52 protein-coding genes (2 of these 52 running past the window's edge) are annotated in these 57,671 nt (G+C 36.4%); 2 read left to right on the plus strand and 50 right to left on the minus strand.

Annotation, left to right across the window (positions count from 1 at the left end; translation table 11 throughout):
- The 4 genes from MWH28_RS03025 to MWH28_RS03040 all read right to left on the minus strand — a co-directional run.
- On the minus strand, window positions 1-35 hold the start of the coding sequence (locus MWH28_RS03025; protein ID WP_248617800.1) for an S-layer homology domain-containing protein. Its footprint begins 1,690 nt before the window's first position; only the first 35 of its 1,725 coding nucleotides appear in the window; it begins with the start codon at window positions 33-35; the stop codon falls past the left edge of the window.
- Window positions 36-1,151: 1,116 nt separating this feature from the next.
- The gene (locus tag MWH28_RS03030; RefSeq protein ID WP_248617801.1) at window positions 1,152-1,880 is read right to left on the minus strand and encodes a DUF4856 domain-containing protein; all 729 of its coding nucleotides are present in this window, start codon (window positions 1,878-1,880) and stop codon (window positions 1,152-1,154) included.
- Window positions 1,881-2,074: 194 nt separating this feature from the next.
- Window positions 2,075-3,148 carry a hypothetical protein gene (locus tag MWH28_RS03035; RefSeq protein ID WP_248617802.1) on the minus strand — a complete coding sequence of 358 codons (1,074 nt, stop codon included), beginning with the start codon at window positions 3,146-3,148 and terminating at the stop codon, window positions 2,075-2,077.
- Between the two features lie 436 nt (window positions 3,149-3,584).
- Entirely contained in the window at window positions 3,585-4,049 is a 465-nt protein-coding gene (locus MWH28_RS03040) for a chemotaxis protein CheW (protein ID WP_248617803.1), read from the minus strand.
- A gap of 289 nt (window positions 4,050-4,338) precedes the next feature.
- On the opposite strand from MWH28_RS03040, the gene MWH28_RS13055 reads away from it, so the two are divergent.
- Complete coding sequence (locus MWH28_RS13055) at window positions 4,339-4,470, plus strand: aspartyl-phosphate phosphatase Spo0E family protein (RefSeq protein ID WP_428323569.1); 132 nt, start codon at window positions 4,339-4,341, stop codon at window positions 4,468-4,470.
- Here the strand turns inward: MWH28_RS13055 and MWH28_RS03045 are convergent.
- From MWH28_RS03045 to MWH28_RS03190, 30 genes are all read right to left on the minus strand, one after another.
- Entirely contained in the window at window positions 4,457-4,840 is a 384-nt protein-coding gene (locus tag MWH28_RS03045) for a pre-16S rRNA-processing nuclease YqgF (protein WP_248617902.1), read from the minus strand. The two genes, MWH28_RS13055 and MWH28_RS03045, sit on opposite strands and share 14 nt — an antisense overlap.
- Window positions 4,841-4,845: 5 nt before the next feature.
- A complete protein-coding gene (locus MWH28_RS03050; RefSeq protein WP_248617804.1) occupies window positions 4,846-5,991 on the minus strand; it encodes a DUF3084 domain-containing protein in 1,146 nt (381 codons plus the stop codon).
- A gap of 381 nt (window positions 5,992-6,372) precedes the next feature.
- Complete coding sequence (locus tag MWH28_RS03055) at window positions 6,373-7,467, minus strand: LptF/LptG family permease (protein WP_248617805.1); 1,095 nt, start codon at window positions 7,465-7,467, stop codon at window positions 6,373-6,375.
- 17 nt (window positions 7,468-7,484) lie between these two features.
- Window positions 7,485-8,201, minus strand: coding sequence for an LPS export ABC transporter ATP-binding protein (lptB, locus tag MWH28_RS03060; protein ID WP_248617806.1), 717 nt, complete (start codon window positions 8,199-8,201; stop codon window positions 7,485-7,487).
- Window positions 8,201-8,833, minus strand: coding sequence for an LptA/OstA family protein (locus MWH28_RS03065; RefSeq protein WP_248617807.1), 633 nt, complete (start codon window positions 8,831-8,833; stop codon window positions 8,201-8,203). Before MWH28_RS03065 ends, lptB begins: the two co-directional genes overlap by 1 nt.
- Window positions 8,826-9,407, minus strand: coding sequence for an LPS export ABC transporter periplasmic protein LptC (gene lptC / locus MWH28_RS03070; protein WP_248617808.1), 582 nt, complete (start codon window positions 9,405-9,407; stop codon window positions 8,826-8,828). The genes MWH28_RS03065 and lptC (MWH28_RS03070) overlap by 8 nt, the downstream gene beginning before the upstream one ends.
- A complete protein-coding gene (locus MWH28_RS03075) occupies window positions 9,407-10,288 on the minus strand; it encodes a lysophospholipid acyltransferase family protein (protein WP_248617809.1) in 882 nt (293 codons plus the stop codon). The genes lptC (MWH28_RS03070) and MWH28_RS03075 overlap by 1 nt, the downstream gene beginning before the upstream one ends.
- A gap of 475 nt (window positions 10,289-10,763) precedes the next feature.
- Window positions 10,764-11,639, minus strand: coding sequence for a lysophospholipid acyltransferase family protein (locus MWH28_RS03080; protein WP_248617810.1), 876 nt, complete (start codon window positions 11,637-11,639; stop codon window positions 10,764-10,766).
- Window positions 11,640-11,822: 183 nt separating this feature from the next.
- Window positions 11,823-12,311: a KdsC family phosphatase gene (locus tag MWH28_RS03085; RefSeq protein WP_248617811.1), complete on the minus strand. Its 489-nt coding sequence runs from the start codon at window positions 12,309-12,311 to the stop codon at window positions 11,823-11,825.
- Between the two features lie 145 nt (window positions 12,312-12,456).
- Window positions 12,457-13,452: a KpsF/GutQ family sugar-phosphate isomerase gene (locus MWH28_RS03090; protein WP_248617812.1), complete on the minus strand. Its 996-nt coding sequence runs from the start codon at window positions 13,450-13,452 to the stop codon at window positions 12,457-12,459.
- Window positions 13,453-13,459: 7 nt separating this feature from the next.
- Complete coding sequence (kdsA, locus tag MWH28_RS03095) at window positions 13,460-14,287, minus strand: 3-deoxy-8-phosphooctulonate synthase (protein WP_248617813.1); 828 nt, start codon at window positions 14,285-14,287, stop codon at window positions 13,460-13,462.
- A 568-nt stretch (window positions 14,288-14,855) separates the two neighbouring features.
- Window positions 14,856-15,578 carry a 3-deoxy-manno-octulosonate cytidylyltransferase gene (gene kdsB / locus MWH28_RS03100; protein ID WP_248617814.1) on the minus strand — a complete coding sequence of 241 codons (723 nt, stop codon included), beginning with the start codon at window positions 15,576-15,578 and terminating at the stop codon, window positions 14,856-14,858.
- Window positions 15,569-16,696 carry a tetraacyldisaccharide 4'-kinase gene (lpxK, locus tag MWH28_RS03105; RefSeq protein ID WP_248617815.1) on the minus strand — a complete coding sequence of 376 codons (1,128 nt, stop codon included), beginning with the start codon at window positions 16,694-16,696 and terminating at the stop codon, window positions 15,569-15,571. The genes kdsB and lpxK overlap by 10 nt, the downstream gene beginning before the upstream one ends.
- 3 nt (window positions 16,697-16,699) lie before the next feature.
- Window positions 16,700-17,353, minus strand: coding sequence for a lysophospholipid acyltransferase family protein (locus MWH28_RS03110; protein WP_248617816.1), 654 nt, complete (start codon window positions 17,351-17,353; stop codon window positions 16,700-16,702).
- A gap of 270 nt (window positions 17,354-17,623) precedes the next feature.
- On the minus strand, window positions 17,624-19,357 hold the full coding sequence (locus MWH28_RS03115) for an ABC transporter ATP-binding protein (RefSeq protein ID WP_248617817.1): 1,734 nt from the start codon (window positions 19,355-19,357) through the stop codon (window positions 17,624-17,626).
- On the minus strand, window positions 19,344-20,495 hold the full coding sequence (lpxB, locus tag MWH28_RS03120) for a lipid-A-disaccharide synthase (protein ID WP_248617818.1): 1,152 nt from the start codon (window positions 20,493-20,495) through the stop codon (window positions 19,344-19,346). The genes MWH28_RS03115 and lpxB overlap by 14 nt, the downstream gene beginning before the upstream one ends.
- Before the next feature lie 242 nt (window positions 20,496-20,737).
- The gene (locus MWH28_RS03125; protein WP_248617819.1) at window positions 20,738-21,559 is read right to left on the minus strand and encodes an LpxI family protein; all 822 of its coding nucleotides are present in this window, start codon (window positions 21,557-21,559) and stop codon (window positions 20,738-20,740) included.
- Between the two features lie 226 nt (window positions 21,560-21,785).
- Entirely contained in the window at window positions 21,786-22,583 is a 798-nt protein-coding gene (gene lpxA / locus MWH28_RS03130; protein WP_248617820.1) for an acyl-ACP--UDP-N-acetylglucosamine O-acyltransferase, read from the minus strand.
- 19 nt (window positions 22,584-22,602) lie between these two features.
- The gene (fabZ, locus tag MWH28_RS03135) at window positions 22,603-23,034 is read right to left on the minus strand and encodes a 3-hydroxyacyl-ACP dehydratase FabZ (RefSeq protein WP_248617821.1); all 432 of its coding nucleotides are present in this window, start codon (window positions 23,032-23,034) and stop codon (window positions 22,603-22,605) included.
- Window positions 23,028-23,873 (minus strand): UDP-3-O-acyl-N-acetylglucosamine deacetylase, encoded by an 846-nt coding sequence (lpxC, locus tag MWH28_RS03140; RefSeq protein ID WP_248617822.1) that lies wholly within the window; start codon window positions 23,871-23,873, stop codon window positions 23,028-23,030. Before lpxC ends, fabZ begins: the two co-directional genes overlap by 7 nt.
- Window positions 23,874-23,943: 70 nt before the next feature.
- A complete protein-coding gene (locus MWH28_RS03145) occupies window positions 23,944-24,681 on the minus strand; it encodes an amino acid ABC transporter ATP-binding protein (RefSeq protein WP_248617823.1) in 738 nt (245 codons plus the stop codon).
- A gap of 11 nt (window positions 24,682-24,692) precedes the next feature.
- A complete protein-coding gene (locus MWH28_RS03150) occupies window positions 24,693-27,077 on the minus strand; it encodes a coiled-coil domain-containing protein (protein WP_248617824.1) in 2,385 nt (794 codons plus the stop codon).
- 186 nt (window positions 27,078-27,263) lie between these two features.
- A complete protein-coding gene (lptC, locus tag MWH28_RS03155; RefSeq protein ID WP_248617825.1) occupies window positions 27,264-27,887 on the minus strand; it encodes an LPS export ABC transporter periplasmic protein LptC in 624 nt (207 codons plus the stop codon).
- Complete coding sequence (gene lptC / locus MWH28_RS03160; RefSeq protein ID WP_248617826.1) at window positions 27,877-28,443, minus strand: LPS export ABC transporter periplasmic protein LptC; 567 nt, start codon at window positions 28,441-28,443, stop codon at window positions 27,877-27,879. Before lptC (MWH28_RS03160) ends, lptC (MWH28_RS03155) begins: the two co-directional genes overlap by 11 nt.
- Entirely contained in the window at window positions 28,430-30,607 is a 2,178-nt protein-coding gene (locus MWH28_RS03165; protein ID WP_248617827.1) for an LPS-assembly protein LptD, read from the minus strand. Before MWH28_RS03165 ends, lptC (MWH28_RS03160) begins: the two co-directional genes overlap by 14 nt.
- A 434-nt stretch (window positions 30,608-31,041) precedes the next feature.
- On the minus strand, window positions 31,042-32,124 hold the full coding sequence (locus tag MWH28_RS03170) for an LptF/LptG family permease (RefSeq protein ID WP_248617828.1): 1,083 nt from the start codon (window positions 32,122-32,124) through the stop codon (window positions 31,042-31,044).
- Complete coding sequence (locus MWH28_RS03175; RefSeq protein WP_248617829.1) at window positions 32,121-33,227, minus strand: LptF/LptG family permease; 1,107 nt, start codon at window positions 33,225-33,227, stop codon at window positions 32,121-32,123. Before MWH28_RS03175 ends, MWH28_RS03170 begins: the two co-directional genes overlap by 4 nt.
- Before the next feature lie 17 nt (window positions 33,228-33,244).
- A complete protein-coding gene (locus MWH28_RS03180) occupies window positions 33,245-35,194 on the minus strand; it encodes a hypothetical protein (protein WP_248617830.1) in 1,950 nt (649 codons plus the stop codon).
- A gap of 450 nt (window positions 35,195-35,644) precedes the next feature.
- On the minus strand, window positions 35,645-35,815 hold the full coding sequence (locus MWH28_RS03185; protein ID WP_248617831.1) for a hypothetical protein: 171 nt from the start codon (window positions 35,813-35,815) through the stop codon (window positions 35,645-35,647).
- Window positions 35,816-36,487: 672 nt separating this feature from the next.
- On the minus strand, window positions 36,488-38,083 hold the full coding sequence (locus MWH28_RS03190) for a S8 family peptidase (RefSeq protein WP_248617832.1): 1,596 nt from the start codon (window positions 38,081-38,083) through the stop codon (window positions 36,488-36,490).
- 180 nt (window positions 38,084-38,263) lie between these two features.
- Here MWH28_RS03190 and MWH28_RS03195 point away from each other — a divergent pair, with 180 nt between their 5' ends.
- On the plus strand, window positions 38,264-39,127 hold the full coding sequence (locus MWH28_RS03195; RefSeq protein ID WP_248617833.1) for a L,D-transpeptidase: 864 nt from the start codon (window positions 38,264-38,266) through the stop codon (window positions 39,125-39,127).
- 29 nt (window positions 39,128-39,156) lie between these two features.
- Here MWH28_RS03195 and MWH28_RS03200 read toward each other — a convergent pair whose 3' ends face one another.
- The 16 genes from MWH28_RS03200 to MWH28_RS03275 form a co-directional block, all read right to left on the minus strand.
- Complete coding sequence (locus MWH28_RS03200; protein WP_248617834.1) at window positions 39,157-39,804, minus strand: YjbH domain-containing protein; 648 nt, start codon at window positions 39,802-39,804, stop codon at window positions 39,157-39,159.
- Between the two features lie 220 nt (window positions 39,805-40,024).
- The gene (lpxD, locus tag MWH28_RS03205) at window positions 40,025-41,065 is read right to left on the minus strand and encodes a UDP-3-O-(3-hydroxymyristoyl)glucosamine N-acyltransferase (protein ID WP_248617835.1); all 1,041 of its coding nucleotides are present in this window, start codon (window positions 41,063-41,065) and stop codon (window positions 40,025-40,027) included.
- A 68-nt stretch (window positions 41,066-41,133) separates the two neighbouring features.
- A complete protein-coding gene (locus MWH28_RS03210; RefSeq protein WP_248617836.1) occupies window positions 41,134-41,583 on the minus strand; it encodes an OmpH family outer membrane protein in 450 nt (149 codons plus the stop codon).
- Complete coding sequence (locus MWH28_RS03215) at window positions 41,580-42,722, minus strand: GumC domain-containing protein (protein ID WP_248617837.1); 1,143 nt, start codon at window positions 42,720-42,722, stop codon at window positions 41,580-41,582. Before MWH28_RS03215 ends, MWH28_RS03210 begins: the two co-directional genes overlap by 4 nt.
- A 32-nt stretch (window positions 42,723-42,754) precedes the next feature.
- Entirely contained in the window at window positions 42,755-43,318 is a 564-nt protein-coding gene (locus MWH28_RS03220) for an OmpH/Skp family outer membrane protein (RefSeq protein ID WP_248617838.1), read from the minus strand.
- A gap of 13 nt (window positions 43,319-43,331) precedes the next feature.
- Entirely contained in the window at window positions 43,332-45,035 is a 1,704-nt protein-coding gene (locus MWH28_RS03225) for a BamA/OMP85 family outer membrane protein (RefSeq protein WP_248617839.1), read from the minus strand.
- Window positions 45,036-45,117: 82 nt separating this feature from the next.
- A complete protein-coding gene (locus MWH28_RS03230; protein ID WP_248617840.1) occupies window positions 45,118-49,308 on the minus strand; it encodes a translocation/assembly module TamB domain-containing protein in 4,191 nt (1,396 codons plus the stop codon).
- Between the two features lie 279 nt (window positions 49,309-49,587).
- Window positions 49,588-51,432: a SpoIVB peptidase S55 domain-containing protein gene (locus MWH28_RS03235; protein ID WP_248617841.1), complete on the minus strand. Its 1,845-nt coding sequence runs from the start codon at window positions 51,430-51,432 to the stop codon at window positions 49,588-49,590.
- Between the two features lie 78 nt (window positions 51,433-51,510).
- The gene (locus MWH28_RS03240) at window positions 51,511-51,858 is read right to left on the minus strand and encodes a rod-binding protein (RefSeq protein WP_248617842.1); all 348 of its coding nucleotides are present in this window, start codon (window positions 51,856-51,858) and stop codon (window positions 51,511-51,513) included.
- Window positions 51,859-51,875: 17 nt separating this feature from the next.
- Window positions 51,876-53,033, minus strand: coding sequence for a flagellar basal body P-ring protein FlgI (locus tag MWH28_RS03245; RefSeq protein WP_248617843.1), 1,158 nt, complete (start codon window positions 53,031-53,033; stop codon window positions 51,876-51,878).
- A gap of 14 nt (window positions 53,034-53,047) precedes the next feature.
- On the minus strand, window positions 53,048-53,626 hold the full coding sequence (locus MWH28_RS03250; RefSeq protein ID WP_248617844.1) for a flagellar basal body L-ring protein FlgH: 579 nt from the start codon (window positions 53,624-53,626) through the stop codon (window positions 53,048-53,050).
- A gap of 14 nt (window positions 53,627-53,640) precedes the next feature.
- A complete protein-coding gene (gene flgA, locus MWH28_RS03255; protein WP_248617845.1) occupies window positions 53,641-54,609 on the minus strand; it encodes a flagellar basal body P-ring formation chaperone FlgA in 969 nt (322 codons plus the stop codon).
- A 22-nt stretch (window positions 54,610-54,631) separates the two neighbouring features.
- Window positions 54,632-55,420, minus strand: coding sequence for a flagellar basal-body rod protein FlgG (gene flgG / locus MWH28_RS03260; RefSeq protein ID WP_248617846.1), 789 nt, complete (start codon window positions 55,418-55,420; stop codon window positions 54,632-54,634).
- 27 nt (window positions 55,421-55,447) lie between these two features.
- Window positions 55,448-56,191, minus strand: a complete 744-nt coding sequence (gene flgF / locus MWH28_RS03265; protein WP_248617847.1) for a flagellar basal-body rod protein FlgF — start codon at window positions 56,189-56,191, stop codon at window positions 55,448-55,450.
- 535 nt (window positions 56,192-56,726) lie between these two features.
- Entirely contained in the window at window positions 56,727-57,002 is a 276-nt protein-coding gene (gene spoIIID, locus MWH28_RS03270; protein ID WP_248617848.1) for a sporulation transcriptional regulator SpoIIID, read from the minus strand.
- A 95-nt stretch (window positions 57,003-57,097) separates the two neighbouring features.
- On the minus strand, window positions 57,098-57,671 hold the 3' portion of the coding sequence (locus MWH28_RS03275) for a M23 family metallopeptidase (protein WP_248617849.1). The gene runs 245 nt beyond the window's last position; the window shows 574 of its 819 coding nt (coding positions 246-819); its start codon lies off the right edge, out of view; its stop codon occupies window positions 57,098-57,100.

The raw sequence follows: 57,671 nt of genomic DNA on the forward strand, positions 1-57,671 counted from the left end.
GCTAATGTTAATAATGCTGTTATTGTCTTTTTCATTTCTTAGTTCCCCCTAGATTTTTAAGTTTAATTGATTTGATTTATCTAGGTATTCTAGCTATAACGTACATAATCTAGAGGAGCTTCCAGTTTGAGTTGCCTTGTTTCCTCAATCTTTCCTACTCCCTGTAACTATGCCTTGTCCAGCTAAAATACCTGTTCTAAGTATCTTTTTATCCTGCTTTACGGTCTCTCTGGGGGACACCTCCTTTCTCGACCAGGATCAAAGCTAGGATCAAGATACTTGAACACTATATTAGTGACTGGTGACTAGTGATTAGTGACTAGAAAAATTCCTAATTGAATTTTTCCATCACGAAGAGTTCAAAGAACTCGTAGGACTAATTACCAATCATGAAAAGCTACAATTTATATTAATTTCAGTAACTAACTAATTTAAGTTTGAGGCTAAGTTTTAGTTTAAGCCAACCATCAAAACCATAAAGGTTTAGATCTTACTTAGACTTAAACTCAGACTTAACCTGAAATGAACTCTGTTCATTTCGTTATTTTTCGACAAAATTCGACATTACAGGTAAAAAAATATATGTAGTCTGCTCTTGTCTTATTTTAAGCTCAAGACTGAATTCAAATTTTAGACTCAAACTCAGACTTGAACTCAAAATCAATTTTCTTATGCTCTAATATAAGTATTAAACACATCCTGCTAAAATCCTGTTAGTAGTTATTGGTAACTAGTGATTTGTGATTAGTGACTAGAAAGACCAAAACAAATTCATAATCTTTGTTTTGAAATTTTACGCTTGCTATATTTATTAATTTGACGCTTCCTTCTAAAATCCTCTTGGTAGTTAGTGGTAACTAGTAACTTGTGATTAGTGACTAGAAAAAACAACTCAGAACTTTTGTTTTTGAAGTTTTTGCTCTTGCATTATTATTTATTTGACGTTTCCTTCTAAAATCCTTTTAGTAGATATTTGCAATTTATTATTAAGCGATTGCTCTAGATCAATCATTGATTTTTTTGCTCTTCAGTTATTCAATATTAAATATTAAGTATTCAATGCTTTCCCGCTGTTTCCTTTAAGTAAATAATTCTTGCTTAACCATAAAAAAGAGCTATTAGTCAATTATAATGACTAATAATTCCAACTACTAAAAATCAAGCTCAGCTCCTAGCGAAAATCCATCTACAACAGTTATAAATTCTCTGTTCCTTACTCCACTATCCTCTGTAAAGTAAAGTTCATTCTTAATCAAATAACTGGCCTTGACTCCAAGCCACTCTCGCAGTTGATACTGCAAACCCAGATCAATTGCGACATCAATTAGATTTCCTTCGTACTCCCCTTCCGAAAAATCTGTATATTCTAGTTGGTACTGACCGATAGGTGCATGAGAAAGTCTCAAACTCACCCCAAGCTGTTGAGATAAATCAAGAGCTGCTTTGACACTCAGCGGTAGACTGATAGCTGTCAATTCTGCAAGATCATCGATTATAGCCTCTTGCCTCTTTCGTTCCCGATAATCAAGGCCAGCTCCTAGTGCTAAATCAAGCCGACCTAAACTAAAGGGACGATATATCTCAGCTCCAACTGCTAAATAATCAGAATCACCAGTTCCTTGGGATTGATCGTAATCGCCTACTATTCCCTTACCTTTAAGATAATAACTGCCTAGCCTTGTTTCTGCTAGGAAACGAATTGCTCCTAACTCCTTCTCGCCAGCAATCCAGCTAGCTTGATTGCTTTCTTGACTACGCAATATCTCATCATTTAAGCTAGCATATCCAACACCGAAACGAAATCTATTTTCTGCTGCTTCCCCTGGTAAAGAGAACAATACAATAATCAAAAATACTAAGAAAAAAATATTTTTCTTCATAATCAGCCCCCTGATCTATACTATCTTATGTCTTGACTATTCTTTACCAAGGTAATTAATTCCTTTTAATGCTGGGCAGATTTTTGGTTTTAGCTCTCAGCTCATGCCTCATGACTCACGACACATAGCTGATAAAAGTAAAAAACCTCCAGAGCCGTTGGCCCTGGAGGTTTTTATTTCTAATTAGGTTGTAATTAGAAGTTAGTAGTTAGAGTTGTAGTGATAGTATCTTCATCTACATCATCACCAGCAAGTTCACCATCTCTATTTTCAAACTCAAACTCTAACGTAGTATTTTCAGCTAAGTCATACTCAGCACCTAGAGTTAAGACATCCACTTCATCATCGTCAGCATCATGCATAGCATACTCGAAGCTAGCTACTAAGCTTGGAGCAACATCATACGCAGCATTGAATGCGATAACTGTTTCATCATCATCAAGGAATCCAAAGTCTCCAGCTATAACATCGTCACTATCTAAATCTAAACCACCTTCAAACAAGTCAGCTTCACCTAGATACCCTTCATCCATTTGACCATAGTCAAATCCAACAGTTAAACCTGGAGCCAATACATCAGTCTCTGCTCCTAATTGAAAAGCACTTTCTTCAAAATCAGCAAATGTTACATAGAAGTCAGCCATTTCATGGCTATTATCCACTGCAATACTGAATCCATTTTCATCTAGATCATTAAGATCTACCTCATAAGCATCCTTAATACCTTCAATATCACTTTCTGTAAAGTCTGCTATATCTCCAGCATGTACATTATCAACAAAGTTCAAAGTAGCTGTAGAAGTAACCTCTCCAAATACAAGATCACTTACACTAGCTTCAACAAACTTCTGAGAATCATCATTGTCTAAGTCACTAGCAAAAGAAACAGCAACATTTTCTACTGCATAAGAGAACTCTGCTCCATGTACATCAGTATCATATAGTAAATCTTGTGGTGCAGCTATTGTCCAACCATAACCTGCTTTTAGAGCAGCTCCTGGTAATTCTACTAGATCAACATTGATCCATGCTTCGTCTACCCATGTGTCCTCATTTTCTGCTTCTAATCCTACAAAAGCTGTTACATTATCAGCTGGATTAGCTGTGAAATCTAACTCAATACTAGTTGTATTATTTACCCAACTATCATCATCATTATCCTCATACTCTCTTTCAAACTCAACCTCACCTGCAATGTCTACTGCCATAGCTGGTACAGCCATAGCTAAAACTAACGCTAACGCTAACAAAATTGAAATCTTTTTCATTATAATCCCCCTTAACAATTTTATCTTGGTAAAATTGTATTTAATTTTTTTATAAAATTAAACTGAATAAGCTTATATATCAAGCTTACCGGTTTACGGGGTTTCACCTCCTTTCCACCGCTTGTTAAATATCTCTCAGCTACAATAACTACTTTCTATACAAAACTACAATCTCCTGCTTAAATATGAAACTTTTTTGAAAAAATCTAAATTAAATCTTAATTAACATATTTAAGACATTCATAGAAGATTTAAGTTAGTTAGCAAAAATTATAATCAATAATATGTATTTATTACCATTAGAATTTTGAATGATTACCAGTTTGTAATTTTCCAAAAATATCATATTAATTCAAAATTGTAAATAGAGTATCAAATTTTATTCTATTTAACCTTGACTCTTTATTTTTACTCAAACTTAAACTTAACCTCAAACTTAATCAACTTCTTGGCCCACCTGCTGAATCTCCTCTACTTCCTGCTTGCTCAACAGACCTGCAAAATCCAACAAGATGATCAATCGCTCATCTCGCTTAACAACCCCCTGCAATAAATCAGCCTGAATTCCTTCAATCTGCTTAGGAGGTGGAGCAATCTCATCTCCTTCAACTCGCAAGACTTCGGAAGCATCATCAACAATAAATCCTACCTTTGTCTCAGCCAACTCTGCTACTATAATCCTTGTATCAGAATTAACTTCAGCTTGTAAGCCAAACTTCTTTCTTAAATCAACAATAATTATGATTTCTCCGCGTAGGTTAATAATCCCAGCAATAAAATCTGAACTCTGTGGTACCGGACGAATCTCTTCCGGCCGAATAATTTCATTGACATTGTTGATATCAATCCCAAATTCCTCTTGATTCAACTCAAAAATAATCATCTGTCTTGTCACAGCCATCAAATCCCCCCAAACTTTAAAAGCAGTTAATAGTTAATAACTAATAATGAATAGTTAAGATCAAAAAATCTAAAGTTCATTTAATATTTAAAAAATAGTTAGCTCTTACTTAGACTCAAACTCAAACTTAGACTTAATACCTATTATAACATAATCAACCAGCTTGAACAACTTATGTTAGGGATTAATTTGTTCTTTTTTCTCAATTGTACTAATACAATTGTTTTACAAAAACAGTATTTTGGTGTTATAATATTAATATAGTAGAAAAATATGGAGTGATTAACTCATGAAGGAAAACATTGAAAGGTTGAGGCAAAAATTGAATAGAACATCATCTAGTCAAGAAAGGCTCAAATTAAGCCAGGAATTGGACAAGTTAATCTTAAAATATATGAAGAGTAAAATCACCGACAGCTAAAGTACCTCCGGGCCAAAATAATCGCCACATAATCATCTACCGGCTCAGGAGGGGTCTGTAAGGAGAGAGGAAGGAACTTTCTCCAGCCTGAAGGAGGGTTTTTAGTCCAATATAGATCACGTGCTTCTAAAGTCGAATTTGTCTCATCAACTAGACTGTACTCAATCATTTCAGCAACCTGCTCTTCAATCAACTGACTTGCTGTTCCATTTCCTAGAACAACCTGCTCTATTTGATAACTATCCATTAATTTACTAATCTCTTCAACAACATCTTCTGTAGAGATTACCTTTTGATAGGCAACCGCCAAATCAGAATCAACTACCGCAATTCCACATTTACCACGACCTGGATCAATAGCTAGTATCATCTCAATCACCTTTCAACCTTTAATTCTATATTATCGACCAATTGGTCACTGCGCCAAATATCTTCAGTAGCAGTCAACTTAATTCTTTCTACATCTTCTGTCAATAATTCTTCTAAGACTGGATAAAGATGAATCAGACTAAGACTTCCGATTTCTCCTTTATCATTAGGTAAGACTCCATCACGAACTACTTTTTGATTTAACTCGACTAAGAATTGGTTCAACTCTGCTTCCAAATCAGTCAGATCATCAACTTGGGCCAACTGATAATCAAAGATAAGCTGCTCAGTTTCATAAACTTGATAATCCTGATACAACTCAAATTCCAGTAATAGATCTTCATCCTTGAATGTATTTTGAGCAGCTACCAAACGAACAACATTCCTACCTTCTCGTTCAGTTAACAGCTCGACTACCTCTTCAAAGTCATGCTGCTTATATTTAACATTTTCCAAGTTTGGCCCTTCTTCTAATGATCCCTTAGCAGTTTCAAGAGCAGCAAGTAGGTCTTTTTCAATCTCTGTCTCTTTTAGATCAACCTCAAGTGAGCTATCCAAGATCACTTCACCCTTCTGGTAAGCAATATCTCCAGTTAAAGAATGAAGGTATTTTTGCCCAAAGAGGCTTAGATTATGGGCCAAATTATCGACCTGCTGGGTCAGATCTTCCCGTTGGACAGCAAGCTGATCGACTTTAGTCCCTAGCTCCTCCTTACTTGCTCTAACTTGTTGATACTCTTCTTTAGTTGAACTCAACTGCTCTTCTAACTCCAACTTATCATCCTCTAGAAGAGCTTTATCCTCTTCTAAAGTCAAAAGATCATCGATCTTAACCCCGATTTCAGCTTGCAGTTCGGCTAACTCATCATCCTTAGTAGTCACCTGCTGATCAAGTAGATCGATTCGCTCCACTAGCTGTTGCATATCAAATAAAGCCAACCGTACATTTTCTGAGGCAACCAATAGTAGAACCAAAGAACTGACTGTGATCAGTACTCCAGTCAAAATTGTAATAATGATTGACGTATGCTTAGGTCTTAGACCTAGCAGGGATAATCGCTTCTTACCAACCTTCATCCCAATCTTATCACCAACATAAGCTATCGCCCCACCCATGATTACTAGGACTATGACTAATCTGATTCCATACATATTGGCACCCCCTTAATATCAGTTTACAGTTAACAGTTGACAGTGTACAGTTAAAGACATGAAAACATTAAAGTCAAGAACTTAAAATCAAAATCTATTCAATTATGAGGAATGTCTCGTAATGACACCTAGATTTGTTCATCTTTCAATCTCTTGTGCAATACAATATACTTATAAACATCTTAAAAATATGAAAAATGTTTCGCAGTAATCTTAAGATTTTTTCGTTTAGTTTCTTGACGAATCGAGAACAAATAAGAGTATGAATTAGCTAATTTTCCACTTTAAAATTAGCTTGCTCTTATTTGCTCGCAGGTGAGTCCTAGAAACTCAGAAAAAATCTTTTAAATCAAGAAGCATTTTTCATATTATAACGTAAAATTAATGCTTTTTAGCTAAAAGCCAAATCCCAACTCCCGCGAAAACAATATTCTGCAACCAAGCCCCTAACCACGGAGCAACTGTTCCAGCTTGCCCTAAAGCTGAACCGACCGTCATCAGTACATAATAAATAAAGACGACAATAATACTCAAACCCAATCCGATTGATGAACCAGAACGGTTAGGCTTCAATCCTAGCGGTGCTCCTACAATCGCAAAGATAAAGGAGGCAAAGGGAACTGCATACCGTTGATGATAAGTAATCAACAATTCACTGACATCTCGTCCTTCTTCCTCCATCTGACCGATATGCTCCCGCAGTTCAGCTAGCGTCATCTCATCAGGATCGGTGCCACTTCGTGAGACATCACCAGGATCTCTAGTGATCTTATCTTGCATATTCAACCGCTCAAACTCGGTCTGAGGAACTCGACCATCATCTTCAATCTGATAGATCTTACCATCAATAAACTGCCACTGCTCCTCTAGCCAGACAGCTTTTTTAGCCTGAATAATCGTCACCAACTCTCCATCCTCAAAGTCCTGCCAACTGACCCCTTCTAATGTCTGGGTTGCCCCATCAAACTTATCGGCTACTAAGACAAAATCAAGCCTTCCCGTATCAGAATCAACCGGTGAAATCCGTAAATTCTCTTGAGTCGTTGGCCGCTGCTCTCCTTGTCTAATCTCCCAAACTAAATCTTCATAGACTTGAATACTAAATGGCACTAAAGTATCACTTAACAAGACAGTCAGACCACTGACTAAAAAAGCCACTATTAAGACTGGAATGATCAATTTAGTAAAGCTGATTCCACCTGCCCTTAAAGCTGTAATCTCACTATCACCGGATAGACGACCAAAGGCCAATAAGGTGGCCAATAACATCGACATCGGAAAGGTAAAGATGATAATTTGAGGCAGACTTAAGAAGAATAATTGAATTACAGTCCACAACGAAGCACCATAATCCATCATCAATCCTGCCAACCTTCTCAAGACATCTGACCCGATAAATATACTAGTAAACGCAAATACACCAAAGAGAAAAGGCTGAATCAATTCGCTCAATATATAGCGATAAATAATCTTCATCTAATTGGCACCTCACATTACATTTTGAATTTCTCTCCTAAATAGAATTTCTTAGCTATTTCACTATTGGCTATTTCATCAGAAGTACCTGATAATAGTATCTCACCTTGGTGCATAATATAAGCTCGATCAGTAATAGCTAAAGTTTCCCGAACACTATGATCTGTAATCAAAACACCTAAGCCTCGCTCTTTTAAATGAGAGACAATATCTTGAATATCATTGACAGCTATCGGATCAACCCCCGCAAAAGGCTCGTCTAATAAAATATAATCAGGATCTGCAGCCAAAGAACGGGCTATCTCTACCCGACGCCGTTCTCCTCCTGACAGCATATAACCTTTTTGATCCCTGACATACTCAATATCAAATTCAGCCAATAACTCTTCCATAATCTCTTGATCATCCTCTGGGCGATCGATCATCTCCAAAATAGCCATGATATTCTCTTCAACGGTCAACTTTCTGAAGACAGAAGCCTCCTGAGCCAAGTAACCAATTCCCTTTCTAGCTCGCTGATGCATTGGTAATTTAGTAATATCATTACCATTTAGCTCAATTCTACCAGCATTGGGGCTGACCAATCCAACTACCATATAAAAGGTAGTCGTCTTTCCTGCCCCATTTGGCCCTAAGATTCCTACGATCTCACCTTGCTCAACCTTAAAATTAACTCCATCAACAACATCCTTACCATCATAAGTTTTGACCAAATCAACTGCTCTAATCGGCATTAATTATCACCTCGCTGCCTACTAGGAAGGATCAATCTCGTCTCCCCTTGAGCCTTCATCTTTCTTGTTGTCAGATCAAATACAATCTCTTGGGCATTCATCTTCTGACCACCCCGCTCAGCTTCGACATTGCCAGTTAAAATAACCTGCTCACGCTGTTGATAAAAGTCAAGCCGATCTGCATAAGCCACAAAATCATCCTCTTGATCTTCAAGATAGACCTGATCAGTAGCGGTAAATTGCTCAGCAGCTACATCAAAGTCAAATTGCCCTGCTGTAATCAATAAACCATCAGCTTCAACCCTAGGGTTACCTTCTAATCTCCCTTGTTGGGACTGATTATCATAGATTAAATAATCACCGATCATCCGTTGTTGTTGCTGTTTAAAGACTACGTCTCCTTCAGCCTCTATCTGCTCTAACTCTTGATTGGCCATTAACTTTTGTGTCGTTAAGCTGAGATCACCTTCTCTAAAACTGACATTACCTGTAGCAATTACTTCACCCTCTAAGTCATCAATAATTAATTCATCAGCTTTCAATTCAACTTCTTGGTATTCCCCTGCTACTACTGCTGTCACCATTAAACAGAGTAAGACTGTAACGATAACTCCCATTAAATATTTATTCATTCTGCTCACCTACTTTTTGTTGAGTAATTGCCTCTACTTCACCACTGAGCCTTAATCTTCTCAGATCTATCTGACTAACAAACTGTTCTCCAGTAATCTCCATCCCTGATTGCTTAAGTAATACATTACCTTGACCAATCAATTCATTCCGCACTTGATTCCAATTTAAGCTATCAGCTTGGAGTAATTTATCCTCACTCTCAATCGTAATTGGACCAGTAAAGGAGAGATGGCCTGTTCTGGGATCAAAATCTCCTCTAGCCGCCCTTAGACTTGTCTGTTCTACCCCATCTTCTGAAATTGTAGCCTCAACTTCTTCTAAGACTACCTGCTCTGGCTCTGTAAATTGTTGAATTGATTTAGCTCCTAGCTCCCATTTAGTAGTTTCATCTTCACTATATAGAGTAATAGCAGCATCCTCTAACTCTACTTCTGCCATCCGCTCTTCCGTTGCTTCATCTCGGGCAGGTTCTGGTGTGATTCTGGTCTCTTCTTCAGTTGAGTTGTCATTTAATAAGACTACTGCTCCAATTGCTACCACAATTACTACTAGCAGAATCTTTTTCTTATTCATTAATCAGCCTCCTCAGGCCTAGTCTTCCATCTTCGATGTAACCATAACCACTGCTTAGGATACTCTCTAATCTTTTCTTCTAAAGAAGAAGTTAACTGTTGTAATTTATTCTGTTGTTCCTGGGCAGTTGCATCTTTAGCAATCTTGAGTGGTGGCTCAATCAACAATCGATACTGGTCTAACTCTTCTCGCACCAGATAAACAGGCAGAATTAAAGCCCCAGTCTTTTGGGCCAACACCACTGGCCCCTTAGGCGTCGATGCCAAGCGGCCAAAGAAGTCAACAAACTCTCCCTTGCTATGTGCATCCTGATCACCAAGGATCAACAGACACTCCTTCTTCAATAAAGAACGAAAGGCCTTTTTGACCCCCCGACCCTTCTTATCATAGACGTTGGCCCCGCGTTCTTCTCTAATTTGTAGTATCTCTTTGTTGATCTTAGGATTTTGATACATCCGGGCAATCGCATTCATAGGATAACCCAATGCAGTCAAATAAATCCCTAATAACTCCCAATTACCAAAATGACCTGTAAATAAGATGACCCCTTGCTCCTGTTGATAGGCTTCTTCAAGATGCTCCATCCCTTCGACCTCAATCTTTCCTTCAAAATCAGCCTCACTCCACTTCTCTAAACCTAAAATCTCAACAAACTTGACGGTCAGATCTTGAAAGACCCCTTTAGTCAATTCGTTTGCTTCCTCTGTAGAACAATCAAAAGCCAATTTAATATTCTTAACTGCTAACTCCCTACGACGTTTAGCCAGATAAAAAGCTAGACTACCTAACAACTTAGCTAACCAACAGCTAACCCGCTTAGGTAGGAACTTAACAACTGCTTTAAATATTTTAAATGATAAATAACCGATCCAATCTCCCACCAGATACACCCCTATCTAAAATCAGTGTACAGTTTACGGTTAACAGTTTACAGTTAAAACCTCTAAAGCAATTGATAATTGATAGTTTAAAATTGATAGTTATCTAAACAACTTCAGTAATTAACTTCTTAAAACCCTAAAGATCAAAAAATTTAAAGTTTTTGATCTAGTGTCAACTGGTTCCATATTACTCTTTTAAGGTATAAATTGACTTTTAGTTGCTCTTAATTATCAATTATTTTTAACTGTTCTTTTTCTTGATTTTCAACTGTACATTATACCATCCAGTCCAAAACTGGCTGTGAAAACCATAAAAACCATATTCACTGTGAATTGTAAATTGTTTTTTACTCCCTCCGGGTTCTTCGAACCCTTCGTGATGAAAAAATCAGCTCTTAGATTTTTTCTATCTACTATCAATTGTCAATTATCAACTCTCAACTGTTTTTTACTGTCAACTGTCAACTGTACACCGTCAACTATTTTGTTTCGTCCGCCATCGTTTATAAAACCAACCCCATTGCTTAGGATATTCTCGAATCATCCCTTCTAATGAAGTGGTCACTTGCTGTAATTTATCCTTCAGTTCTTGCTCATTTGCATCTTGACTGACATATATAGGTTCTTCAATCACCATGCGGTATTGATTTAACCCTTCTCGTACTAAGTAGACAGGTAAGATTGCACTGCCAGCCTTTTTGGCCAACACAACTGGTCCTTTAGGTGTTGAAGCAGGTTGTCCAAAGAAATCAACAAATACCCCTGCTTCCCGTGCATCTTGATCTCCTAAGATCAAAAGTAGCTCTCCTTTTAGTAAAGATTTATAAGCCCTAGCAACACCCTTGGTACCAATATCAAAGACGTTGGCCCCTCTACTGGTTCTAATCTTCAATAATTCTCGATTAAAGATATTATTCTTTTGATTTTTGGCCAAGGCATTGAGCGGATAACCTAAAGCTGCAAAGTACATCCCTAGAATCTCCCAGTTACCTAAATGGCCTGTAAATAAGATAACTCCATCTTCCTGCTGGTAGGCTTTTTCAAAGTGATGAAAGCCTTCAACAGTGATTCGATTTTCAAAATCTTCCTTCCGCCAGGCTTCTAAGCATAAGATCTCACTCAGTTTAAGACCAGCATCTTGAAAGACACCTGTAGCTATCTCCTCTGCTTCTTCTTCAGAAATTGCTAATGATCTAGTTAAATTGTTGACTGCTCTTTTCTTTTTCTTACCAACAAGATGATTAGCTAATGAACCTATCCCCTTAAAGATATCATAACATATTTTAGGAGGTAATAAATTAGCAATTTTTTTTATAACTATAAATATTAAATAAAGCAGTTTGTCCTTCATTTTTTCTGCCTCCTAAACCTTCAATATCAGTGTACAGTTTACGGTTTACAGTTGACAGTTAAGAACATTAAATTCTCAAAATCAAAAAGCACATAAGCCAATAGACATAGATCTTTTCAGCTGTCTTTGTTTTTTAGCTTTTGATTTTAAGGATTTTGATCTATAACTGTAAACTGTTCACTGTCAACTGTAAACTATTACTTCTACCGCTTCCCTAACCGCTCCGTGTCCACCTGCTTTGCTTGTCACATAATCTGCTACTTCCTTAACCTCATCAACTCCATTAGCGACCGTCATCGCCAAACCAACCTCTTTTAAGATTACCAGATCATTTAAATCATCACCGATATAAGCTACTTCTTCCTTAGTTAAATTATATCGTTCTAACAACTGCTCTAACACCTCTAATTTATCTCCAACTCCTTGATGAACCTCTTCTAATCCTAACTCAGCAGCCCGTCGGGTAACAGCTTCTGACTTACGACCAGTAATAATCGCCACTTCAATTCCAGCCTCCTGGGCCAACTTAATCCCTTTACCATCATGGACATGGAAGCACTTAAACTCTTGGCCCTGACTACCTAAAATAATCCGCCCATCAGTCAAAACTCCATCAACATCGGTAATAAATATCTTGATCTTCTCCACTTTCTCCTTTAAATCACTATTCATCTTTTTCACCCCTACTTTACTTAATTTTTCTAATCATTAATTGCCCTTGTTGATTTCTAATTGTAAATTATTTAATCATTATTTGTCTTGATTTTAAGATTTTGATCTTAACTGTAAACTGTACACTGTCAACTGTAAACTATTTTTATAAAACGCCTGCTTTAAGTAAGTCTTGAAAGTTAATCAACCCTAATGGCTCGCCTTGCTCATTGACAACCGGTAAATCACTGATCTCCTGTTCTTGCATAATCTTTAATGCTTCTGCAGCTAGCTTATCAACACTAATTACTGTTGGATTGGCAGTCATAACATCTTGAGCAGAGGACTTTAATAAGTCAGAGGACTTCTCTAACTGACGTCTGATATCACCATCGGTAATAATTCCAACCAATTTACCATCTTGATCAACAATATTAGCTGCTCCCATCCTAGAAGAGGTCATCGTAAACAACGTCTGTTTTAAACTGGTTGCTTGATCGACTATTGGGTTCTCCTCTCGAATATTAAGTACATCTTCAACGGTCAACAGTAATTTCTTACCTAAGCTACCTCCAGGATGATATAAGGCAAAATCCTCCGGTTTAAAATCCCTCGCATGTAATAAAGCAACAGCTAAAGCATCTCCTAGGGCCAACGTAGCCGTAGTGCTGGCTGTAGGGGCCAAGTTCAACGGGCAAGCCTCTTCTTCTACACTGGTATCTAGAACATAATCAGCATTCTCTGCTAAGGTAGAGTCAACTCCTCCAGTCAAAGCAATAATTTGAGCCCCAATTCGCTTAATTACTGGTAAAATATTGATTACCTCTTTCGTCTCGCCACTATTAGATAGAGCAATTACGATATCTTCTGACGTAACCATTCCCAAATCACCATGAATTCCTTCGGCTGGATGGAGAAAAAAAGAAGGTGTTCCTGTACTGGCAAGGGTAGCTGCTAGCTTCTTAGCTATCAAACCTGACTTGCCCATTCCAGTCAAGATTACTCGACCTGGACAGGCCAAGATAACTTTGACTACCTCAACAAAATCCCCATTGATCGAATCGCTTAATTCTTTAATTGCTTCTGCTTCAATCTCCAATGCTTGCTGTGCCTGACGTTTGATCTCAAGTGCTTCTAAATCTGCTAACTCTTTAGGAATCATCTCTTGGTTATCCTCCTTTAACCACTTGGTCAATTGCTTGAGCTTGGACTAAAATTTCCTCTAACTCATCGACTTGTACCATGTTGGCCCCATCACATAAAGCTTCTTCAGGCTGATCATGAACCTCCATAAATAAAGCATCAATTCCTGCTCCTACCGCAGCTCGGGTCAAATAAGGAACATACTCCCGTTCACCTGCTGATGAGTCACCTGCTCCACCTGGTAGTTGGACACTATGAGTAGCATCAAAGACAACTGGATAGCCGGTCTTTCTCATCCGTGGTAATGATCTCATATCAACTACTAAGTTATTATAACCAAAGCTGACTCCCCGCTCAGTCAATAATATCTTCTCATTTCCTGTACTTTCAATCTTCTTTACTACCTGATCAATATCCCACGGGGCCAAAAATTGCCCTTTCTTGACATTGACTAATTTACCTGTATCACCTACTGCTGTTACTAGATCGGTCTGGCGAGATAAAAAGGCTGGAATCTGTACAATATCCAAGACTTCTCCCGCTACCTTAGCCTCATCAGCTGTATGAACATCAGAAATAACTGGCACTTCCAACTCCTGCTTAATCCGCTCCAAACTCTTCAAACCCTCTTCTAAACCTGGCCCGCGATAAGAATCAATTGCAGAGCGGTTGGCCTTATCATAAGATGCTTTGAAGACATAAGGAATTCCTAACCGCTCAGTAATCTCTTTAACCCGCTCTCCAATCTTTAAAGCCCGTTCTTCACTCTCTAAAGCACACGGCCCTGCTAATAAGACAAACGGCCGTCCATTACCAAATTTAACTTCTTCATTTAAAACAATCTCCTTGACCATCATGATCCCCCTCGTTATTAGTGATAGTGCTCTCAGCTAAATTAAATCCTGTTATTACAATGCTTCACAGATAACTAAATTTCTCTGCACCCCGCCTAATTGACAATTGACAGTTTACAATTGACAATTAAATTCAAAACCATACAATCAAAACAATAAAACCATCAATATCTGCAAGAGATTATACACTAAACATTCTCATTTACAATATTTTCTTTTAGTTGAGAGTACTCAGTGACTAATTGTTAATTATTAGTGATTAGTAATTCAATTATTATTCTGATCAACCACCACAATACCCTGAGATAATTGTTTTTTACTTCTTATTTGAATTTTAATTGTAGATTATAAGTTGTAAATTTGTTTAACCTATGGCTCTTCTTTATTCTTTAACCTTCTAACTATCAATTTTATTTTAACTGTAAATTTGTTTTCTCTTTGGCTTCTCTTGATTTTAAGCTCTTACTCTTAATTATAAATTCTACATTGTCAATTGTAAATTTCTTTTTATTAGTGCAAATTCGTGCAGTTTCGTGGTTCCAAGCTTTTGACCTTTAACTATTCACTATTATCTATTCATTGCTCTTCTGACTTTTTCCAAGTCCTCCGGCGTATCAACCCCAATTGCTTCGTGCTCAGTCTCAACAACCTTGATCCGATAACCATTCTCTAAAACCCGTAACTGCTCTAATGACTCCTGCTCTTCTAATGATGTCTGTTCCATCTCAGTATAATTAAGTAAAAAGGTACGCCGATAGACATAAAGCCCAATATGCTTATAATAATTCATTCCAGTCTCTTGGCGAGGGTAAGGAATCGCTGCCCTAGAAAAATAAAGAGCAAAGCCATCTTGATCAGTTACCACTTTTACAATATGTGGACTCTCAATCTCATCTTGTTCAGTAATCTTATGCTTTAAAGTTCCCATCTTAATTGTGCTATCAGCCAATAAAGGCTCAACCGCTTGATCGATCATTTCAGGATTCAATAATGGTTCATCACCCTGAATATTGACAATTATCTCTGCCTCTAAATTTTGAGCCACCTCAGCTAAGCGATCGGTTCCTGTCTGGTGTTGCTTAGAAGTCATCTCTACTTGCCCACCAAACTCCTTGACAGCTTGGTAGATGCGCTCATCATCAGTCGCTACAATCACCTGATCTAAGCTATCAGCTGCTTCAGCTTGTTGATAGACATGTTGGATCATCGGTTGTCCTACAATCTCTTTTAGTGGTTTGCCTGGTAATCTAGTCGAAGCATAACGGGCTGGGATAATTCCTATTACTTGCATCTTGCCACCTCCATTTTAGAGACTAACTCAGAAAATTTATTTTGTGAGTTAATAACTTGCAATTCGATCCCTAATACATCAAAATCTATCCTTTCTTGCCCAATTTCAGTCACTAATTCTGGTTTAATACTGACTGCATCCTTCTCAGTCGTAACAATCCGATCAACATTGACCTCACTAGCTAAGCTAAAGACTTCAAGAATTTCTTCCTTAGAATATTGATGATGATCCTTAAATCTAATCTGATCTACTACCTCTGCTCCTAAATCTGTCAATGTCTGCTCAAAGGATTCAGGGTTTCCAATTCCAGATACTGCTAATACCTTCTCTTCCTGCAAATCAACCTCTTGCCGTCTGTCATTGACTAATTTACGCAGATAAGTTGGCTGATGCTTAGTTGTAATAATTGTTGCTGCTGGATTAATCTCAATCAATCTACGTCTAATCTCAGTCAATTCAGACTGCTCGACTTGATCAGTCTTAGTCAATAAAAAAGCATGAGCTCTATTCAAACTACTGACTGGTTCCCTTAATAGACCCCGTGGTAATAACTCTTCATTATCAAAAGGATTAGTTGCATCAATGACTACCAAATCATAATCTCTTGCTACTTGCCAATGCTGAAATCCATCATCTAAAATAATAAAATCAGGCTCAAATCTTTGGGCAGCATAAGCACCAGTCTGCCTACGAGCAGAACCAATAATAACTGGAACCTCAGGCAACTCCTTAGCCAACATAAAGGCTTCATCTCCTGCTTGCTTAGCATCCATTAAGATCTCCCTGCCATCAGATACTACCCCAATATCACCAGAAAAATCGGCTTTATAGCCTCGATTCAAGATCACAACTTGATAATCTGATTCTAACAAAGTCAAGGCTAATAACTTGACTAATGGAGTCTTCCCTGTTCCTCCAACCGTAATATTACCGATACTGATTACTTTAGTAGGTAAGACTTTTTCTTCTTTGAAGCCCCACTGATAGAGCTTTCTTCTCATAAAGATGACTGTACCATAGATTTTTGACAGAACCTTTAATATAGCCAGCAAAAGATGAGCAACAATTCCAGTTTTATTCCCTTGGACTAATTCAAGTAAATACTCTTCAACTCCCATTTATTAATCACCTAATATCTTTTCTGCAGCTTGACCTGCTTGATTAATTTTCTGTCCTAGTAATTTTTGATAGTTCTCAATTTCTACAGTCGATAGTTTATCTTCTTTGATCTCTAAACCAGCTCCAAAGACTAAAGCAGCTTTACTGAAAGGAGCAGGCAACCAAAAACGATCCCAACTGCTAAATTCCTTCTTTTTAGTATAGGAAACACCGATCGGTATTATTATACTATCCGTCTTCTGGGCCAAATAAACAACCCCCGGTTTAACTTGATGAATTGGCCCTCTTGGCCCGTCAGGGGTAATGGCTATCTGCTTTCCTTGGCGTAATTTCTTGACCAACTTCAACAATGAGCGAGCTCCACCACGAGAGGTTGAACCCCGTACTACTTCCCAACCTAGCTTATTTAATAGTCGAGAGATATACTCACCATCACGGCTTTGACTGGCCAAGGCAACATAGCCTTGGTTACGAAGATAATAACTAGGTAACCATAACTGCCCATGCCACGGAGCAAAAATAACTGATTTGTCTCCAGCCAGCAATTGATTGACCCGCTTTGCTCCTTGAACCTCTAAGCTAAGGGTTGAATTGATCACTTTGGCCAGTAGCAACGCCGAATTAGGGATTAATTTTAACTTTAACTGCTCCTTCATTTTGTCACCTACCTTCATATCAGTGTACAGTTTACGGTTTACAGTTGACAGTTAAAAACATAAAATCAAAATCCTATTTTATCATTAAATCCAAGCTACAGGTTTTAACCTGTAGTCCACCCTCCATCATGAAATACCACCACAGCACCCTGAAGGAGGCGGCTTATGCCGACTGAGGAAGTAAAACCTACTTCCCTCAGAGCACGTGGTTTCTGTAATTTTAAGGTCTTGATCTTTAACTATCAATTGTCAATTATCAATTGTAAACTATTATTTATTAAACTGCACCTCATATAAATTACGATAGACCCCATCATGCTCTAACAACTCTTGATGAGTACCTACTTCAACTATCCGACCTTCTTCCATCACTACAATCTGATCCGCATCTAAGATAGTCGATAAACGATGGGCAATCACAAAGGTTGTCCGCTCTTCCATCAACCGATCTAAAGCCTCTTGAACTAATGCTTCTGACTCTGTATCCAAAGCAGAGGTTGCTTCATCTAAGATTAGGATCTGTGGGTCCTTTAAAATAGCTCGTGCAATAGCAATTCTCTGCTTTTGGCCCCCAGATAAGCCACTACCACGCTCACCAATTTCAGTCTCATAACCTTCTGACAAATCTAAAATAAAGTCATGAGCATTAGCAGCTTGAGCAGCCTTAATTACCTCCTGTTCACTAGCTTCTAAATTTCCATACAGAATATTTTCCTTAATCGTTCCACCAAATAAGACCGTCTCTTGGGGTACGATCCCCATCTTATCTCGCAATGAGTCTAACTTAATCTTTGTGATATCAATACCATCCAATTTAATCTGTCCTTGCTCAGGATCATAAAAACGAGGGACTAAATTAACTAATGTCGATTTCCCAGCTCCACTCGGGCCAACTAAGGCTACCATCTGACCTGGCTCAACCTGTAAGTTGATATCCTCTAAAGCCAACTCATCATCATAACTGAAACTGACATCTTCAAATTCAATCGTACCCTCTATCTGCTCTAACTTTTGAGCATCTTCATGATCTTGAATACTAGGCTCAACATCTATAAATTCAAAAATCCGTTCTGCAGCAGCTAAAGCCCGTTGAATTGTTCCTGATAACTTGGTTAATTTTCGTAATGGAGTCGTCAGATATAATAGTAAGGTAAAGAATCCTGTCAATTCACCAGGGGTCATCTGCCCAACCATTACCTGACGCCCCCCATACCATAAGACAACAATGAATGAGATTTCAGCTAAAAACTCAGTAACTGGAGATAGTACAGCCTTCAGTTGGGAGTGTTTCATATTGGCCCGGAAATTACCATAATTCAATTCTTCAAAGCGTTGATATTCATAGTCCTCACGTTGGAATGATTTAACAACACGCACTCCACTGATCGTCTCCTGCAAAATATCAGATACATCAGCGATCTTAACCTGAGCTTTCTTGCTAATCTTTCTAATTCGACGATTAAAATAGTCAATAATATAAGCAATTAAAGGAAAGAGAATAAATGCAAAAGCACTTAGTCGCCAGTTATCATAAAATAACTTACCTACTCCCCCAATCACCTGAAATATATAACTGAAGATACCGATCGCTCCAGAGACAATAGCCCCCTCTAAGATCCCAACATCATTGGTCACCCGAGACATAATTCTCCCTGTCTTATGTTTAGCATAAAAGTCCAATGATAAATTCTGCAAGTTATAATAGAGATCATTTCTTAAATCTTTGACTACATTTTGTGAAACATAGGCAGTTAAATACTTCTGACCATAATGAAAGACAGCCCGGGAAAAGAAGATAAAAAAGATTACTACAATCATTAAATTGAGATCTGCCATTCCTGCTTCCTGTTCATATAAACTACTAATAATCGAATCCATAAATCTACCAAACTGTTCAAAAAAGAAGATAGAGACTGCCGCATTCAATAACATGCAGATAACTCCTAGTAGCAAACGTCCTTTATATGGCTTTAAATACTTTAAAACCCTTTTAGCTAGCTCCATTACTAATACCCCCTGTAGCTAAAACTAACTTAGCTACTCTTTTAATTGCACCTTGCTCCCCTAGTCTATTAATTACTTGATCTAATTTCTCTGTAATATCTTCTTGTTTTGAATTGGAATTTAGAATATTTAATGCTTCATCTGCTATCTTATCCCCAGTCACGGCTCCTTGTAACAACTCAGGTACAACCTCCTCCTCAGCAATCACATTAGGCAATCCAACATAAGGTATCTTAACTAATAATTTTCCTAATAGATAAGTGCTCAATGAGGTCTTATAGACAATTACCATCGGTGTCTTAAAGCAAGCAGCTTCTAAAGTAGCCGTTCCTGATGCAGTCAGTAATAGGTCAGCCACCTTCATCACCTGATAAGATTGACCTGCAATTAGTTCGATCTCCAAATCATACTGCTTAATTTCTGCTTCTAACTCAGAATTAGCAATCGTATCTGCTACTGGCAATAAGAATTTAAGCTCTCTTTGATAACGTTCTTGCAATTGAGAAGCTGCTTCTAACATCGATGCCAATAATGCATCTACCTCTTGTTGTCTACTGCCTGGTAAGAGACCGACTATTGTCTTCTCAGAGGATAGATTATACTCTCGACAAAATTCTGTAGTATCCAAGTTAGGATCAACAATATCTAAGATTGGATGTCCTACAAACTCTACCTCAGCTCCTGCCTCTCGATAGACTTGCTCTTCCATCGGAAAGACTGAAGCAATTGTAACATCACGCTTAGCCATCTTGTTGGCCCGCCATTGGCCCCAAACCCAAGCTGAAGGGGCAAAGTAATTAACAGCAGGAATCCCACATCTTTGAGCTACTTTAGCCACCTTCATATTGAAACCTGAATAATCGACCAGCAAAATCACTGCTGGCTCCTCCTCTTTCATTGCTTCTTCTAATTTAGAAAGAATTCGATACATCAATCTCAAATGCTTAACTGCTTCTATAAAACCAATTGTACTCAATTTAGTAGGATCATACAGCAACTCTACTCCAGCTTCGGCCATCCGTTGGCCCCCCATACCGATAAATTCTAGCTTGGGATTTATCTTTTTCAATTCCTCGACAACTCTAGCAGCATGCATATCACCAGAAGCTTCTCCTGCTATTACCATTATCTTTTCCATTAAATCACCAACTTCTAAAATTCAGTTTACAGTTGACAGTTAAAATCAAAATCTTAAAGCCTAAAAAACTTAAATTCAGACAACCACTAAATGGTTGCTTACTTTATAATCTAGGCGAACACAAGGTTCGCCTCTACTTCCCTAATTACTAGTTATCAATTACGGATTTTAATCGTCCATTGTACATTGTAAATTGTAAACTGTAAATTTGTTTTAATGTGTCGATTAGGATTGATTCATGGTTAGCTGGTTTTAATATTTTTTATTGCTACGATGGGAATCTCATTTTCCTCGGCTCGTTTAATGAATTCCTCCTGATTAACAATAAATGTCTCACCAGCTTCAATTACTAATCCTGCTGCATCGACCTTAATCAAATTCTCTAATGTCTCTAAACCAACTGTTGGAATATCAAAGCGTTGATCCTGCTTAGGTTTACTAACCTTAGCTACAACTACTTCACCTTGACCCAGCTTGCCTCCACGCAAGATAGCTTGATCCGTTCCTTCTATTGCTTCCACAGCCATCACTGCTCCATCCTTGACAACTACTGTCTGTCCAATATCCAACCGACCAATCTCTTTCGCCTGCTTAAAACCTAACTTCATATCATCTAAAATCTGCGACTCAGGTTCAATGTCAGTTAAGACTCCAGGCTGCGGAAATAACTCTTCTATAAATTTAGTCTGATCACTAACTTTAATTCCCGCCTCGGCCAATCTATCTACAATCGCCAACATAATCGCATCATCATTCTTCTCTTCAAGTTGGGCCAACAGCATCTTGAACTCTTGATCCAGTTCGATCCCTTGAAAGAGTAACTCCTTAGTTACCTTGCCTAACATCACAACTTCTTCTACCTCTTCATCCTGTAGTGTAGTAATGATCTCTTTTAACTGCCCTACACTAATCTGATATGATTGATCTACAATCTTGTTCAGCTCATCACTTGCTGCTTCTGGGGTAACAGTAATTGTAACTAGATCTATACCCTGAGCAGTAGCTGCCTGAGCAAATAGAACAGGCAAATTACCATTACCTGCTATCAAACCTAATTTAGCCATAACTAACCCCCTAGGAAAAATCAGTTAATAATTAATAACTAATAGTTAATAGTTGAAAACCTTCTAAACCAAGTTCTTAAAATATACAACTTAAAACTTCATCAAATTATACAAATTTCCACTATATCTCTGCTTTTTTATTTATAACTTTATAATTTTGATATTAAAGCTTTGCCTTTGACCTTTAACTGTAAACTGTCAACTGTACATTGTCAACTGCTTTTTTCTACCGGCAGATGCCCCGTTGAGCATTGCGTAAAAATCTTAAGAAATGTTCGATCATAGGACTACTGTCCAATTCTTGATCCATCTTTTCAATTGCTTGGGACATATTCAAATTAGAACGATAAAGAATTTTATAAGCCCGCTTAATCTTCCGCCTCAATTCAGGCTCAACTTCATTCCTTCTCAACCCCACAACATTGATCCCATTGACACTAGCTGGGTGGCCATCAACTAAAACATAAGGTGGTACATCCTTAACTACCTTTGAGCCAGCACCTACCATAGCCATTTTTCCAATCCTGACAAATTGGTGAACTCCCGTTAAACCAGCAATTACTGCTGAATCTTCAACTATTACATGGCCTGCTAAATTAGCAGCATTGGACATAATAATATTATTTCCTAATTGACAATCATGAGCCACATGACAGTAGGCCATAATTAGATTACTATCACCAATCTTAGTTATTCCACCACCTGCTTCAGTTCCACGATGAACAGTAGCAAATTCTCGAATCGTATTATCATCACCAATTTCTAAGTAACTCTCTTCACCTTTAAATTTTAGATCTTGTGGCTCTTGCCCAAGTGACGCCCCATTAAAGATTTTATTATTTTTGCCTATTTTAGTCCAGCCTTTGATTACAGCATGTGCTCCAATTTCAGTCCCTGAGTCTATCTTTACATTCTCACCAATTACAGCATACGGGCCAACTTCAACATCTTTAGCAATCTCTGCTCCAGCTTCGATTACGGCTGTCTCATGGATGTTATTGAGACGTACAACATTATTATTCATTATTTCTCCCCCTACCTAATTATTTATCTTGAATTGCACAAGTTAGTGTCGCTTCAGTTACTACCTCATCATCTACAAAGGCTTTAGCCTCTACTTTGCCTACTTTACCTCTTAATCTTACAATCTCAACTTCAATAATCAACTGATCGCCAGGTTGAACAGGTTTTCTAAATCTAACATTATCAATTCTACCAAAGTACGGAACCTTCTCTTCTGGTTTATCTACTGATTCTAATAGACCAACACCAGCAACTTGAGCCATTGCTTCTAAGATTAAAACCCCAGGCATGATTGGATGTCCTGGAAAATGACCATTAAAGAACTCTTCATTGGCTGTTACATTCTTAAGCCCAACTACTTTTTCTCCCTCAACAACCTCCAAAATCCGATCAATCAATAAAAATGGATACCTATGTGGCAAAACTTCCTTGATTTCAGTAATATCTAACATAATAACGCCTCCTCAGTAATTAATCTTTTTATTCTTTTAGCTAACTTAAAATTTAACTTATGCCCAGAGCGAACAGCTATAATATGCCCTCTAAACTCTGGAGCCAACTTCATATCTCCTACAATGTCCAAAATTTTATGCCTTGCAATCTCATTGCTAAAACGCAACTGATTGACAGGGCCATCATCAGCAATCAAGATAGCATTATCAAGACTGCCTCCTAGCGCCAACCCTGCTTGCTGCAATTTTTCGATTTCATCAGCAAAGCCAAAGGTTCGGGCTGAACTGATCTGCTTCTTAAATTCTTCTTCAGAAATAACAAGCTCAGCAAACTGATCGGTCAGTCCTTGATGCTTACTAACAAAGGTATAACTGACTTTAAATTGATCACAGGGTAATATAGTTAAATAATGCTTACCTTCAGTCACATATAAAGGCTGATCAAATTGATAAACAGTTACTTCTTCTTTTTGCTTCTCAATCCCAGCCTCTTGTAAGAGATTGTAGAATACTTTAGCACTCCCATCAGTAATCGGAGGTTCATTAGCATCTATTTCAATTAATAGATTATCTATCCGAAGAGCATTCAACGCTGCTAAAAGATGCTCTACAGTATTGATCTGCCATTTAGCAGTCCCTAATGTAGTACATCGATTAGTCGAATATACATTTTCTACAGTCGCTTCTAACTCTGGCTGGTCTGGTAGATCAACTCTTTTAAATTTAATCCCCTGATTGACTGCTAAGGGCTTACAGGTAATTGTTACATCTTCACCAGTATGGAGCCCAACCCCTGTATAACTAAATTTCTTCTTAATTGTCCGCTGTTTCCTTACCAACCTACTTCCTCCTTTTAAACTCTTTACTAATTCAATAAAACTCGACATTTTCCTGCTTATTGACTTAACTTTAATAATATTCCAGTAAGTCTTTATACTTTTGGCCGACTTCAGATTGGGGGGCAACAAAGATCTCATCTGGGCTCCCTTGCTCTACAATCTGCCCTTGATCCATCAATAAGATCAAATCAGCAACCTGCAAAGCAAAGGAGACCTCATGAGTTACAATAATAATTGCTTTATCTTGTAAAGCAGTTAACTCTTCAATAACTTCTAATACTTCTCTTACCAAAATTGGATCTAAAGAAGCAGTTGGTTCATCTAGTAATAATAAACTAGGATCAATTATTAAGGCACGGGCAATACCTACTCGCTGCTTTTGTCCTCCACTCAACTGGTCAATAGCACTAGTAGCCTTATCTGCTAATTTTACTTTTTCTAAAATCTGTAATGCTTTCTGCTCTAATTCCTGCTGACAGGCTTTGGCTTCAGTCTTAACCACAGGTAAGATAATATTTTCTAGCACTGTCAATCGTTCGATTAAGTTAAACTTTTGAAAGACAAAACCGATCTCTTTTCTTAATGATAATAACTTATCTTCAGAGAGATCTAAAACTGAAACTCCTTTAAAGATAATCTCTCCACCATCAGGCTCAGTCAAGCGATTAATACAACGAATAGTTGTCGATTTTCCACAGCCACTTGGCCCCATAATCGCAACAGTCTCTCCTTGCTTCACCTTAAAATCAACCCCAGTTAAGACTTGCGTTGAACCATAACTTTTGGTCAAATTACTGACTTGTAACATAGAATCCTCCATTAAAAGTAGACCTTTCGTTTATTTAGTAATTTCAATAGACCAGGCTTGCTAGTAGGAATTATAATTTCTTGCATGATTTGGGCATGATCAAAACCAAAGGCTTGACCTGCTCTAAATTCATTCTGTGAAATTTCATTCATCGCCTTAGCTTTCTTAGCTGCTATAATTCCTAATATTCCTCCTACTAAAAAGCTGATATAGAATGGAATATATGGTATCTCGGCCCCAGTTAAATAAAAGGTAGTCCCTAATAAGCCAGCTCCGATTAAACAGCCATAACAACTACCCAAATCGATCCACTGCTTTTTATTTTGATCTTTCTCAATCAATCTAATAGCATTAATCAATAAAGTTTGATCAAATAATAAAGAAAACAAAGTAAAAATAATTGCAGTTAATGCCATCAATAATGTCTTAACCTCACTTAAGATCTGATAAATTTGTCCTCTCAGGTCAGGATTGATAACCCCTATTTGTGAAGTATAAGATGATAACCCCGTTCCTAACTGCTGCTCAACTATAGCTTCAATTCCCTCTAGTTCAGCTTCTGCAGGTGTTAATAAGGAGATTTCTGCTCCAGGAATAACACTTCCTGCTAGATGCTGATCTATTAAATCAATACTATCAGTAATCTCTTCATCTCTTAGTTTTGGTAAAGCTTGCTGAATATATTCCAATTCTTCAACAATTGCTTCAAAATCCAATCTCTGCAAACTGATTATCTCTTCTTCTAATTCAGCTAAATCTAGTGCTAAAGACTGCTGATGCATCTGATTTAATTCAGTAAAGAGATCGCCAGTTGTTAAATCACCTACCAACTCTTGAGCTCGCTTTTCATCTCCAGCTTCTAAGTTAGATAATACCTGATTAACCCGTGTAACATCTTCTTGCCAAGTAGTCACTTCAGTCAACAGTGGATTGTACTGGTCAATAACTTCTATAATTTCAGCTGTATTTTGATCAATTCTGCTTTCTAGTTCAGCCAAATTAGCTATTAACTCTTCTAACTGCTGCCGATAAGGACTTGTCGGCTCTAAATTATTACTCTGTGCCCTCAATTCAGCTTGCGTTGTCGCCAAAAATTCTTGAAATTCAATAATTAAACTTTGAGCATAATTTAATCTATTAATTAAAGTAACTAAATTATCTAAATTATCTTCTAAGCTCTGTAAGGTACTCTGTAATTGTCCAAGCTCAAAATCACCTTGTCCAAATCTATCTAGCTGATTGGTCAAATAATTAATCTCTTCTAATGTTTCAGTCAATCGCTCAAAAGCAGTAATAACCTCCATCAATTCAGTTAATAAATTATCAGTTCTAGCAAAAATCTGATCTAATTGGGGAACAAGTTTAGACATCTGTTCCACAGCATAAGCTAAATCTTGGCGAGGATTACTAACTTGTAAGCTACCTGCTTTGGCCCCTAACTTGTCACCTTCTAGCTGATAAGCACTTCCCCCTAAAATTTCAGCACTATCTCCTGAAGTTATAACTGCCCGGGCCAACTGACCATCCAGTTCAGTTACACGCAACATAACCTGCTCTTGATCTTGAGCGGGAACAGCAAGTTGTGCTCCTAGTTGTAGATCAACTTCGTCTGTCAGCTCAATTTCAACTGTAGTAGCATAACTATTTAAAAAGTTTTTCATCTCACTCATCGTCTTAACTAAAGAGTCCAAGTCACTAAAATCTGTCTTAGTAATATTCTCAGCCTCAACTTGATACTCCTCATTAACTGCTCCTGCCAGTTGATCACCTAAAGCCAATAGATCATCTGCTTGTTGATCAATTGGAAAACGAACTGTCAAGACCTGATACTCCGCCATTAAATCCTCAATATCTTCTTGTACATCCGGTAATAACTCAGCATCTGTAACAATAACTTCTAATTTATCGCCATCAATAAAGGTAAAATCAACCCCTGATAAAGCCTCAACTTGATCTTGTAAAAATTGACCACTATCTGCTTGTAAACCTTGCACTGTAATCCGCGGTTCGGTCATCAATGATAAATTATTATACCCAGGTACATTTTGAAAATACTCATTGACCTGAGTATAGGTTTCTTGATTTTGATACTCTTCATCCAACTTAATGAAAAAATTAGTTTGCCCAGCTAATTCAATTCCTGTAACCAATTTTGAACCAGCTAGTTTAGTATCAATTATCTCCTGCGATTGTCTTTTAGCTTCTTCCTGTAAGTCTTTATCAACAATCAATGCCAAATCATATTCACCATAATCTCCAAGTAACTCATTGACCGTATCTCCAAAATAAAAATCGGCTAAATTACCTACAACTAATGAAAGTAATGTGCTTGCAATAATTGTTACCACAAGTAAAATAATAATATCTCTTCCAAAACCTGATTTCAGAAGAAGCATTTTTTTCACTCCTATCCTCCCCTATTATAACATCCAAAGAAAGGAGGAGTAAACAGAATCCTTCCTGTAATTAATGGATTAAGATGAATTAATTGTTTGTGATTCTAATGATTAAATAGTTAACCTTCCAAAATATTATAACAAAAAAAGTTGGAGAGTACAATTTAAACTCCCCAACCCTTAACTTTAAAGCTCAAATTCTAATTTAACATCTCCTGTAGCATCAAAATCACCTGTTTCTAAATCTATTACAACCTTCTTAGCCTGTAACCATTGGTCATCCTCTTTAATTTCAACATTTTCTGTAATAACAATCTCATCTTTATCAGCTTGAGACTCTAATCTTTCACCGGTAACCTCCTGTCCATCATAGATTACAAACAAATCACCTGTAGCCAATAGATCATCAGTATCCGTCCAGATTTTGAGATAATCGGCTGTTAAATCTAATGGCTCTCCTCCTTTTTCGGTCTTAAGGCGTACCTCTTCCTCAGCAATCAATAAATCCTCTTGTAATTGCAAGGTCAATTGTTGGCCCCAGATCTGGTCTCCAGCTGTTTGCTCAAGGTAAACATCTTCTGTAAAGAAAAGTTTTTCTGTCTTACGATTCATCTCCAATTGCTCAGCAGTTATCTCATCATCTTGATAAAGGAAGTAGACATCTCCTGTAGCTAGATAAATCTCTTCTTCCTTTAGGTAACGGAGCTGTTTAGATGTTAATCTTCCTTGGTCTGCTAACTCTTCTTCTGCCTCGACAATAGGTGTAACTAGTAGTAATAATAAGAAGATAATCAGTAACTTACTTCTCATCACTGTCAGCCCCTTCAAAATCAAAAGTCATCTCTACTCCAATTGTAAAATCAATTACCTCTGCTGTCAAATCAACTATCATTCCTCCAGCAGATAATTCTCCATCATCAAATAGATAGCTTACTGGACTATCAGTCCTAAACTTCTGCTCCTCTGCTAACCAATCTAGCTTCTCGGTCCTAATTTGTTGGCCCGTACTCTCTTTTAATTGCACATCCCCTCTTAACTGCAAATCTTTACTCTCTTGCTTATAAATCAAACGTTCCACATCTAAATTATATCTAACTTGCTCCCCTTCAAAAAACTTTCCATCTTTAACTCCCTGAGCAATTATTCTTTCTAATTGATCATCATCAGTAACTAGCGGTTCTATAACTTCTTCTAACTGCAAATCCCATCTCCGTTCTTGCCCTAAATAACTGATAATCCTACTCTCTTTAATTTGATATTGATAATCGACCTGCTCTTCTTTCTCCTCTTCATCCTCTAAGAATACTACTACACTAAAACCTAAGATAACTATAATTACTAGTAGGTACAAACTAGTCCGTTTCATCAAGTAAACCTCCTAAATCTGTATCAAACAACATCCCTTCTTCTTCACTACTACCAAATTTGAGCTCTTGTTCAGAAAAAGCTGTGATCTGATATTGAAGCCAGATTTCTTGATCAATATGGTCATAAGATAAGGTTAACTTTCGGCAGTGAAGATCCCGCTCTATTGCTAAGTTAGCTGTAGTAAATCGATCACTAGGTCGGTCATAACTACTGTTTAACTTAATATTCCATTGGCCTGTCGTCCAATCTAAGCTATTATCCCATTTAATCATTTCTAAATCATTCAGATCCAAACGAACCCCTGTTTGATAATTGAGATTCTCCTTTTCTACTTTAAAAGTAGTAGCAAATTGCTTAAATTCTCTGTGGTTTAAATCATAAGAGAGTACATTCTCTAATTGATACTCTTCGTTAAATTGATAGTTTAACCTCTGTTCTAGATCATCATACTCTCCGGTCAAAAAATCATATCCTGTCGTCAATTGAAATCTACTTCTACCTCTTCGCCACAGTAATCTTTCTTCTAACTTATGGCGATCATTGACTGTAGAGAAATCATCTGGAGCCATTCCTTGGACTGTCTGATAACGATGGCTAAGTCGATTAGACCAATTATTACCCAAATCACTGAACAAAATCAAGTTACTATCATAAGACCAGTGAGCATAACCTTGATCATAGATATCCTGTCGAATGCCCTGCTGATAATTAAGACGATTGGCAGGAGTTAATCTTAAATCATCTTGATAATTACCTTCCAAATAACCATGTTGCTTAGTATCTTCCCAATCAACTTGGTAGCGATTACTCCCTCCTAAGCCTAGTTCAAAGTTGGTTAAAGAATCAACTTCTAATAATCGGGCAGGGGCCAACGTCAAATCAAACTTGGGTAGATAGTAACTTTCAACCTCTTCAGTATCACCTTGTAGATCAGCTTTAAGAGTCCAATCATAAGCTCGTTGATCCTCAGTTAAGCGGATAGCAGTATCATAATCACCATACTCATGCTGCTTAGCAGTCTCATAATCAAGATCTAATTCATAATCAAGGAAGAGTTCATTTGTAAAATAAGTCCGATAATCAAGCCCTAAACCATAAGAGTTAAGGTGCTCCTCCCGTTCAGTATAACCATAATCAAGACCAATTGCTAAACGATCATCATAAAAGTCATCTCTCAACTTATCAAAATCTAAACCTAAATCAAGACGATGTTGATACCTTTGATCCTGTCTATAATCTGCTCTAACTTCGTTGGCCCAATTATCAAACTCAAGGGATTGATCAAAGTTAAGATCAAGCCAGGTGCCATGTTGCGGGTCAGTTAAATAATTAGAATAATGGTTTTGATAAGCTAAATTAAAGTTTCGCTCACCATCGTCTAACTTCATCTTCCGGTCAAGCTCTGTACTGACCCAGGGTCCATCATCTTGTTCACGTTTGTCATCTTCTAGATATAGATAAAGATAAGCCTGATCATCTTCTTGGGAGCGATAATAATGCTTGAACCCTCCAGCAAAACCCATTTCACTAAAATAATCGAGATATAACTGGCCAAAATCACCTTCTAATGCCGAAGCGGGCCAACTCTCATAATCAGAACCTAAGTAATAATTATACGTAGTCTTAACAAACCACCCCCGCTGCCTACTATAACCAGCCTGCGGATAAAACCCAGGTTCTTGATCCCGCAAGGAGTAAACCATTACTGGCAAATAAAACAACGGTAAATTACCACTCATCTCCCAAAAGACAACATGCTTAGCTACAATTCTATCACCAGGATAAACCACTAATTCGTTGGCCTTAAAATAATAATGAGACTCCTCACGGTCACAGGTTGTAAAATGAGTATCATCCATTTCAATCTCTTCTGGATTATAATTAACTTCAGGACTTTCTAAGTGGATTGGCTCTTCAATATCAGAAGCAATAATTATTCCTTCCCCTTCAACCAAAACTCCCTGTCTAGTCTCTAAATCATGCTCTAAATACTCAGCACTAAATTGACCATCACCTTCTATAACATTGACATTACCTGTAGCTATTAATTTATTTTCTGCTAAATCTATCTCCATTTCAGTAGCTTCAATCTCCATCTCATCAGTTACCAAATAAGCAGAACCAATAGCTTTAATCATCTGTTCTTCTCGAAAATAAAGCACCTGATCAGCTTCAAGGTTGACCTTTTCTTCTGCTGCTAAGGCAGTTGGGGAGGCAAGTAAGATTATGATTAATACTAGATAAAGTTTATAACTAACTGCTTTGATTGTTGCTACCCCTTTCTAGGTTTTTAGTGATTAGTAACTGGTAACTAGTAATTAGTAAATTCAACCCCCTAGAAACATGCAATCAAAACCTTGTTAGACGCAGACTAAATTCGGATTGAAATCCGACTAACACAAGACAATTTCAAGATCATAAAATAAATTTTAATTGGTTTTAATCAGAATTTAGTTAGATCTTAGTCACCCCAAGAGTACTTCCTCAGAAAACAAAAAACGTTTTCTTAAGGGCGCTGTGTCAAAAGATTTTGACTTTGATTTTACCAATCACGAATCACTAATTACCAATTACTAAAGCGAAGCTTTATTGTAATTCAGCTAGAATAATTCTCTTTAAATAACAGATACACCCCTACCCCACCTACCAATAAATTAGGAATCCAAACGGCTAAAAATGGTTCAATAACCCCATTCCCACCTAATGATCGAAAGATAGAGACCACAGCAAAGTAAATAAAGATAATAATAATACTAGCTATAATCCCAAACAGCCTGCCTTTTTCAGAACCAGCACTTAATGGAGCACCAATCAAGACAAAGACCAACGGTAAAATTGCCTCTGCTAATTTAAAATGATACTCTACTAATAATTGATTGGTATCAATCCCTGCATCTGTAAATAAATCGATCTGTTCTCGTAATTGTTTGCGATTCATCTCACCTGGTTCCCTATTATTATATTGATAAAACTGCCTAAAATCTCGACCAACTTCTACTTCTAACTTTCTAAAACTTTCTTCCTTAACTAAATAACCATCAACATCCAGTTCACTAATTAATCCTTCCTCCAACAACCAACTATCTTCTGTAAAACTACCTTCTGTAGCAGTAATTATTTGCTTCCCTGTTCCTTGTTGATAAATCATAACCCTTTCTAATTGCTGCTTTTGATCATCAACTTCTCCAGCATAAAAGTAGCGATCTTCTCCTCCTCTAAAAAGAAGATCGGTATAAACTCCTGGATCCTTATCTTGATAGACCTCTTCTTCTACTAACCGCTGATAATTAGCATTAGCTTGAGGCACAACCTCTTCATTCAGGCCATAAATTATAAAACTTGCTACTAGAGCTAGAGCTAATAATGGATAAACTAAACGAATAAAGCTGATTCCTCCTATCTGCAAAGCACTCAATTCATTATCCTTACCTAACCGACCTAAAGATAAGATAGTAGCTAACAAAACTGCTATCGCAATACTCTGCACCACAATAGGAGGTAGCCGATACAATAACAACCTAATTACAATCGCAATTGGAACCTCTCGAATAATGATAAAATCAGTCAATTGAAATAAATAACCACTCAACATCACTATTACTAGTCCAACCAAGGAATAAAAAGAAGGTTTTAAAAATTCTAGTACTAGATACCGATCAACTATTTTTAGTCCTTTCATAAATCCTCCCCAATCGGAAAATATTCCTCTTTGAAAATTAAATAAATTGCTACTCCTGTAAAGATCAAATTAGGCAACCACGCTGCTAATAATGGCGTTATCATCTGATTTCTGCCTAACGAACGAAAAAAGGATACTAATAAATAATATAAAAACATAATTATAATACTACTTATCACTCCAAAAGCCTTACCCTGCTTTGATTTCAAACTCAACGGTACCCCAAGTAGAACAAAGATTAAGGAAATAAAGACTTCAGCTAACTTCAGATGATAATCAACCAATAATGAACTGACGTCTAAACCACTTGATTGAAAGAGCTCGATCTCTTTTCTTAACTCCGCTCGACTCATTTCAGCAGTCGTTCGTTGTTGCCCATAAAATTCTCTGATTTCTTGATTTAGATTTATCTCCATCTCATCAAAATCAGATTGATAAGTTAACTCTCCCTTATCATCTAATTTATGGATCATCCCTTCTTCTAAATGCCAGATTTCCCCCGCAAAATAACCTCGCTCTGCTCTTATTAGACGAGGAAATCCATCTTCTTCAATCTCATAAGCTATAATTTGTTCTAACCTTCCTTGCCGATTATCAATTTGTTGAATATAAAAGTATTTATCATCTCCTCCCTCAAAGAAGGTACCTTGTTGTAAGTTAGGAGGCCCTTCTTCTAGGATGGTCTGTCTGATAATATTTTGAGCCCGATGATTAGTCCACGGTACAACCTGTTGGCTGATTAAATAATTGCTCAAACTGATTATTATAGCGAGTAAGAATAAAGGAGCCAACAAACGCTGTAAACTAGCTCCCCCCATTCTCAAAGCAGTCAATTCATTATTCTTAACCAATTGACTCATTGCAAGTAAAGTAGCAAATAAGACAGAAATGGCTAGACTCTCTATTAGAATATCGGGGATTTTATACAATAACAATTCCAAAATTGTCAAAACCGGAATGCTTTTAACAATAATTAAATCGGTCAACTCAAATAAATAACTACTAATTAAAATCACTGTCAAAATAGAGAGCGACAGTAAAAATGGTTTTAAAAATTCCGCTAACAAATATCTATCAACTATATGAGGTTTTAATTTCAACACACCAACACCTCTTTATCTTAATCTCTTTCCCTTCTGATAGTAACTACTCCCAAATCCAACTCCTCTGGAGCTGTCAATACAAACTGCAAATCAGAATTCTGACCATATAATCTGAAGTATTGAACCCCATTTTGCTTAATCGATAATTCTTCTGTGTAATCATCATCAAGCTCCAACATTTTAGGCTTTCTAACCAAATCAAAGGATTGATAATTATAAACTGAGCTATCAACTCTAGCAATCTGATCTGTAACATTAGTCGCTAGCCAGTTTAAGAATATCTGTTCTAACTTTAAACCGCTCTCTTCAACAATCACCTGCTGTGGACTCTCCTGAGCAGTCATTATTGTAGTCAGTAATTCAACTCCATACTGCTCATACAAATAAGTAGTAAATAATCCTACTCCACCCAGATAAGGGATGCTCAATTGTTCACCAATTACAGCAACCTCATCAGTCAACATAAAGTAGCCAGGGTGAGCAGTTGATTGGCTATAGACCCAATCATTTCCTCCATCCCATGACCAACCTTCTTGCCCATAATCAATATAACCTGTCAATTTTTCAGCCAATTTAGCCAATCCTTCATTGATCCAAATATCATCTACTTGCCGATTAGCAGCCAACTTTTGATTATAAAAGATCAGATGTTGAAATTGATGGGCCAACGTTGGATATAAATTCTTACCAGTTCCCTTCTCTAAGTTAAGATAGACTAAATCATTAAAGTTAGTCCCTTCTACATCTCGGCGTAAATCATCAGGATAGAAGAAGCCTGATGTATTAGGATTGTTGAATTTAGTTAATAAAACCATAATCTTTTCATTATTATCTACATCAGATGGTTGTCCAAGTTTTTCAGTCAAGGTCGGATAGATATTAGTATCAAACTCTTCAACTAAGCGATCAACTATATCTAGATCAAGATCAGCTCGCTTATCGACAAAGACAGAAATATGTTGTCCTGCTCCTACCATCTTAGCAGTCACAATCGACTCCTCTTCATCTGTCGGATTGACTAAATTAGGTACATAAAAATCTTCCGTTTCATAAAAACTATATTCTTTGGGGGTAGTTCTTTGTTCTAATTGCTGATAGTCATCATTCTCAATCAATTCCATCTCCTTGGCCCGGATTTGATCTTCAACCCCTTCTTCAGATTGAGAAACAAACTCTGGTCTAGAATCATTAACCTCAACTTGCTCCCGTTCACCAAAATAATTATAATAAACTAGATCAAGATCAAAATTATATTTTTGGTCACTGGTTGAATCAACATCTAAGGGACTGACAGCTACTATCACTTCTTCATTACTCTTCAGCCCTTTAATATCGATTACTTGTTCATCAGTTGACCTTACAATCTCTTGCTCTATCTTTCCTCCCTTTAAATTAACAGTCTTAGCAACCTCTCCACCTGTCAGCTCTAGCTCTTGCTCTACAGGCTGATATGTATCTTGACTGACATTAAGTATATACTCTCCTGGTGGTATCTCTGAAAATCTAATCTGAGCACCCTGCTCAGAACGAATCACTCGCCCATCTTCTAATAAAGCTACCTTAGCATCTATGTAATTATTATTGATATCCTTAATATCCAACTTAAGATCGGTCGGCTTAGGCTCAACTTCTTCACTTTCTACTTCTTTTTCTTCTAAGGTTATATCCGTAAAAACTAGCGGTTCATCAGCAATTATAATGTCAGTTTCAAATTTTTGATATCCTTCTTTACTAACTTCTAGCCTATACTCACCTTCTTCTAAATCAGTAAAATGTAACAACTCTCCTCGCTCGGACTCAACTACTTCTCCATCTTGAAATATTTCAGCAGTAGCATCGTCAGGATTGGTCACCTCTAAGTAAACCTCTCCAGCTTCCAGCTCATCTTCTCCCCTACAACCTACTAATCCTAAAATTAATACTAAAAAAACAATCATCAGTACTCTATGATTAAATCGCACCTTCATCACTTTCACCCTTTCTCCCTAAAATTTTAATCTTAATTATTATATTAGACATCGATCATCAAATTACCTCTATTGAACGATTTCAAAATAATGGGACGGTGTTGATATAAAGTGGCAAAATGCCACTTTATATCAGTTTACAGTTTACAGTTTACGGTTGACAGTGTACAGTTAAAACCCTAAACTCAAAACCACCCTAAACCTATAGATATAAGGTTTTTTATAGATTTTTATCTTTGCTTTATGGTTTTGATCTTAACTGTAAACTGTACCTACGGGTCTTTATCAAGACCCTTCGTGAAAATCACAAAAACCGTATCCACTGTACACTGTCAACTCAATAATGTGGCACAAAAGTGCCATATTATTGTAATTATTCCTTAATAATAATTTTAACATTTAAAAAAACGCAGAACCAACATTTTATGTTGGCCCTGCTTGGTTAATACTTTAATTTTGATAAAATCTCTCCCGGATCCTATCAGATTCTTCTTCTTGTTGCTCTTCTTTCATCACCTGCTGTAACTGCTCTTGTCGCTCTTCTACTGAATTTAATCTGTTATCCATCTGTTTTAAACCTTCTACTAAATCATCCATCTTGTTTAATAACTCATCATCCATAAGCTATCCCTCCTTATTGAATTAGCTTTTCCTAATCGGAGATAGCTTAAATAAGAAATTAATTCCATTTGAGGTATTAGTTTGATTAAGTTAGTATGTGGTTAATTAATAGTTACGCTTAATTGATATAAAGCTTAACTTTTAAAATTAAGAAATTATAATTTAAACCTTAAAATCAAAACCATTTTACGGAAAAGTTAAAAACCAAACTTTCTTCCGTGCTACCTTTTTTCACCCCAAGGGCATTTCCTCAGGGCTTATCAGCCCTTCAGGGCACTTGATAAAAAAGTAGCCAAAAAATCAATAAGAATTTGAATTTTTGCAATCACCAAAATCAAATCATTCTCATTTGAGGTATTAAAATTACGTATAAACTCATCCACTTTCACCGCAATCGCATAAATTCTTCGGGTAAAATCAAAACATTACAATCTAAAAATTTATCATGAGGGGTGTTTCGCAGTGACATATAGATTTTTTCGTCTAGCTTCTTGATGAGTCGAGAAATGAATAAGAGTATGAATTAGCTAATTTCCCCATTTTAAATTAGCTTGCTCTTATTTATTCGCAGACGAATCTTAGAAGCTTAGAAAAAATCTTTCCAAACGAGAAATGCCCCTCATGTTTCACATCAATTGTTACACATTATTGTAATTATTCGTTATTAACTATTCAATGCTTTTTAATTTCCCATTCAACTTCATCGGTCAACAACTCCAACTCAAAATCAACATTCAACCCTGCTCCTACTGGATGAGCTGTCTTACCAAAGTAATCACCTTGCTCTATCTTACCACTACCTGTCAGATCAATCCAAGCATAAAGATGCCACTCACCTGCTTTAACATTTTCCAATTGATAAAAACCATCATCGCTGACATCCGCTAATTCACTCTTCAACTTAATCTGATTACCATCTTTTTCACCTGCGAAGATAACTGCCCTACCGATTTGAGCATTACTGACTGCTGCATGAGCATTAACTAAACCATAGCCATATTTAAAATCCCAACCCCGTCCTACATCTTCAGCTCCCAAATCCTGAGCAGTCCTTTGTAACCGTTCTTTAATCTCTTCTGGTGTTAAATCAGGCTCTTCAGCTAAGATTAATGCTGCCACCCCTGCTACATGAGGAGCTGCCATTGAAGTACCACTAAGCCTAACATATTCGTCTTCTACTACTTCTTCAAGATATGAATCCAAGTATCTCCCGTAAGGAACAGTAGAGTAAATGTGTTGACCTGGTGCTACAAAATCAAGCTCCCTTCCATAATTAGAAAAGGAGGTCAACTCTAAATTTTGATCAACTGCACCCACAGAAATTACAGTCTCAAACTGAGCTGGATACTTAAGATCAGGATCACCTACTCTATCATTACCCCCATTCCCTGCTGCTGCAATAACAGTCACATCCTTCTGATAGGCATAATCTATCGCTTCCTTAACAGTAGCCGAAGGAAAAGGAGATCCTAAACTAAGGTTAATAATATCTGCTCCATTATCTACTGCCCATTTAACCCCTTGAGCTGTACTAAGGTTACTTCCACTCCCATTATCAGCTAAAACCTTAGCTGATAGCAGTGAAACTTCCCAATTGACACCAACTACTCCTTGGTCATTAGCTAATGCTCCAATGCTACCTGCCACATGGGTACCGTGACCATTCCGATCGTAAAAGTCATCCTCAGCATCACTCGTAAAATTCTTACCATCAATTACTAAACCATTCAAATCAGGATGGTTAACATCAATCCCAGTATCAAGCACAGCAACTGTTACATCCTTGCTTCCTGTAGTCTTATACCACGTTTCTGGTAAGCTGACCGCTGAATAATGCCACTGCTTGTCATAATAGTAATCAGTCGGATGAACTGTTAGCTCCATTGTTCTCATCCGCTGATTTAACTCTGCAAACTCTACCTCTTCTCGTTGATTTAACTCTTCAGCTAACTTCTCTAATCGCTCAACTTCTGCTCCATTCACTAAACTTACCCCTAAGCCATCCAACTCTTTCTTTATGCTTAACCCATATTCCAGCAATATTCTTTCCTTAATATCTTCATCTTTAAATTTAACTAATAACTCCTGGGCTGAATAATCTTCATCCTCTTCCGCTAGACTGGTCTTACTAACAACTGGATTGATTTCTTGTTCAATTTCAGTATTTGCAATAGTTAAATAACCCGAATTACCCTCATGATAAGAATCATCATTACTACAGCCTATCATAACCAACATCATAATGGTTAGTAAAATTATTTTTTTCATCTAATTACTCCTTATTGATTATCTGTCCCCCTACAATTAAAACTAAAATTAGAAGGTATTAATAATATATTAAACATAACTTCTCTAATCCCTGTTAAAAATGAATGTTAAAAGTTTACAGACTATAACAAGCTTAACTCAACAATACTACTAATAAAACTTCAAGTCTGAGGGGGAATTATGAACTCATCACTTTTTTCAACTACTAATTTAAAAAGAATCTTATTTATTTTCAGTCTGATCTTTCTACTTTTAATCTTACTTTTTATTTCAACCAACTATCAATCGACCACTCATAATGACAGAGTAAGTCATAATCTAGACCGAAAGCAGTTTGAACAAATAGAAGACTTTCTACAACAACTAAGAACTCAACAATCTAAACCTACAAAAAAAACAGACTTACTAACTTCCCAACAACAGCTAACTAAGATTAGAACAGCTTTACTGCTTTATTTACAAGATAATTACCAATTACCTACCGAACTTAATCAATTGGTAGGAGATTACTTACTAAATTTACCTACTGAACCAGTTTCAAATAGTAAACGAGTCAATAATAGATTAGATCAACAAGGAGGTTGGTATTATAACCCTCAAAAAATTAACGATTCAACTAATTTACTAACCTTAATTGAGAAAAGTCTCAAGCCTAATCTTAAATCAACTAAAGATTATAATTCCCCTTTTAAACCCTATCAATTGCTGATAGTTACAGATGAGCAACAACTTCACCTCAAGCAAGGAGCAGAAAAAGTAGCTAACTATCCCATCGGCATTGGAGCTCAAGAAAGCCCTACTCCTATTGGTAAATTTAAGGTTAAAGATAAGTTTCCGGTCACAGGCGAGCAAAAGGAAGATTATGGTGATTATTGGCTTGGGATCGATCTCTGGACTAAAGGAGGAAGCTATGGAATCCATGGCACTGGTAGTACAACCCCGATTACAGAACAAGAATCAGCTGGTTGTATTAGACTTAAAGCAGAAGCTATCGAGGAATTATATCATTTGATTCCACTTCAAACCAGAGTAACTATAAAGTAAAACCTTGCCCTAAGGGCAAGGTTTTTAAATTAAAATTCATTTTTAAAGCTGACTCCAAAAGTAAAATCATTATTGTCAGTTAGATCTTTAACTCCTAAATTAGCACTAATTTCAGGAATAAATTCAAATTTAAGTCCTAAATTTACTCCTCCATTATACTCAGCTAACATTGTCGTTAATGGTAATTCAAAACTATTATCTCCACTTGAGACAGAGACAGGATTTAAAACCCTACTAACTCCTACAAAGAAATTATCCTCAAACCGCTCTTCATCGCCTACCCCTAAATGAGCTCTCAATCCATAATAGGGAGTAGATTTACTAGCAACTAAGTAACGATCTCGATCAATAATTCCCGCTGCTATAGCTGGAATATTTTCAGTCTCTTCCATTAATTTAACTCTTAACTTAGGGAAGATATCACCATCCTCTGTAACACCTTCGGGCCAAACAGCCCCCATTCCTAGGTGAACACCTTGCTTAATTCCATAATTAACACCTACTAAATCACCACTGTTATCAAGTCTTTGATAGGCTAAATTCAACTCTGTCGGGGCTAAAATATCGGCCGTAGGAATCGTTAACAGACCAGTATCTCCAAATTGCCCAGCATAACTTGGTGCAGAAAAGACAATCAACAAAGCTATTACTAACCATAATTTCAAACCCTTCTTCATCATTACCCCTCCTAATTTAATTTGTGCTCTCTCAGCTAAATTTAAATCTATCACTATAGTGCTTCGCAGATAACTAAGTTTCCCTGCACCCCCGTCTTAGTGTACAATTGACAATGTACAATTGACAGTTGAAATTCAAAATCACACATTCAAAACACTAAACTCATCAATATTTACAAAATATCTTACGACTAAATATTTTATCTTTCAATATTCTCTTTTAGCTGAGAGTATTCAATTTTTCTTCTAATTGAGCAACCTTCTTTTCCAACTTTCTCATCTTCTTCATCATTTGTGGTAACTTCTTACGAGCTGCTTTAATCCTTCTTTCCTGCCGATGATCATGAGCAGGATATCCAGACACAAAAGAATCATCTGCAACATCATTGGTCACCGCACTATAAGCTCCTACTGTTACATCATCTCCTATCTCTAGATGACCTACCACTCCACTCTTACCAGCTAATGTAACTCGCTCTCCTAATTTGGTACTACCAGCAATTCCAACCTGAGCAATCAGTAATGAATCAGCTCCTACTTCAACATTATGAGCAATATGTACCAGATTATCAACTTTGGTTCCTTGAGCAATCACTGTTGATCCAGTAGCAGCTCGATCAATTGTAACGTTGGCCCCTAACTCTACCCTATCTTCAATGACTACATTACCAAATTGGGGTACCTTCTCATGGCCATTTGCACCTGTTTCAAATCCATACCCTTGACATCCAATTACTGCCCCAGCATTAACTTCAACCTTATTACCTAACTTACACTCATATTCTATTACTACATTCGGGTGAATAATACTATCTTGACCTATTTCAACATCATGCCCAATATATACTCCTGGGGCTAAAATTACCCGATCACCAATTTTGGCCCCTGCTTCAATTACCACTCCTGGATGAATCGATACCTCTTCACCTATTTCAGCTTTAGGACTGACTACAGCTTGCTTACTAATTTCAGGCCGCTCATAAGGTTGAGGCATAAATACTTTAGCAATTTTAGCAAAAGCTAAACGAGGATTCTCAACCACAATTAGTGGTTGTCTAACATCATCTCTAACAAGATCCTCAGTTACAATAATTGCCCCTGCTCCCTGCACTGCCTGTTGGAAGAACTCTTGATTAAGAGCAAAAGTAACTTGATTACTGTCAGCATTATCTGCTCCACCAACCCCTTCAACTTCAAAATCTTGATCACCTACAACCTCTCCTGTTACTAATTGAGCTAACTCCTTTAATTTCCTTCCCATCACTAAACCTCCTTATGTACAATAATATCAGCCTATAATAGGCTGATATTATCAGTCAATCAAAGAATTTATTGTAGCTTTTCAATTACTTGCTCAGTAATATCAACACCACCATATCTAACATCCTGTTGATCTAAAATCATATCTAATTCCTCTTCTACAGCAATCTCTTTAACTACCTGTTCAATTTCAGCTATAAACTGATCTCTTAAGTCATCTTGTAATTGATTTATTTCTTCATAAGTTTGTTGGTGCTTCTCTAGCTGTTCTTGTTCTTCTAATCCTTCTACCTGTTGCTTATATTCTTCCTGAATATCCTCTATTTTATTATTTAATTTTTCTTGATAATTAGCTGCTTGCTCACTTTCAGTCCAGACCCGATCTTGATCCATAACTCCTACTTCAATTTTAACCTCTTTTTCTTCAGTTACAACTTCAGTCTCAGGTTCCGCTGTACATCCAACTAGAAAAATTGCTGTTATTAAGGTTGTAGTCACTATTAAAATAAATTTTTTCATTCCTTTATCCCCCCTAACCTAATCTCAGCTAAGACCTCTTCAGTTAGATCAATCGCTGCTAAATTTTTATTATAATCAGTTAAAATCAAAGCCATTTCTTTATCCTCAGCTACATCTTCTATAATCAGATCCAGTTCTTCTTTCCTTTCTAGCTTTAACTTCTCCCTTTTTTGTTGTAATTGAATAATTTCATCAGTTAGATCCTTAATCTTAGTTTCCACTCTAGCTATCAACTTTTGTTGAGCTGATAATAATTCATTTTCAATATTAGCTGTTAACTCTTCTTCTCGACTGGATAAATCAGTCATCATTTCGTCCTCTAAGAGAGTTAAATAATTATAAAACTCTATCTCTAATTCTTCCTTCTTAGCTAGATAATCTTCCTCAACTTGAGATAATAACTGTTGTTGATAATCCTCTAGCCTCTGTTTTAACTCAGCTTCCTGTTCTTCAATTACAGACTGTAACTTTTGGTTGTAATATTGTTCTTGTTCTTCAACCTTAGCCTCTCTTTCAGTTGTCAGTTCTTCTAATTGACTCTCTAATTCCTTTTGTTTACCCTCATCTAGATTACCAACCCTTAACTGCAACCTTAAATTAATAATCTCTGAATTATAATCTTGGTCTATATTATCTCTGTATTCTTCCAAGTCTGTATCATATTCCTTCTCCAGTGCCGTAATTTCCTCTTTTAACTTTTGATGCAAATTATTCTCTTTTTCCACTAAATCAACTTCAACTTCAGTCATCAGTTCCTGATAATAATCTTCGAGTTTAGAATTTAACTTAGACTCTTCCTCTTCCATTTTTTTAGTATAATCATCTTCAATCACTTCTAATCTCTTTTTCAACTGTTGATTAAAATCAGCTAAATAACTGCCTGTATCTTCCTCAATCTTGCTCAAACTCTTCTCTTCTTCTCGTAAAGAGAGCTTAAGATTGACAATACGTTCTTCAATTTGACCAATTTGCTGTGTTAAAGGATGTTCTTGCCTAATTTCAGCTAAATCAATAATCCCAATTTGAGGTTCGCTCTCAGTTTTAGTTTGCTCTGTCGGCACTTCTTGCTCATAACAGCCAACTAAACTCAGAACCATAACCAATAGTAGCACAATTAAGCTACTTTTGATTATTTGCACAGAAAACACCTGCTTTCTAAGTTAAAAATGATTTAATCCAACTCTTCATCACTTTCAAACAGTTCCTCTTCTAGTAACTTTTCATCATCTAAATCAATAATTGGTTCTTCTTCTGATTCATCACTTTCTGACTCTATCACTTCTTCAGTATCCAGTTCAGCCAAAACTTCTGCTGTTAAATCATAACCACCATAAATAACTACCGGTTGGTCAATAATAATAGTTATATCTTCTCTTTGTGCCACTTCCCTGATCTTATAATTGATATCATCTATCAAACTTTGAATTAAATCTTTCTCCAGCTGATTAAGCTTTTGTTGATATTCCTTTAGTAACTCCTGTCGTTCTTCTTTAGTCAAGCCAACTGCTTCAGCCTCAAGCTGTTGCTGTAATTGTTCTGCCTTTTGATCTAACTCTTCTTCTGACGCTTCCTTATGAGGATGTTTCAAAAATAGACTCTCCATATCAACATAGGCAATCTGAGGATTATCAACCTCTTCCTGTTCAGCTTGCTCAGCCTGAACAGGATTAACAGCTACTAATGCTCCCACTATAACCAGAGTAATTAAGAGTCCACTTGCTAATAGTTTCTTCATTATTCCACTCCCTTTAGAATGTATTACCGATTCTAATGCTTAAGTTAGTCTTATCATCTAATTCACCTTCTGGAGCATAACCATAATCCAATCCTAACTGTCCCATTGGAGTATTAAATCTTGCTCCTAAACCAACTGAATAATTCAAATCATTCAAGCTAATATCACTATTATTTGCAAAAGTTTTACCTGCATCAGCAAAAGCAACCCCTGTTACATTATCTACAATGCCAAATCTATATTCTAAATTACTAACTAACATAGAGTTCCCATCAACAAAACCATTTTCAACGGCATTATTATCTCTATCATAATAATCACTACTATAGCCTCTTATTTCATTAAGTCCAGTTAATGAGTAACGCTCTCCTTGAGGAAGTTCTCCATCACTAAGTCCTGTCTTCAGTCTAAAGGCCCAAGTATCTTTTTCTCTTGCTGGTAAATAATTTCTCAAATCAGCTTCATATTTAGTAAAGTCAGTATCACCACCAAGTAGCCCTGCATTCTCAACTGATAGTTCTTGCCTACTTCCTGAGCGAGGACTGAAGATATTATCTCTAGTATCTCGAATCGTCTTTAATGTAACACTTCTAGTATTGTCATCATACTCTTCTCCATCTTCATCTTCATATTTAGTATTGTGGTAATCTAACTGCAGATAACCTGTAATATCATCAGCTAACGGATGACCAACTGTAATATCCCCACCTTGTCTTCTGGAAACATCGTCTACTGGGTCATCATGTTCAGTCCGATAAAGATTGAAATTTAAACTCGTCTCACTACCAAAAGCCCATGGTTCATAAAACCCTAATTCATAAGTGGTCGTATCACCAAACTCCCAACTTAAATTCACTTTTTGGCCACGACCAAATAGATTGTCCTTCTCTACATCAACCATACCTGTCCAACCAGCAGCAGAAGAATAGCCGCCTCCAACACTGAAAGTACCTGTCTTCTGTTCTTCTACTTCAACTACCAAATCAACCGCTTGCGGATCAGTTGGTACAGGCTGCATATCAGGTCTAATATCTTTAAAGTATCCTAAATTATACAAGTTTCTAAAATCATTCCACATCTGATCAATATTAAATACTTCTCCTTCTTCTAAAGTTAACTCTCTTTCAATTACAAAGTCCTCAGTCTCTTCATTTCCTGTAATACTAACACTATTTAAACGACCTTCATCGATAGTTATCTCTAATTGATCTTGCTCCTTAATTGTAACATCAACAACCTGGGCCAACACATAGCCTTGTTCTTGATAATACTGATTAATCCTTTCTACACCTTGATCTAAAGAATTAACATTAAGGATTTCACCTTCTTGTAACTTTAACAACTCTTTTAACTTTTCAGTTGATATTTCTTGATTTCCCTCAATTTTAATCGCTGATAATTCAGGGTTTTCAATTACTTCTATAACTAATTTGACTCCATCTTCATAATTTCTAAATAAAATTTGTAAATCAAAGAAATAACCTAAATCAAAAACTTGTTGCATATCCTGCTGTAACTTTTCATTAGAAACCTCGTCACCAATTTCAGTTGTAACTTCTTCTAAAACTTCTTCCTCAGATACTAGTTTATTACCTGTTACTTCAATCCCAGTCACAGTATTATCTGTTGGAACTGGCTCTTCAGCAGCTGCAATTAGACTATTACTTGCTAATAAAACTACTAAAATCAATAATGTTAAACCTGTCTTTTTAAACATAATTTTTATTCCTCCATTTCTGATAAATACTTCTGTTTTAATCTTTACTAATTACCAATTACTAATTACTAGTTACTAATTACTAAAACGGGAGACTCATTTCCAAGCCCATCTGGTAGTCACCATAATTATTATAATTTCCATCAAGGCGTAAATTCTCTAACCCACGTGAAAATTGATATTCAAAACCTACTGCTTGTTCTTCTTCAATTCCAAAAGTATGATTATACTTCAACATGAAATTATCAAAGATAAACTTACCCAACTTAATCTCTACCTCATCACTCAATAAAGATCTGATTCTAACTTGATCTAAATCCAATGTCTTTTCAAAAGATCTTTCCACACGATAGATCAATTCAGTCTTAATTCCTTCATCGATAATTCTAAACATCTCACTTCTGATTGCTTCTTCAAAATCTCTCTCTAGTAAGCTTCCCATCCCTCCTTGGCGTGCTAATAAGTTGATAACCTCCTCTTCTGTTAGATCATCTTGAGCAAGTAAATTAAATTCAAGCTGATCTGCTGGACCATACAGATTTAATTCAATCTCTTCCCCTCTTATTCTAGCATTTGATTCCAGTTGTAAATCAGGGACAAACGTATATCTACCAAAATTAGCACTAGCCTCTTCAACTTCAAATTCAGTGTTATAATAAGTAAATCTTCCAGTAGTAGACTCTAACTGTCCTGTCAGCTCTATTCCCTGAGAAGCACTCTCTAAGAATAATTCTCCTGACTGAACCAAGATATCAATATTATTATTTCCTACTCTTACATCTTGACCTGGCTTAATTACTAAATCAAACTGTGGTTCTATATTAAATTGGCCTTCTCCTTCCATTACTGGCCAATCAACTGGTAGACTGAAGAAAGTATTGTAAGCTATTATCTCTCCTGTGATCAGTGGCTGCTCAAAATCACCAGCTAATTGTAAATCTAGTTGATTTAATCCTTCCCAAGAACCATGCTTGAAGAAGATATCTTCTCCTGTCAATTCTAAATCATACTCTTTAGGCATAAAACCATTGATTAAAATCTTACCATCCAAATCAAAATCTCCTGAGCCATAATAACCTGTTAATTGCTCAACAATAACCTCTTTATCAGCAAAATCAATTCTACCATTTAAATTATTAAATTCTCGATCCAACTCTAAATGATCAAAACTACCCGAAACAATCTCAGCATTCCCGTTCAGCTTAGGATCTTGCCAGCTTCCTGCAATACTAAGATCACCTCTACCACGACCTTTAGCGGATTCAATATCCTCTAGCCAGAAAGATAAAATACTTAAATTTCCTTCCTCCACTCTTAAATCAAGATCAAACTCTTCATCTTCAACTAGAGGTACCTTCCCTCTTGCTTGTAAAATATTATCTTCTTTAAGCTGTAACTGCTGTTCTAAGATCAATTTTTGACTATCTATCAATCTAAGTCTGCCAGCCAATCTTTGGTATTCTAAATTACTAACTTGCCCATCAGTAACCCTGACTTGAGAGTCTAAATTTAAATTATCTAAACTGCCAGTTAGATTTCCTGTTAAATTAACTCTTCCTGCCAACTGGTGATCGATTAGTTCCAGCTCATCTAATGCTCTTAAATCAAATTCCTTAGCAATCAGTTCTAAATCTAGATCGCGTTGTAGCCAATAATCCCCTTTAGCCTGTAGATAACCAACTCCTCCTTCTTCTTCAAAGAGCAGATCAAGCTCTAATTCTGGCTCAAGCAAAGAACCATTAGCAACAACTCGTCCCTCAACAGGATGTGATAAAGCAAACTCTTCAGCAAAAAATTGAGTAAAATGATCTAAGTTACCCTCTTGAATTTCAAAGATCAAATCATCAAATTCTTGACGATTAAGGTCTATAACTCCATGTGTCTGATAACGATAATCACCATCATTAATTGCTATATCTTTTAGGTATAAATTAGGTTCTCTATAATCAACTCTACCCTCTAAATCTCCTAGTTGTTGACCATAGATTTCAATATCACTCCCTTCAATAATTCCCGCTACTTGAGGAGCAACAATTGAACCATGGACTCTACCTTCTAAAGCGCTTTGTCCACTAACATCAAAATCTTCTGGTAAATAATCAATACTGGACAAACTTAAATTATCAGCTTTAAACTGCAAATCCAACTCTTCTCCTTCAATAGAACCTAAGATTTGTAAATCACTATCTTGATAATTAACTTTAGAGTCATTAATTATAACCTCTTGATCATTATAAGTAAAATCAATCTCTGCTTGATCAAAACCTTGCTCATAAGCAATACCATCTTCAATTATAACCTCACCTGCTAACTTAAAAGGAGCAAATAAGGAGTTAATCTTTATCTTTCCAGTAGTTATACCTGAGAATGGTAGTTGAATATCTGTCGCTGTTAATACTTCATTAAGTTCAACCCCTTCAGTTCTTAATACGATATCAGACTTACCAGTTTGAAAGTCTATACCTCCACTTAGTGAACTAGAAAACTCAGGTAAGACCACTTCTTTGAACTGAAGCCCTTCATCTAATAAAATTAATCCACCGTTCATCTCTCCTAATTCTAAAAAGTCATATTCTAAATCTGATCCTCTAAAATCACCTCTAAACTGAGGTTCAGATAGGTTACCACTTACTTGACCAGTCAAATCAACCTCACCTGTTAACTCTTCTTGGTTATGGAACCCAGCTAATTCAGCTAATTTTACATTATCAGCTATTAAATTTAAATCCAGATCTCCATCCAATGTCACTAAACCAGTCAGATCATACTTACTATAATCTGTTATCAACTCTGCTTGATTCAAGAAAAAATTCCCCTGATTAAGCCAAAAGCTTGTCTCAAACTGATTAAAATCATAATCTTGGATTGAACCTTCATCTACTGCTACTGAACCCAGCATATTCAAATCTTCAGCCTCTATTCCAGACCCAGAAAGAATAGTCTCACCATTAATTAAGCCTTCAGAAGAAAATTCAACCTCCAGCTCTTCTTCTAAACTAGTCAAACTTATATTAGCTAGTTTAGTGGTAAAGATATAATCAAGTTCTTTACTAAAATCAACCCTACCTTCACCAGTTACTCTACCTCTTGCTAAGTCAAATTCTAATTCTTCAAAATTCAATACTTGATCTTTATAATAAATTTCACTTTTAAACCCATCTAAAGTAACCCCTTCAATCTGTCCTTCCTCCAAATTAAATTCACTAACAATAGTTGGGTTATCTAAACTTCCATTGATCCCTCCACTAGCCTGGGCCAACCCTTCTAGCTCAACTTGATCTAACCCAACTAAATTACTAACTTCTCCTAAGTCTATCTTATTAGAAATAAATTCTAAATTCAATTGTGGCTGCTCCCAACTGAATATCTCTCCTGTCAACTCCAGTGGCATATCTTGATAGTTTCCAGTTAATTTTTCAAAGCGCAAGCCATACTTATTAAAGCTAAGTACTCCATCTATTCCATCTATTGTTAGCTGATCGTTACTAGCAATAGCATCAACAACCTCTAAGTTACCATAATAACTAGATAAACCTTCCATATTACCTCTTAGTCTAAGCATTCCCGCTGCTTGACCACTAGCTTCAACCTCATCCAACATATCTAAATCATAATCCTCTGTTAAATTGGTTAACTTCAAATCGGCAAAATTCAGCTCTAAATGATAATTCCCTGCCTCAAAAGTTCCTGCTAAACTTAACTCTTTAACCAACTTAGACCCTGAATTGCTATGTAGGTCAAAGCTTAGCTGTTGCCCACTTGTAATCTCACCATTTATATTCTCTATCTCTTTTTCAAATTGAGAATCAAAATAAGCTACCTTTCCTTGTTCAATCTCAATTGGAAAAGAATGTTCTACTTCTTCCGGCACCTCAAACTGATCAATTAAAAATTGATAATTCCAGTCCTCCTCTTCTATCAACTGGACTTCAGGCGTTACTAACCCAATATCATTAATCCCCTCTAAAGGATCCAGCCTATTTAAGATTAAATCAAATAAACTGTAGTTAATAGTAACCTCTTCAACTGTCAATAAATCCCTAGCATCTTCATCCTTAACAGTCAACCCAGCAATACTGATCTTATTAATTCCTCTAACTTTTATATCATCCACTACAATCTCTGTTGCTAATTCTTGTTCTAAAAGATTAATTGCTTCTTCCCTTGCCTGTAATAACAAGTGATTAATATTTGAATATACAGTCATCATCACTAACAACAAGAGCAAACCAAGTATTATAGTTAATCTAGAATTACGTAGCTCTAGTTTCATTACTTTGCCCCCAAATCTAATCTTCAAACTACTTTAATGATATTATATTTCATCGGTAGTTGCAATAGTAATTGCTAGTTATTTATTAAGAAAACTATAATATATTGGCATTACTCGCAATTAAATGGCAGCAAAAAAGTTGCCGGAGGCAACTCAGATTAAGTCTAAGATTAAGTTTAAGTAAAACTAACAAGTACAAACTAATAAAAGTTATCTATAATCTCTAAAAATCATAATTTACCAAACAGCAAAAAAGCCCCTCGTACGAGGAGCTTACTACTAATCTTCTTCTGTAATAATTTCAATTTCCTTAATTAAACTACCAGTCAATACATAATCTGTCTCTATTACTTCTTCAACTAAGTCATGATCGACCTCAACCTGTTGAACAGATTCTTGCTCACCACTTTCAACCTCTTCAAGATCAACCTCCTCTTTTTCAATAGAATCAAACTCATCATCTTGAGCGGAAGAATAATCTGGTAATGGTTGTAATTCAATCACTAGGCTATTATTTTTATTTTGCAACTGATAAATCTCTATTAACTCTTCTAAACTTTTAATGTTATTAGCTTTGGATTGTTTCGCTTCCTCAGGTTGTTCTGTATAGAAAAGATTAAAATTAGCTTCTTGGCCACTTAGAAGATTGATTGCTAAATTTCCCTCTGGGGTATCTTCGGGAATTTTCAACTCAATCTCTTTTTCAATTACTTCCTGACGATAAGGCCTTAATTTCACCTTTAAGTCTACTTTTTCTCCTGGCCTTGCCTGCTCTTGCTCTAAACTGACCTCTTCTAATAAGGCAACCTTAGATTCTTCTTTGATTTCGATATCAACTTCAATATTAGCTAGATTAATCTGCTGAAAAGGATTATTCATAACTAATGATAACCCTTGAATAAAATCAGATAAAGCTGCCACTGCTATATCATTACCACTGTAATAAAGATTAGTACTCTCAAATGTTCCATCTGGCAGTTGGCTGCCTACTGCTTCCCAACTTACTTTAGCAGTTCCTGCTCCTTGACGATCAATAGTACTATCTATTGCTTGTAAGAGTGCTGTTGCTGCTAATTCTTCAATTAAATCTTCATCTTGAACAATCTGCAAATTATATGTATCACTTTTAGCTAAATCTTGATCATTTAAATTGACCTTAACCGGCACAATGTTAGGATAAGAGCCTACTTTACCGGCTACTCCTGCTGTTCGATCTTGAGTAATAACACCTTTCAGTTCAGCTGGTGAACCAATTTTGAAAGGCATCTCAATACTTGTTATCATTTGATGAATATAAGCAGAAGAAAGTAAATAATTAGCACTTCCTTGTGATAAGAAAGAGTGGCCTAAACCCAAAATCTGATCTTGATCTCGATAAGTCAATGTCCCAATTGCTGAAACATTAATATCTCCTCTCATTAATTGAACAGCCATTGCACTCCCTGGCTCAAAAGGTATATCATTCTCTTTCTGTTCCATTAGACCGCCACCAGATACAGGCATTAGATCATAATCATCTAGCCCCTCTGCTAATCTATCTTTGGCCCTACCACTCAAACCACTGACTAATAATGGAGTATTGACTGGAGTAGCTACTAATATATTATCTTTAGCTGCTTTTTGCTCATCTGAAGTAAATGCTATCTTTTCATACTGTTGATCATCTATCTCTAGAGGTGTAGATAAAGCAATCTCTTTATCTTCTGTTATATCCAAATCACCTGTTTCTAATTCTAATAAATCTAACATGCTTTCAATTGGTGTTACCAAACCAATCTTATGATCAGCCATCTGCCATCCATAACCGATAGCTCCAATTAATTTATCATCAACATAAATTGGACTACCACTCATTCCAGCAGCTATACCACCTGATCTTTCTATTACATCTCCACTTGTTTTGACCAAGATTAAATCTTGGCTCAAATCAGAAGAATCTAACATACTGATAATCTCTACATCAAACTCCTCTATTTCAGTCCCCCGTAAGACTGTCCTTCCTACACCTTGCATTCCAGATTCAATATCTGTTAAAGGCATAATTTCTTGTTCGGTAGCTAACGCTACATTTGCTACCAGCAAACAAAGAAGTACTAGTATGGTTGTTTTTGAAATTAACCGCAATTAAATCCCTTCCCTTCTTATAATATAACAATAACTACTATTTAGTTTATAACTTTAGCTGAGCAAATATAACTAGCATTAAGAATTATTACTTAATTGCCGATAGACAGCTTCTGCAATTCCTAATTGCTCCTTGCCAGTAGCTTCTTTAGCAATCTCATCATAATACATATCTTCAAACATTTCTTGATTTAAACCACCATCTAACAAATCAGATTGTAAAGTAGCATCTCTCATTTGTTTAAACATCATACTCAAAAAGATTGATTCAAATTCTTTACTAACTGCTTTTAGCTGCTCATCTTTTTGCTCATTTTTAGTATTGACTTCCTGTTCTAATAAATTTTTAAATTCATTTTCTGATTTACTCAAATTGGTATTCTTAAGCTGCAATTGATTTAAATTCAAATCTGAACTTATCTTCATTATCTCACCTACCTAATTTACATAATTTCCAAATCAGCATGCAATGCTCCCGCTTCTTTAATTGCTTGAATAATTGAGATCACATCTCTAGGAGTAGCTCCTACAGCATTTAAGCCAGTTACTACATCTGAAATATCTGCTCCTTTAGGTAAGACTACTAAGCTAGCTTCCTCTTCTTCTACATCTACCTCTTCTTCTTCTATAATTTCAACTTCATCTTCCCCAACATCAACAGCCTCTTCTGTAGTAGCAATCGTAACTGTCAAATCTCCATGCGAAACTGAGACTCTCGATAGCCGAACATTATGCCCCATTACAACCGTTCCTGTCCGCTCGTTAATCACAACTTTAGCCTCAGTATCAGGTCTAACTTCCAGCTCTTCAACTCTAGAGATAAAGTTTACAACCCTATCCCTAAAGTAACTAGGTATTTGAACTTCAACCTGTCCTGCATCCTTGGCATGAGCATAATAACCACCATCCTGAGTATAACCAAACTCCTGATTAATTACATCAGCTATTCTTTGGGCAGTAGCAAAATTAGGATTTGATAGTACTAAGGTAAGTTCATTGTCAGTATTGAAATCCATTGGTACTTCCTCTTCAACTATTGCTCCATTTGGTACTCTCCCAACAGTAGTATGATTTTGGGATACTTGAGCTCCACCCTGTCCAGCTGTAAATCCACCAACCGATACAGCCCCTTGTGCTACCGCATAAACTCCATCTCCACTAGGTCCTGTTAAAGGTGTCATCAATAAAGTTCCACCTTCTAGACTATCTGCATCCCCAATTGAAGATAATGTAACATCAATTTCACTTCCAGGATGAACAAATGGAGGTAATTCTGCAGTAACCATAACCGCTGCAGCATTGTTGGCCCCTAATTCATCTTGAGCAATATCTACTCCAAAATTCTGTAACATATTTGCTATAGATTGAACTGTCAATTGACTACTTTGACCATCACCACTTCCATCTAAACCAACTACAATTCCATAACCTATCAATTGATTATTTCTAACTCCTCCAATTCTGGTTATATCTTTAATCCTTACTAATGGGTCATCTACTCCTTCTTGATTTGGAGCTAAAGCTAAAGTAAAATCACTATTAAAGCTAATAAGTATTAGTAAAAATATAATTACAGATAACAGTTTATAACTCTTTCTCATATTATCCCCTCTTCCTAGAAAAGCCAAGCAATCATTCTACTAATAATTCCTTGTCGTTGTCTATCTCCAATAACTCCTCTACCTTCATAATCTATTTCGGCATTAGCAATATAATTTGATTGAACTGTATTTTGGGGTGAGATATCTTCAGGTCTAACTATTCCTGTCAATTTAATATCTTGCTTTTCATCATTTACCGTTACAGCTCTAGTACCACTGATCTTAAGATTACCATTCTCTAGCTCTTCTTCAATTTGGACTGTTATTTCAGCAGAAAGACTACCACTTCTGGTTGTTGAACCACTTGCATTACTACTATCACTCTGACTAAAACTGAAACCTCTAATAAAATCTAAAATCCCCGTTCCGCCTCCTACATCTGCTTGATTATCCTGACTAGCATCAGTAGAAGCCTCCTGACTAGCAGTAGCATCTTCATTAATAATTACAGTTAAAATATCTCCCACTTGATTAGCTTTATTATCCCGAAATAATGCATCATTACCATCCCATAAAGAAGTGGCCTCAGCAGTTGGTACAACAAAAGTCAGAATTAAACAAAGGAATAATATTATCAAAAGCCCTCTTTTCACTTAAGATCACTCCCTTAATCAGTAATCACTTGTACTTTTCTTTCGCCAATTATCTTACCTTCTATGATCTTTCTAGTATTTTTATTTTCAACCTTGATTATATCTCCATAATGCCCTGCTTCTCGTGATCTACCATCAGCAGTTATAATTACCCCTCCAATTTGAGCAATCAACTTGACATCCTCCCATCTACCGACTAAAGGAGGACGATCGATCATTCTTACTTCCAGAGGTTGACCAGACCGTAATGAACTCCGTAGTTGAGTTCCATCTAAGGGATAATCTTTAGCTACAAAGTCATTGTTTTGAGTAGTCAATAATTTATCTTCCAACTGAAAAAGATCATGGCTAAGTTCAGTTCTACTCTCTATATCCTCTTCAGCAACCAAAACTTCTTGCCATAAACTAACTTCATATTGAATATTAACTCTACGATATAAACTCCCATCAACCTTAACTTCAATCGGTAACATAGTCCGCCCTAATAGATTTCTCCGATGAAGATTACCAACTTCTAATTGAAGCTCACCAGTAGGGTATTTTAGATCTTGAGGGGAGTTTCTAACTTCTATTTCAACTTGCTCAGGTTCTTGTCCCAATTCTTGATAGATATAATCTTTCCCTAACTGGACTAACTTATCTGCAGATAATTTCTTATAGTCGGTCGTTACAGAAAAGTGATAGGGAATATTAGTCCTGATTTGCTCCGGGTCAATCTCTTCCCTTCTTAAGGCATTAATTACATTAGTACGATAAATAACACGTTGATAACCGGGAAGTGGAGCTTGACCTAAAGTAATACTCTTTAAATTACTTTTGAACTCCGAATCCCCTTTTATTTGAGCTATTTCAACTAGTCGAATTTCTGTTCCCGTAACTTCAACTTGATTGGTTACTTCAATTATATTCTCGGTTGCTAAAACACTAGTGCTAACTAACAAAATCAACAGTCCAACCAGCAGGGATATCAATTCTTTTTTCATTATCCTTAACCCCTATCTTTTATTATCTTCTTAAATTATTAGCCTGTTGTAACATCTCATCAGAAGCTTGAATTGCTTTAGAATTAGTTTCATAAGCTCTCTGTGCTGAGATCATATCAACCATCTCATCTACTACTTGTACATTTGATTCCTCTAAAAAACCTTGTGCTATTCTACCAAAACCATCTTGTCCTGCTAAACCAAACATCGCTTGTCCAGAAGCAGCTGTTTCCTGATAAAGATTCTGCCCTACACTTTCTAGACCAGCTGGATTAGAAAAATTAACTAATTCAATCTGTCCTGCTTCTTGTGGTTCTTCATCACCAGGTTCTAAATAAGTAACTACCCCTTCATCATTAATTGAAATATCTGTCGCTTCAGCAGGAATATTGATCGGTGGTTGTAATAAATAACCATCTGAAGTAACTACCTGTCCATTACTATCCAAATTAAAGGAACCATCTCTGGTATAACCACTTGTACCATCCGGCATCATCACCTCAAAAAAACCAGGCCCTTCTATTGCCAAATCTAATGGATTTTCTGTTCCTTTTAAACTTCCCTCACTAAACAATTTCTGTGTTGCTCCTGGCCGAACACCATGCCCTACTTGAATTCCAGTTGGTATTTCAGAACCTTGGTTATTAGGTGTTCCAGCAGTTCTCATAGTCTGATACATTAAATCCTGAAAACCTACTCTAGACTTTTTAAAGCCACTCGTGTTAACATTAGATAAGTTATTAGATATTGTATCCATATTCAATTGTTGTGCTTTCATTCCAGATGCTGAACTTGATAATGATCTAATCATCCTTCACTTCACTCCTTGATTACTTTTTTAAGTTCTTCCAACTTCATTAACAGCCTTACCCATAGTATCATCATGTGCTTGTATTCCTTTTTGGTTAGCTTCATAATTTCGTGTATTATTAATCATTCTTGTCATTTCCTCTATTGCATTAACATTAGACTCTTCTAAATAACCTTGTACTACACCACCAGTAGCCAAAAATACATTATCAACTTCTGGCCCAGCAGCAAAGAGGTTACTTCCTTCCCTCGTCAGACCATTCTTATCCTCAAAACCAGTTACTCGTATACTGTCAATTACCATTTCATCAACGAGTAAATTATTATTGTTATCTATACTAATCTCTCCTTCAAAAGGAACCTGCAAAATTCCATTCTCTCCTAAAACAGGATGTCCATCTTGGGTTACTACTTCTCCTTGATCATTTAAAGTGAATTCTCCACTACGAGTATATCGCTCTCCTTGTGGCGTTTGAATAGTAAAAAAACCCTCACCTTGAACAGCCCAATCAAAATCATTACCTGTCTTTTTAAAACTACCATTACCATGATCTGTCTTTATTTCATCTACCATCACTCCACTACCTATCTTCCCTGTTGGAGTTACTTGCTGATCAGTTCTATGTAATAAGTAACTTGGAAACTCATGCTTAGTTGCTAATTGCTTTTTATAACCACTTGTATTTAGATTAGATAAGTTATTAGAAATAGTATCATTCTGCTCTAAATTAGCAGCCATACCTGAAGCAGACGTATATAAACCTCTGATCATTTTATAATCCTCCTTTCTAAATTCAACCTTATTTATTAATTAAACACTGGATTATAAAAATCCTGCTACTAATTCAAAAATAAAATTAATTTTCTAATCCTTACTGATATTATACCTTTAAATGCTTAATTTTTAAAGCCGAATTGATATAAAGTGGCACTTTTCGTTCGTGATAATAGAGGCACGTTTTAACGTGTCTCTAAATTTTGATTATAAAAAATGGTTTTTATTATTAACCCAAGCTACAGGTTTTAACCTGTAGCACAATCAGGCTTCCGAAATTCCACCACAGCGCCCTGAAGGAGGCGTTTTTTGCCGACTGAGGAAGTACTCTTGGGGTGGTTGAAACCTGTGGCTCGAGCCTTAATAAATCTTATTTTACCAATCGATCGCCATACGTTAAAACATATGGCTAATTTCTGTTTCACGGGCAGGCACGGAGACCTGCCCCTACAAAATTATTTTCACCCACACTCACACACATAACCGACACATTATTGTAATATAACAAAAAAAGAGAGAGCCAGTAATATTACTAACCCTCTTTTATATCAGATGAATTTTTCTCTTCCATATATTTTCTTTTAGTAGCTTCACCACCCCTGAAATGGCGTTCAGCCTTATTATACTCTAATACTTCCTTTACTTTTTCAGCTAATTGTCCGTTTATTTTCTCTAAACGTTCTGTTACATCCTTATGTACTGTACTTTTACTTACTCCAAAAACTTTAGCTGCTTGTCTAACTGTTGCTTTAGTTTCGTATATGTAATTGCTTACTTCTAATACCCTTTGATAAATGTAATCCTTCATCAACTTGTCCCCCTTAATTAATCCCAATATATATATATGTAGATTAAGGATAAATATTACAATAAATTCAAATTAATTAAGGGCCAACCTTTAAATTACTTAATATATTCTAATGGCGATATATTTTCCCCGTTTTCAATCACCTTAAATCTAAGCCTACTTTCTGGATAAAAGGAATCCTCAACAACTTTACCAATAACTTGCCCTTGAGCAACTTCCTCTCCTAAAGTTACTGTTTCATCCAAATTAGAATAAGTTGTTTTAAGTGATTGATTATGCTTAATTACAACCTCTGTACCATATAGTTCATCTTCAACTATCTCTTTAACTTGGCCCGCCTTAGCAGCTTTAACTTCTGCACCTAGAGCAGTATAAATATCTACTCCTGCATTAAACTTCCAAGCTTCTAAAACTTCATCTTGATACCAATCCCAAGCATTCCTTACCTCTCCATTAGTAGGCTTAATCAAATCTATCATCTGTTGAGCAGATACTGTTTCTTCTGCTTTCTCTTCCTCAAGTTTCTCTTCTTCTAGTTTTTCTTCTTCTTTCTCGTAGCTATCTTCCTCTTTTTCTACTCCATCTTCTGTTGGTTCTTCTTCAGTTTCTGTCGGTGGGTCTTCCTCTCCCATTAATGGAACTGATACTTCTTCATTCATCTCAAACTGA

Source organism: Natroniella sulfidigena, assembly GCF_023223645.1.
In the GTDB taxonomy this organism is placed as follows: domain Bacteria; phylum Bacillota; class Halanaerobiia; order Halobacteroidales; family Halobacteroidaceae; genus Natroniella; species Natroniella sulfidigena.

What these genes read in the sequence shown, in the direction of transcription:
- MWH28_RS03030 (WP_248617801.1), bottom strand. Translation starts at nt 1,880, where the DNA reads ATGAAGAAAAATATTTTTTTCTTAGTATTTTTGATTATTGTATTGTTC.
- MWH28_RS03035 (WP_248617802.1), bottom strand. Translation starts at nt 3,148, where the DNA reads ATGAAAAAGATTTCAATTTTGTTAGCGTTAGCGTTAGTTTTAGCTATG.
- MWH28_RS03040 (WP_248617803.1), bottom strand. Translation starts at nt 4,049, where the DNA reads ATGGCTGTGACAAGACAGATGATTATTTTTGAGTTGAATCAAGAGGAA.
- MWH28_RS13055 (WP_428323569.1), top strand. Translation starts at nt 4,339, where the DNA reads ATGAAGGAAAACATTGAAAGGTTGAGGCAAAAATTGAATAGAACATCA.
- MWH28_RS03045 (WP_248617902.1), bottom strand. Translation starts at nt 4,840, where the DNA reads ATGATACTAGCTATTGATCCAGGTCGTGGTAAATGTGGAATTGCGGTA.
- MWH28_RS03050 (WP_248617804.1), bottom strand. Translation starts at nt 5,991, where the DNA reads ATGTATGGAATCAGATTAGTCATAGTCCTAGTAATCATGGGTGGGGCG.
- MWH28_RS03055 (WP_248617805.1), bottom strand. Translation starts at nt 7,467, where the DNA reads ATGAAGATTATTTATCGCTATATATTGAGCGAATTGATTCAGCCTTTT.
- lptB (WP_248617806.1), bottom strand. Translation starts at nt 8,201, where the DNA reads ATGCCGATTAGAGCAGTTGATTTGGTCAAAACTTATGATGGTAAGGAT.
- MWH28_RS03065 (WP_248617807.1), bottom strand. Translation starts at nt 8,833, where the DNA reads ATGAATAAATATTTAATGGGAGTTATCGTTACAGTCTTACTCTGTTTA.
- lptC (WP_248617808.1), bottom strand. Translation starts at nt 9,407, where the DNA reads ATGAATAAGAAAAAGATTCTGCTAGTAGTAATTGTGGTAGCAATTGGA.
- MWH28_RS03080 (WP_248617810.1), bottom strand. Translation starts at nt 11,639, where the DNA reads ATGAAGGACAAACTGCTTTATTTAATATTTATAGTTATAAAAAAAATT.
- MWH28_RS03085 (WP_248617811.1), bottom strand. Translation starts at nt 12,311, where the DNA reads ATGAATAGTGATTTAAAGGAGAAAGTGGAGAAGATCAAGATATTTATT.
- MWH28_RS03090 (WP_248617812.1), bottom strand. Translation starts at nt 13,452, where the DNA reads ATGATTCCTAAAGAGTTAGCAGATTTAGAAGCACTTGAGATCAAACGT.
- kdsA (WP_248617813.1), bottom strand. Translation starts at nt 14,287, where the DNA reads ATGGTCAAGGAGATTGTTTTAAATGAAGAAGTTAAATTTGGTAATGGA.
- kdsB (WP_248617814.1), bottom strand. Translation starts at nt 15,578, where the DNA reads ATGCAAGTAATAGGAATTATCCCAGCCCGTTATGCTTCGACTAGATTA.
- lpxK (WP_248617815.1), bottom strand. Translation starts at nt 16,696, where the DNA reads ATGGGAGTTGAAGAGTATTTACTTGAATTAGTCCAAGGGAATAAAACT.
- MWH28_RS03110 (WP_248617816.1), bottom strand. Translation starts at nt 17,353, where the DNA reads ATGAAGGAGCAGTTAAAGTTAAAATTAATCCCTAATTCGGCGTTGCTA.
- MWH28_RS03115 (WP_248617817.1), bottom strand. Translation starts at nt 19,357, where the DNA reads ATGGAGCTAGCTAAAAGGGTTTTAAAGTATTTAAAGCCATATAAAGGA.
- lpxB (WP_248617818.1), bottom strand. Translation starts at nt 20,495, where the DNA reads ATGGAAAAGATAATGGTAATAGCAGGAGAAGCTTCTGGTGATATGCAT.
- MWH28_RS03125 (WP_248617819.1), bottom strand. Translation starts at nt 21,559, where the DNA reads ATGGCTAAATTAGGTTTGATAGCAGGTAATGGTAATTTGCCTGTTCTA.
- lpxA (WP_248617820.1), bottom strand. Translation starts at nt 22,583, where the DNA reads ATGAATAATAATGTTGTACGTCTCAATAACATCCATGAGACAGCCGTA.
- fabZ (WP_248617821.1), bottom strand. Translation starts at nt 23,034, where the DNA reads ATGTTAGATATTACTGAAATCAAGGAAGTTTTGCCACATAGGTATCCA.
- MWH28_RS03145 (WP_248617823.1), bottom strand. Translation starts at nt 24,681, where the DNA reads ATGTTACAAGTCAGTAATTTGACCAAAAGTTATGGTTCAACGCAAGTC.
- MWH28_RS03150 (WP_248617824.1), bottom strand. Translation starts at nt 27,077, where the DNA reads ATGCTTCTTCTGAAATCAGGTTTTGGAAGAGATATTATTATTTTACTT.
- lptC (WP_248617825.1), bottom strand. Translation starts at nt 27,887, where the DNA reads ATGAGAAGTAAGTTACTGATTATCTTCTTATTATTACTACTAGTTACA.
- lptC (WP_248617826.1), bottom strand. Translation starts at nt 28,443, where the DNA reads ATGAAACGGACTAGTTTGTACCTACTAGTAATTATAGTTATCTTAGGT.
- MWH28_RS03170 (WP_248617828.1), bottom strand. Translation starts at nt 32,124, where the DNA reads ATGAAAGGACTAAAAATAGTTGATCGGTATCTAGTACTAGAATTTTTA.
- MWH28_RS03180 (WP_248617830.1), bottom strand. Translation starts at nt 35,194, where the DNA reads ATGAAGGTGCGATTTAATCATAGAGTACTGATGATTGTTTTTTTAGTA.
- MWH28_RS03185 (WP_248617831.1), bottom strand. Translation starts at nt 35,815, where the DNA reads ATGGATGATGAGTTATTAAACAAGATGGATGATTTAGTAGAAGGTTTA.
- MWH28_RS03190 (WP_248617832.1), bottom strand. Translation starts at nt 38,083, where the DNA reads ATGAAAAAAATAATTTTACTAACCATTATGATGTTGGTTATGATAGGC.
- MWH28_RS03195 (WP_248617833.1), top strand. Translation starts at nt 38,264, where the DNA reads ATGAACTCATCACTTTTTTCAACTACTAATTTAAAAAGAATCTTATTT.
- MWH28_RS03200 (WP_248617834.1), bottom strand. Translation starts at nt 39,804, where the DNA reads ATGAAGAAGGGTTTGAAATTATGGTTAGTAATAGCTTTGTTGATTGTC.
- lpxD (WP_248617835.1), bottom strand. Translation starts at nt 41,065, where the DNA reads ATGGGAAGGAAATTAAAGGAGTTAGCTCAATTAGTAACAGGAGAGGTT.
- MWH28_RS03210 (WP_248617836.1), bottom strand. Translation starts at nt 41,583, where the DNA reads ATGAAAAAATTTATTTTAATAGTGACTACAACCTTAATAACAGCAATT.
- MWH28_RS03220 (WP_248617838.1), bottom strand. Translation starts at nt 43,318, where the DNA reads ATGAAGAAACTATTAGCAAGTGGACTCTTAATTACTCTGGTTATAGTG.
- MWH28_RS03225 (WP_248617839.1), bottom strand. Translation starts at nt 45,035, where the DNA reads ATGTTTAAAAAGACAGGTTTAACATTATTGATTTTAGTAGTTTTATTA.
- MWH28_RS03230 (WP_248617840.1), bottom strand. Translation starts at nt 49,308, where the DNA reads ATGAAACTAGAGCTACGTAATTCTAGATTAACTATAATACTTGGTTTG.
- MWH28_RS03240 (WP_248617842.1), bottom strand. Translation starts at nt 51,858, where the DNA reads ATGAAGATAAGTTCAGATTTGAATTTAAATCAATTGCAGCTTAAGAAT.
- MWH28_RS03245 (WP_248617843.1), bottom strand. Translation starts at nt 53,033, where the DNA reads ATGAGAAAGAGTTATAAACTGTTATCTGTAATTATATTTTTACTAATA.
- flgA (WP_248617845.1), bottom strand. Translation starts at nt 54,609, where the DNA reads ATGAAAAAAGAATTGATATCCCTGCTGGTTGGACTGTTGATTTTGTTA.
- flgG (WP_248617846.1), bottom strand. Translation starts at nt 55,420, where the DNA reads ATGATTAGATCATTATCAAGTTCAGCATCTGGAATGAAAGCACAACAA.
- flgF (WP_248617847.1), bottom strand. Translation starts at nt 56,191, where the DNA reads ATGATCAGAGGTTTATATACGTCTGCTTCAGGTATGGCTGCTAATTTA.
- spoIIID (WP_248617848.1), bottom strand. Translation starts at nt 57,002, where the DNA reads ATGAAGGATTACATTTATCAAAGGGTATTAGAAGTAAGCAATTACATA.